General features: G+C 41.6%; 55 protein-coding genes and 2 riboswitches (2 of these 57 running past the window's edge). Of the genes, 13 read left to right on the top strand and 42 right to left on the bottom strand.

Going from position 1 to position 57,671, the window contains the following annotated elements; translation table 11 throughout:
- From alr to acpS, 3 genes are all read right to left on the bottom strand, one after another.
- A protein-coding gene (gene alr, locus NKR21_RS02485) for an alanine racemase (protein ID WP_144456989.1) crosses the window boundary here: on the bottom strand, positions 1-494 show its 5' portion. The gene continues 685 nt to the left of window position 1, outside the view; the window shows 494 of its 1,179 coding nt (coding positions 1-494); it begins with the start codon at positions 492-494; its stop codon lies beyond the left edge, outside the window.
- A gap of 137 nt (positions 495-631) precedes the next feature.
- Positions 632-1,648: a LolA family protein gene (locus tag NKR21_RS02480; protein WP_088004450.1), complete on the bottom strand. Its 1,017-nt coding sequence runs from the start codon at positions 1,646-1,648 to the stop codon at positions 632-634.
- A 160-nt stretch (positions 1,649-1,808) separates the two neighbouring features.
- Positions 1,809-2,174 (bottom strand): holo-ACP synthase, encoded by a 366-nt coding sequence (acpS, locus tag NKR21_RS02475; protein WP_144456991.1) that lies wholly within the window; start codon positions 2,172-2,174, stop codon positions 1,809-1,811.
- Positions 2,175-2,268: 94 nt separating this feature from the next.
- Here acpS and NKR21_RS02470 point away from each other — a divergent pair, with 94 nt between their 5' ends.
- The gene (locus tag NKR21_RS02470; RefSeq protein WP_012008991.1) at positions 2,269-2,874 is read left to right on the top strand and encodes a rhomboid family intramembrane serine protease; all 606 of its coding nucleotides are present in this window, start codon (positions 2,269-2,271) and stop codon (positions 2,872-2,874) included.
- Positions 2,875-2,930: 56 nt separating this feature from the next.
- Here the strand turns inward: NKR21_RS02470 and NKR21_RS02465 are convergent, their stop codons facing one another.
- From NKR21_RS02465 to NKR21_RS02435, 7 genes are all read right to left on the bottom strand, one after another.
- Positions 2,931-4,430, bottom strand: coding sequence for a PH domain-containing protein (locus NKR21_RS02465; RefSeq protein ID WP_144456993.1), 1,500 nt, complete (start codon positions 4,428-4,430; stop codon positions 2,931-2,933).
- Positions 4,420-4,899, bottom strand: coding sequence for a PH domain-containing protein (locus NKR21_RS02460; RefSeq protein ID WP_144456995.1), 480 nt, complete (start codon positions 4,897-4,899; stop codon positions 4,420-4,422). Before NKR21_RS02460 ends, NKR21_RS02465 begins: the two co-directional genes overlap by 11 nt.
- Before the next feature lie 110 nt (positions 4,900-5,009).
- Positions 5,010-6,500, bottom strand: coding sequence for a degradosome RNA helicase CshA (gene cshA / locus NKR21_RS02455; RefSeq protein WP_041815194.1), 1,491 nt, complete (start codon positions 6,498-6,500; stop codon positions 5,010-5,012).
- Between the two features lie 165 nt (positions 6,501-6,665).
- Positions 6,666-7,004, bottom strand: coding sequence for an avidin-fold protein (locus NKR21_RS02450; protein ID WP_012008987.1), 339 nt, complete (start codon positions 7,002-7,004; stop codon positions 6,666-6,668).
- A 127-nt stretch (positions 7,005-7,131) separates the two neighbouring features.
- Positions 7,132-7,824 carry an alpha/beta hydrolase gene (locus NKR21_RS02445; protein ID WP_144456997.1) on the bottom strand — a complete coding sequence of 231 codons (693 nt, stop codon included), beginning with the start codon at positions 7,822-7,824 and terminating at the stop codon, positions 7,132-7,134.
- Between the two features lie 27 nt (positions 7,825-7,851).
- Positions 7,852-9,216, bottom strand: coding sequence for a UDP-N-acetylmuramoyl-tripeptide--D-alanyl-D-alanine ligase (locus NKR21_RS02440; RefSeq protein ID WP_144456999.1), 1,365 nt, complete (start codon positions 9,214-9,216; stop codon positions 7,852-7,854).
- An 81-nt stretch (positions 9,217-9,297) separates the two neighbouring features.
- The gene (locus NKR21_RS02435; protein ID WP_144457001.1) at positions 9,298-10,380 is read right to left on the bottom strand and encodes a D-alanine--D-alanine ligase; all 1,083 of its coding nucleotides are present in this window, start codon (positions 10,378-10,380) and stop codon (positions 9,298-9,300) included.
- A 183-nt stretch (positions 10,381-10,563) separates the two neighbouring features.
- Here NKR21_RS02435 and NKR21_RS02430 point away from each other — a divergent pair, with 183 nt between their 5' ends.
- Together NKR21_RS02430 and fbpB are read left to right on the top strand one after the other, a co-directional pair.
- Positions 10,564-10,884: a thioredoxin family protein gene (locus tag NKR21_RS02430; RefSeq protein WP_144457003.1), complete on the top strand. Its 321-nt coding sequence runs from the start codon at positions 10,564-10,566 to the stop codon at positions 10,882-10,884.
- Between the two features lie 346 nt (positions 10,885-11,230).
- A complete protein-coding gene (gene fbpB / locus NKR21_RS02425) occupies positions 11,231-11,380 on the top strand; it encodes a Fur-regulated basic protein FbpB (RefSeq protein WP_144457005.1) in 150 nt (49 codons plus the stop codon).
- A 99-nt stretch (positions 11,381-11,479) separates the two neighbouring features.
- On the opposite strand, the gene NKR21_RS02420 is transcribed toward fbpB, so the two are convergent.
- The 8 genes from NKR21_RS02420 to NKR21_RS02385 form a co-directional block, all read right to left on the bottom strand.
- Positions 11,480-11,815, bottom strand: a complete 336-nt coding sequence (locus tag NKR21_RS02420) for a hypothetical protein (protein ID WP_003214381.1) — start codon at positions 11,813-11,815, stop codon at positions 11,480-11,482.
- A gap of 117 nt (positions 11,816-11,932) precedes the next feature.
- Positions 11,933-12,700, bottom strand: coding sequence for an ABC transporter permease (locus tag NKR21_RS02415; protein WP_144457007.1), 768 nt, complete (start codon positions 12,698-12,700; stop codon positions 11,933-11,935).
- Entirely contained in the window at positions 12,678-13,604 is a 927-nt protein-coding gene (locus NKR21_RS02410) for an ABC transporter ATP-binding protein (RefSeq protein WP_144457009.1), read from the bottom strand. Before NKR21_RS02410 ends, NKR21_RS02415 begins: the two co-directional genes overlap by 23 nt.
- Before the next feature lie 136 nt (positions 13,605-13,740).
- On the bottom strand, positions 13,741-14,982 hold the full coding sequence (locus tag NKR21_RS02405) for a dicarboxylate/amino acid:cation symporter (RefSeq protein ID WP_162900841.1): 1,242 nt from the start codon (positions 14,980-14,982) through the stop codon (positions 13,741-13,743).
- Positions 14,983-15,059: 77 nt separating this feature from the next.
- A riboswitch (cyclic di-AMP (ydaO/yuaA leader) is annotated at positions 15,060-15,193 on the bottom strand.
- Between the two features lie 64 nt (positions 15,194-15,257).
- On the bottom strand, positions 15,258-16,280 hold the full coding sequence (locus NKR21_RS02400; protein ID WP_012008978.1) for an AI-2E family transporter: 1,023 nt from the start codon (positions 16,278-16,280) through the stop codon (positions 15,258-15,260).
- Between the two features lie 209 nt (positions 16,281-16,489).
- Positions 16,490-17,758, bottom strand: coding sequence for a C4-dicarboxylate transporter DctP (dctP, locus tag NKR21_RS02395; RefSeq protein ID WP_012008977.1), 1,269 nt, complete (start codon positions 17,756-17,758; stop codon positions 16,490-16,492).
- A gap of 124 nt (positions 17,759-17,882) precedes the next feature.
- The gene (locus NKR21_RS02390; RefSeq protein ID WP_088004457.1) at positions 17,883-18,566 is read right to left on the bottom strand and encodes a response regulator; all 684 of its coding nucleotides are present in this window, start codon (positions 18,564-18,566) and stop codon (positions 17,883-17,885) included.
- Positions 18,563-20,182: an ATP-binding protein gene (locus NKR21_RS02385; RefSeq protein WP_088004458.1), complete on the bottom strand. Its 1,620-nt coding sequence runs from the start codon at positions 20,180-20,182 to the stop codon at positions 18,563-18,565. The genes NKR21_RS02390 and NKR21_RS02385 overlap by 4 nt, the downstream gene beginning before the upstream one ends.
- Positions 20,183-20,250: 68 nt before the next feature.
- Between NKR21_RS02385 and NKR21_RS02380 the strand changes: the two genes are divergently transcribed.
- Positions 20,251-21,348 (top strand): DctP family TRAP transporter solute-binding subunit, encoded by a 1,098-nt coding sequence (locus NKR21_RS02380; RefSeq protein ID WP_119124426.1) that lies wholly within the window; start codon positions 20,251-20,253, stop codon positions 21,346-21,348.
- A gap of 205 nt (positions 21,349-21,553) precedes the next feature.
- On the opposite strand, the gene NKR21_RS02375 is transcribed toward NKR21_RS02380, so the two are convergent.
- Entirely contained in the window at positions 21,554-22,384 is an 831-nt protein-coding gene (locus tag NKR21_RS02375; protein ID WP_144457011.1) for an EcsC family protein, read from the bottom strand.
- A 156-nt stretch (positions 22,385-22,540) separates the two neighbouring features.
- On the opposite strand from NKR21_RS02375, the gene NKR21_RS02370 reads away from it, so the two are divergent.
- From NKR21_RS02370 to NKR21_RS21250, 4 genes are all read left to right on the top strand, one after another.
- Positions 22,541-22,801, top strand: a complete 261-nt coding sequence (locus tag NKR21_RS02370) for a GlsB/YeaQ/YmgE family stress response membrane protein (RefSeq protein WP_003214275.1) — start codon at positions 22,541-22,543, stop codon at positions 22,799-22,801.
- A 222-nt stretch (positions 22,802-23,023) separates the two neighbouring features.
- Positions 23,024-24,301, top strand: coding sequence for an Nramp family divalent metal transporter (locus tag NKR21_RS02365; protein ID WP_003214137.1), 1,278 nt, complete (start codon positions 23,024-23,026; stop codon positions 24,299-24,301).
- 70 nt (positions 24,302-24,371) lie between these two features.
- A complete protein-coding gene (locus NKR21_RS02360) occupies positions 24,372-24,941 on the top strand; it encodes a GNAT family N-acetyltransferase (protein WP_144457013.1) in 570 nt (189 codons plus the stop codon).
- Between the two features lie 98 nt (positions 24,942-25,039).
- Positions 25,040-25,303 carry a hypothetical protein gene (locus NKR21_RS21250; protein WP_012008971.1) on the top strand — a complete coding sequence of 88 codons (264 nt, stop codon included), beginning with the start codon at positions 25,040-25,042 and terminating at the stop codon, positions 25,301-25,303.
- A gap of 40 nt (positions 25,304-25,343) precedes the next feature.
- Here the strand turns inward: NKR21_RS21250 and NKR21_RS02355 are convergent, their stop codons facing one another.
- The 13 genes from NKR21_RS02355 to NKR21_RS02295 form a co-directional block, all read right to left on the bottom strand.
- Positions 25,344-25,568, bottom strand: a complete 225-nt coding sequence (locus tag NKR21_RS02355; RefSeq protein ID WP_144457015.1) for a hypothetical protein — start codon at positions 25,566-25,568, stop codon at positions 25,344-25,346.
- Positions 25,569-25,834: 266 nt separating this feature from the next.
- Positions 25,835-26,314 carry a DUF2247 family protein gene (locus NKR21_RS02350; protein WP_119124425.1) on the bottom strand — a complete coding sequence of 160 codons (480 nt, stop codon included), beginning with the start codon at positions 26,312-26,314 and terminating at the stop codon, positions 25,835-25,837.
- A gap of 4 nt (positions 26,315-26,318) precedes the next feature.
- Entirely contained in the window at positions 26,319-27,911 is a 1,593-nt protein-coding gene (locus tag NKR21_RS02345; protein ID WP_260851698.1) for a ribonuclease YeeF family protein, read from the bottom strand.
- Positions 27,912-28,108: 197 nt separating this feature from the next.
- On the bottom strand, positions 28,109-29,830 hold the full coding sequence (locus NKR21_RS02340; RefSeq protein ID WP_088004141.1) for a pyruvate oxidase: 1,722 nt from the start codon (positions 29,828-29,830) through the stop codon (positions 28,109-28,111).
- 70 nt (positions 29,831-29,900) lie between these two features.
- Positions 29,901-31,727: an APC family permease gene (locus NKR21_RS02335; RefSeq protein WP_144457019.1), complete on the bottom strand. Its 1,827-nt coding sequence runs from the start codon at positions 31,725-31,727 to the stop codon at positions 29,901-29,903.
- 112 nt (positions 31,728-31,839) lie between these two features.
- A riboswitch (cyclic di-AMP (ydaO/yuaA leader) is annotated at positions 31,840-31,985 on the bottom strand.
- A gap of 69 nt (positions 31,986-32,054) precedes the next feature.
- Positions 32,055-34,142: a cellulose biosynthesis cyclic di-GMP-binding regulatory protein BcsB gene (locus tag NKR21_RS02330; RefSeq protein ID WP_144457021.1), complete on the bottom strand. Its 2,088-nt coding sequence runs from the start codon at positions 34,140-34,142 to the stop codon at positions 32,055-32,057.
- Positions 34,143-34,146: 4 nt separating this feature from the next.
- Positions 34,147-35,385, bottom strand: a complete 1,239-nt coding sequence (locus NKR21_RS02325; RefSeq protein WP_213019683.1) for a glycosyltransferase family 2 protein — start codon at positions 35,383-35,385, stop codon at positions 34,147-34,149.
- 22 nt (positions 35,386-35,407) lie between these two features.
- On the bottom strand, positions 35,408-37,123 hold the full coding sequence (locus NKR21_RS02320; RefSeq protein WP_144457023.1) for a DUF2334 domain-containing protein: 1,716 nt from the start codon (positions 37,121-37,123) through the stop codon (positions 35,408-35,410).
- Complete coding sequence (locus NKR21_RS02315; protein WP_012008962.1) at positions 37,113-37,964, bottom strand: GGDEF domain-containing protein; 852 nt, start codon at positions 37,962-37,964, stop codon at positions 37,113-37,115. The genes NKR21_RS02320 and NKR21_RS02315 overlap by 11 nt, the downstream gene beginning before the upstream one ends.
- Complete coding sequence (locus NKR21_RS02310; RefSeq protein WP_144457025.1) at positions 37,945-39,027, bottom strand: glycosyl hydrolase family 8; 1,083 nt, start codon at positions 39,025-39,027, stop codon at positions 37,945-37,947. Before NKR21_RS02310 ends, NKR21_RS02315 begins: the two co-directional genes overlap by 20 nt.
- 197 nt (positions 39,028-39,224) lie before the next feature.
- Positions 39,225-41,411 carry a DNA topoisomerase III gene (locus tag NKR21_RS02305; RefSeq protein ID WP_144457027.1) on the bottom strand — a complete coding sequence of 729 codons (2,187 nt, stop codon included), beginning with the start codon at positions 41,409-41,411 and terminating at the stop codon, positions 39,225-39,227.
- 72 nt (positions 41,412-41,483) lie between these two features.
- Positions 41,484-42,539: a tartrate dehydrogenase gene (locus NKR21_RS02300; RefSeq protein ID WP_144457029.1), complete on the bottom strand. Its 1,056-nt coding sequence runs from the start codon at positions 42,537-42,539 to the stop codon at positions 41,484-41,486.
- Positions 42,540-42,635: 96 nt separating this feature from the next.
- The gene (locus NKR21_RS02295; protein WP_253602413.1) at positions 42,636-42,836 is read right to left on the bottom strand and encodes an EamA family transporter; all 201 of its coding nucleotides are present in this window, start codon (positions 42,834-42,836) and stop codon (positions 42,636-42,638) included.
- Positions 42,837-42,954: 118 nt separating this feature from the next.
- Between NKR21_RS02295 and NKR21_RS02290 the strand changes: the two genes are divergently transcribed.
- Both NKR21_RS02290 and NKR21_RS02285 read left to right on the top strand, forming a co-directional pair.
- Complete coding sequence (locus tag NKR21_RS02290; RefSeq protein WP_012008957.1) at positions 42,955-43,629, top strand: GntR family transcriptional regulator; 675 nt, start codon at positions 42,955-42,957, stop codon at positions 43,627-43,629.
- 136 nt (positions 43,630-43,765) lie between these two features.
- Positions 43,766-44,062 (top strand): DUF3817 domain-containing protein, encoded by a 297-nt coding sequence (locus NKR21_RS02285; protein WP_008347156.1) that lies wholly within the window; start codon positions 43,766-43,768, stop codon positions 44,060-44,062.
- 178 nt (positions 44,063-44,240) lie between these two features.
- Here NKR21_RS02285 and NKR21_RS02280 read toward each other — a convergent pair whose 3' ends face one another.
- A complete protein-coding gene (locus NKR21_RS02280) occupies positions 44,241-46,493 on the bottom strand; it encodes a hypothetical protein (protein ID WP_225970051.1) in 2,253 nt (750 codons plus the stop codon).
- A gap of 160 nt (positions 46,494-46,653) precedes the next feature.
- Between NKR21_RS02280 and NKR21_RS02275 the strand changes: the two genes are divergently transcribed.
- Entirely contained in the window at positions 46,654-46,872 is a 219-nt protein-coding gene (locus NKR21_RS02275; RefSeq protein WP_012008955.1) for a hypothetical protein, read from the top strand.
- A 149-nt stretch (positions 46,873-47,021) separates the two neighbouring features.
- Here the strand turns inward: NKR21_RS02275 and NKR21_RS02270 are convergent, their stop codons facing one another.
- The 3 genes from NKR21_RS02270 to NKR21_RS02260 all read right to left on the bottom strand — a co-directional run bounded on the left by NKR21_RS02270 (position 47,022) and on the right by NKR21_RS02260 (position 49,268).
- On the bottom strand, positions 47,022-47,288 hold the full coding sequence (locus NKR21_RS02270) for a hypothetical protein (RefSeq protein ID WP_041815177.1): 267 nt from the start codon (positions 47,286-47,288) through the stop codon (positions 47,022-47,024).
- A gap of 399 nt (positions 47,289-47,687) precedes the next feature.
- Positions 47,688-48,110: a pyridoxamine 5'-phosphate oxidase family protein gene (locus NKR21_RS02265; RefSeq protein WP_012008953.1), complete on the bottom strand. Its 423-nt coding sequence runs from the start codon at positions 48,108-48,110 to the stop codon at positions 47,688-47,690.
- 288 nt (positions 48,111-48,398) lie between these two features.
- Complete coding sequence (locus tag NKR21_RS02260; protein ID WP_012008952.1) at positions 48,399-49,268, bottom strand: SDR family oxidoreductase; 870 nt, start codon at positions 49,266-49,268, stop codon at positions 48,399-48,401.
- A 155-nt stretch (positions 49,269-49,423) separates the two neighbouring features.
- Here NKR21_RS02260 and NKR21_RS02255 point away from each other — a divergent pair, with 155 nt between their 5' ends.
- Positions 49,424-50,035 carry a class I SAM-dependent methyltransferase gene (locus NKR21_RS02255; protein WP_041815174.1) on the top strand — a complete coding sequence of 204 codons (612 nt, stop codon included), beginning with the start codon at positions 49,424-49,426 and terminating at the stop codon, positions 50,033-50,035.
- A gap of 17 nt (positions 50,036-50,052) precedes the next feature.
- Here the strand turns inward: NKR21_RS02255 and NKR21_RS02250 are convergent, their stop codons facing one another.
- From NKR21_RS02250 to NKR21_RS02240, 3 genes are all read right to left on the bottom strand, one after another.
- Positions 50,053-52,140 carry a BglG family transcription antiterminator gene (locus NKR21_RS02250; protein WP_012008950.1) on the bottom strand — a complete coding sequence of 696 codons (2,088 nt, stop codon included), beginning with the start codon at positions 52,138-52,140 and terminating at the stop codon, positions 50,053-50,055.
- A gap of 130 nt (positions 52,141-52,270) precedes the next feature.
- Complete coding sequence (locus NKR21_RS02245) at positions 52,271-53,350, bottom strand: C45 family autoproteolytic acyltransferase/hydrolase (protein ID WP_012008949.1); 1,080 nt, start codon at positions 53,348-53,350, stop codon at positions 52,271-52,273.
- A gap of 89 nt (positions 53,351-53,439) precedes the next feature.
- A complete protein-coding gene (locus NKR21_RS02240; protein ID WP_012008948.1) occupies positions 53,440-54,072 on the bottom strand; it encodes a GDSL-type esterase/lipase family protein in 633 nt (210 codons plus the stop codon).
- A gap of 403 nt (positions 54,073-54,475) precedes the next feature.
- On the opposite strand from NKR21_RS02240, the gene NKR21_RS02235 reads away from it, so the two are divergent.
- Positions 54,476-55,111: an FMN-dependent NADH-azoreductase gene (locus tag NKR21_RS02235; protein ID WP_003214444.1), complete on the top strand. Its 636-nt coding sequence runs from the start codon at positions 54,476-54,478 to the stop codon at positions 55,109-55,111.
- Positions 55,112-55,156: 45 nt separating this feature from the next.
- Here the strand turns inward: NKR21_RS02235 and NKR21_RS02230 are convergent, their stop codons facing one another.
- The 3 genes in view from NKR21_RS02230 to pxpB are tightly spaced (at most 15 nt apart) and all read right to left on the bottom strand, a layout consistent with a single transcriptional unit that may run on beyond the window.
- Positions 55,157-55,918: an IclR family transcriptional regulator gene (locus NKR21_RS02230; RefSeq protein ID WP_012008947.1), complete on the bottom strand. Its 762-nt coding sequence runs from the start codon at positions 55,916-55,918 to the stop codon at positions 55,157-55,159.
- 15 nt (positions 55,919-55,933) lie between these two features.
- Positions 55,934-56,947, bottom strand: a complete 1,014-nt coding sequence (locus NKR21_RS02225) for a 5-oxoprolinase subunit C family protein (RefSeq protein WP_144457031.1) — start codon at positions 56,945-56,947, stop codon at positions 55,934-55,936.
- Positions 56,944-57,671: the 3' portion of a 5-oxoprolinase subunit PxpB gene (pxpB, locus tag NKR21_RS02220; protein ID WP_119124418.1), read on the bottom strand. It continues 19 nt past the right edge of the window; 728 of the gene's 747 nt are visible here — the last part of the coding sequence; its start codon lies off the right edge, out of view; it ends in the stop codon at positions 56,944-56,946. Before pxpB ends, NKR21_RS02225 begins: the two co-directional genes overlap by 4 nt.

Raw genomic sequence — 57,671 nt, 5'->3', positions numbered from 1 at the left:
TCCAGCTGTAAATAAGAATGCTCGTCGACAAGCTTTTTCACTTCGTTCACTTGCTCTATCGTTTTCACACCTAATCGGTTCATTCCGCTGTCTATTTTCAAATGAAATCTTATAGGTTGTCCCATCTGGCCTTCCATCATGTTGATGACGTCTTTCAGCCAATCGATGGAGTAAGCGGTCATGATGACATTGTATCGAACGGCGACTTTGACATATTCAGTCGGTACGGCGCCGAGTACAAGTATTGGTGCTTTGATGCCTTTATTTCTTAAAGAAACGGCCTCATCTAAAAAGGCGACGGCTAAAATGTCTGCGCCCGCTTTGAGAGCAGCACTTGCCACTTCTATATCTCCATGTCCATATGCATTGGCTTTCACCACAGCCATTAGTTGAACACTTTGACCGATATGATCTTTCATATGTGAAACATTATGCTTAATTGCTGATAAATTAATTTCTGCCCATGTGTCTCTATAAAAGGCATTTGTGTCCATCCGTCACACTTCCCTATTGAATGATTCAATCCTCTCATATGATACTAAAAATCAAGAATAAAGTGAAACAAATCAAAAAAGATCAGCCCTTGCAATAGGGCTGATCCTTCAATTTCTAAGGCTCTCGCCTGAGATATTTATTTAGCTGACTGGCCTTCTACACTCTTTGCAACCATCAAGAGCTCTTCCTTCGATAGATCACTTGAAGAAATCAAGTAGTCCACTCCGTCAGATGTCCATGAAAGGGATTGATCTGTCAGAACCCCAACTGTCATGCCAAGGTCGACTGGCTCGCCGTTCATTGTCACAGGCGTAGATGCTTCAGCGACTCTCGCTTTTTCTTGAATGAGTGTGAAGGATTTCTTTCCACCATACGTCATCACATAACGCTTCCCGGCATCTGTCATCATTTCTTTCTCTTCCATCTTTTTCACACCCTCTGGCATATCAACTGGCGTTTTCACCGCAAAGCTGTCAGATGGGTCTGCACTTGTGGCAACATCCATTTGAGAGAGTGTCATGTTTTTCTTCTCATCAAATGCATCTTTGTCAAAGGATTTATTGAATTCAAAGTGAGAGAATTCCACTTTCACCATTGGCTTTTTGTCGCTATCCAGCACTTTCACACTGGCAGGCGCCATTGTTTTTTTATGAAAGGTAATCTCCTGGGTAGGCAGCATTTGGTTGTGCTGATAATTGGTTTTGGTTTCGAACACATACTTTGAATCCTTCGCTTTGAACTGAGCAGCACTGTCATTTTTAATGTCCTTCACGAGTGACTCAAATAAGTAGACCTGACTGCTATTATTCGGCCAATCACTGTGAAAACGGAAGCTCTTGTTCAATGAAGGTGTCAGCACAAACACACCATTGCCATTTCTTAAAATGACTTGACTCTGATCCTTTTTCGGATTTTCTAAATAGACACGGTAAAGTTCCGGCTTTTTGTACCAAATTTCTACTTGATACTCCTGCGGGTCATTTCCTGTCTCAATGGTCATTTTTGCTTTGGCTTTGTATGATGTCATTTCCTCTGCCTTTTTGTTTAAATCTCCAACGATATCCTTCTGAGATTTTTGACCGCATGCGGAGAGAATCAGTACAAAAAGGATTCCCGTTACAAGCAAAACAAAGCTTTTTCTCACCCTTTTCAACCCCTTCGTTAATTGTGTTAAAAGGAAGAAACCGCTTGTTTGACTTTAACAGTACGCCTCAAGAGTTAACTGCGTACCGCGAACCATCAAAGCCTGTTAGCAACTCGCCCTTCCTTATCGCACTACCCAATATATGAAGGGGGGACAAACAATATGCAGACTAGCTTGACAACCTTTCAATTAAAACTTGTGCAGCAGCATATTCTTTCGTGTGAGTGATGGACACATGAACCTGGTCGCCCTTCGTCTTTTCGCTTTTGATGAAAGGTTTTCCATGTTCGTTTTTCTGAATTTCTATGTCATGAAAGCTTAAATGCCTTCCAATTCCCGTTCCGTACGCTTTGGCGAAAGCTTCCTTTGCTGCAAAACGTCCCGCCAAAAATTCCAGCTGCCTCTTTTCACTAAGTGCGTGAAAGATGTCTTGTTCATTTAACGTTAAAATTCGTTCTGGCAAACGAGGTTGTCTACTAAGAACATGCGCGAGCCGGTTGATCTCTACTATATCAAGACCTATTCCTTTGATCATGAGGTACCTCCTATGATACTCGTACTAATTTGGATGTTCTCTTCATAAACGTGTTACTATAAACTTACCATTATCTAGTCAAAAGGGGTTTGTTATGTTTATTCGAACGGAGAGCTTTCAACAATTTATTAGATCGTATCCAATCGTCACAACGATCCTTGCTTTGCAATTTGGTCTATGGCTTCTATTTGCGCTTCCTATCCCTCTTATCCAGCTTGGTCACGACCATCTCGTCGGTTTCAATTATGGTGTAGCTGCTGGAGAATGGTGGCGACTTATCACACCTGTTTTTCTTCACGGAAGTCTGACCCATATTTTGTTCAATTCTATGTCATTGTTCTTATTCGCTCCAGCACTTGAGCATTTGCTTGGGAAGGTTCGATTTCTCATTATCTATCTTGGTGCAGGATTCATTGGCAACCTCGGAACCTATTGGGTGGAGCCTTTAGAGTATGTACATGTCGGCGCATCTGGTGCGATCTTCGGTTTGTTTGGCGTTTATTTATACCTTGTTCTATTTAAACCGCATATGATGGATCGCGGCAATTCTCAGGTGATCTTAACGATTCTTGCCGTCTCTGTCATTATGACGTTCGTCAACTCAAACATCAATATCATGGCTCACTTATTTGGATTGATCGGCGGCATGCTCCTAGCACCTCTTACGCTAGTTTTCCATTCAAAAAAAAGACGCTACTAACCTCATAAAAAATGTCGTTCACTCCTATGAACAGGAAGCGGATCGACATTTTTTGTTTAAGAAGATTTATTTTTTTCATACGAATACCAATCCATTACACGTGCTGCATCTTCTTCCTCAAGGTGATGTACACCAAAGGAATCAAGCAACGCAGAGGATTTCACAAAGGTGTGAATACTCGCCACTCGGCCTTTCTTTTGGAAGAATGATTGTGTCATCGTATAGTTTTGCATTCGTTTTCTCAAAACAATACCAGTGGTTTTGCCAATGCCTCTTGATGTCAGTTGAATCAATGGATCTTTGATCGTATAGCCTGATTGTTTATAAGCTAAATAACCAAAAACCAAAGCAATCGGAAGCGGAATGAGGGCCAAATACCCCCATGGCGGAAAACGGACAGATAGGATTACGCCGACAAGTAATGGCACAAAGCCGAACGAGATCAGGTAGCGCTTGAGTGAACGCTTTGGCACCTTTTTCAGTTCAGATTCTGGCTCCAAATGATAATCATCTGTGAATTGAGAGAGCAGTTCGTTGATTTTTTTCTTCCGAATCAGTGGAAATAAGACGGAAGAGGTTTCTTTTTCTGTAATAGAACCTCCTGCACTCACAAGCATCACCGTTGCAAAACCAAAGGGTTCACGAAGAATATTTTCTTTGATTTTCACTGCTTGAATTCTCGCAAGCGGAATGGTCATTTGATGCCTTTCGATGAGCCCTCTTGTGATGATGATGTCTTTCCCTTTTCGTTTTGCGTTAAAATTCGCATATTGAAGGGCTGTTACCCCAACACTAAGAATCCATGCAATCAATACGGCCATAAATATGAGAATCGCATAAATCTCAACACTCGCATGACTTAAAAAAGAAAACCGCTTGATGAATCCGTCCAAAGGAAGAATTTCATCTATTTGTGTGTAAATGGCAAGACACCCAGAAATAATGACGCCGATCCCGCTTGATGTGGTCGCAGCCAAAAGCAGTTCTGGTATCCCCATCCGGTAGGAAACATTGATTTCTTTTTCTACAGGTTGGTGTGCTGCCAAAGGATCATGTGGGGTACCTCCATTTTCATCCACCATTTCTTCTTGCTGCAAGCTTTTCTTCCGGTTGAAAATCGATTGCTTTAATTGTTCCGCTTCTGCTTTTGTAATCGCCGTCAGACTCACTTCTGGACCGTCTGTTCCACCAGCTGTTTCGATTTGAACCCGCACCAAACCAAAAATCCGCTGGAAAATACCTTCACTTGTATTCACCGTTTGAATTCGTTCTAACGAAATATATTTTTTCTTTTTTGTGATGACGCCCGATTCCACGCGAAATTCATCATCTTCCATTCGGTAGGTGAAGCGCCTCCATGCTAAAACAGTTAAAACAGCTTTCCATAAAAGAAGCACACCAAGAATGATAAATGCATAAAAACGAATGCTCGAATTCGAGTTCACAAAAATAAGCACGAAAAAAGGGATAATGAAGTTTTTGATCATGGATACGGCATCTGAGATAAAATCAATGAACATCGAGATTGGATGTACACGTTTTGGTTCAGACATCATCTTCCGTCACCCTTGCTAAACGAGATATGTAATCACGAAGCTCATCTGCTTCTTCTAATTCTAGCGCCGGTATACCATGAACTGTGGCAGCAGTCGATATTTGAACAGATGCCAAACGGTAGCGCCTTAAAAGCGGCCCTTGTGATGTATCGACATGCTGAACACGCACCATCGGTACAATCACACGTGTGACACGAATGAGCCCATGCTGAATTTCAATTTCATTTTCGAATACTTCGTAACGCCAGATGCGATGACGGATTTTCGGTATAAGCCAAATGCCAAAAACAACCTGTAAGACCCATAAACCGGCGAGGATGGCACCAATCCAATATGGCCAATGAAGATAATAACTAGCAACAAATACCCCAATGATGATGAGTAAGAAAATCAATGAGATGATTCCATTTTGAAGGCGCCATACCTTTAAACCATTTAAACTAATTTGACGTTGCGGCTGTTTTCTCACATTCTTCCCCCATTCTCTTACTTTTCTATCAATATATTACGAAAGAAAGCCTAAAAAGTTTCAGGAAACCTGTTAAAAAAAGCGAACCCTGCAATGGATTCGCTTTTGAATTAGTTGTTATAAGATTTCTTTTGACGGCGATCGCTAGAAGAACGATTGCGGTCATTTGAAGAACGCTTTTTGTCACCGTAAGATGAACGGCTCTTTCCGCGATAGCCGCCTCCGCCGCCACCGTCTCTGCGTTTAGAAGAGCTGCGGTTGTTGCGATTGCGTTTTGAAACCATTGGTGCTTCATCTGTCAAACGAACAGGTGTTGCATCCGGCTCTTTTGTCATCATTTTGATGGCAGCCGCAACCACTGTGACAGAATCATGATCTTCTAGTAATTCAGCTGCTGCTGTCATGTAGAAGTTTAAGTTGTTTTCACTGATGATTGTGCGCAGACGATCAACAGTTACTTGTTGTTGTCCTTCGATTGCCTCATCTAGTGTTGGTTCTTTCATACGATCCATTTTACGTTTAGTTGTTTGCTCGATCGCACGAAGCATATCTTTTTCACGTGGTGTGATGAATGTCATCGCCATACCTGTACGTCCAGCACGTCCAGTACGTCCAATACGGTGTACGTAGCTTTCTGGATCTTGTGGTACGTCAAAGTTATACACGTGTGTTACGCCTGAGATATCAAGTCCACGTGCTGCAACGTCTGTTGCGACAAGCACATCGATTGAACCTTCTTTGAATTTACGAAGCGCAACCATACGTTTCGCTTGAGTTAAGTCACCATGAATACCTTCAGCTGTATAACCTCTAAGGTTAAGTGCTTCAGTCAATTCGTCAACGCGACGTTTTGTACGGCCGAAGACAATTGAAAGCTCAGGTGATTGAATGTCAAGAAGACGAGTCAATGTATCAAACTTTTTACGCTCATGGATATCCAAGTAGAACTGTTGGATGTTAGAGACAGTCATTTCTTTCGCTTTTACTTTTACGTGTTCTGGGTTTGTCATGAAACGTTCTGCAATGCGCTTAATTGGTGCAGGCATTGTCGCAGAGAATAAAAGTGTTTGGTGTTCACTTGGTACATTTGAAAGGATCGATTCAATGTCTTCAATGAAACCCATGTTTAGCATTTCGTCTGCTTCATCAAGCACAACAGTTTCAACATTTTGAAGACGCATTGTACGACGGTTAATGTGATCGAGTAAACGTCCTGGAGTCCCTACGATGATATGAGGATTTTTCTTGAGTGAACGGATTTGGCGACCAATATCTTGTCCACCGTAAATCGGAAGTACGCGCGCACGCTTGTCTTGGCCAATTTTGTATAGCTCTTCAGATACTTGAATTGCTAATTCTCTTGTTGGCGCAATGATAATCGCTTGGATGTTTGGAGACGCTGGGTCAATTTTTTCTACAAGAGGAATACCAAACGCTGCAGTTTTTCCTGTTCCTGTTTGTGCTTGTCCAATGACATCTTTATTCTGAAGACCGAGAGGAATTGTTTCCGCTTGAATCGGTGTTGCTTCTTCAAATCCCATGCGGTTAATAGCTTTCATGAGACTTTCGCTTAATTGAAAATCTTGAAACGTTATAGTCAAATTATTCAAACTCCTTCTAATTGCTGTTTCAGTAATCTCGTGAATGATCATTAAAAACTGCCCTTTTTCGAAAGGACAGGTCCATTATATACAAAGCCCGAATTACCCTACCTTATATCTTACCATTACACTATTTGTTTTTCAACAAGACAGAAATGGATATATCTACTGTTCCACAATGACAGATTCACCATCACTTTGATCGCCATCCATCCATTTCCACTTTTCGAACAGTTGAATTTTTCCGTTATCCAACTGATTAGGTGTAGAATTGCAAGACCCGCTTCTCATGCTGCCGTCTTTGCTGACATGGTGGTACCTAAAATGAAGTGTTCCATCCTCATTTACAGTTCCTACAAGTACACCAGATATAATACTGCCGCCTTGATACGTGCCCGTTAATATATTCCCGTCCTGACGATATTGAAATACGGTGCCAACCGATACTTCTCCATTACTCGAATTAGACTGCGGGACAAAGGTTTTTCCGTCATATTGAAACAACCGAATCAACCACCTTTTCTTTCCTATTGTACCATAGGCTTGTCACTCATTCGACAAAAATGATGCAATTTTTAACAAGTGGGATTCAATTTATATTAGTTTAGCCACATTTTCGCTTTTCTATAGATTAAATTGTTTTTTTCAGAAATTCCTCTACTTTTTCAAACAATTGCTGCGCACATGGCTCATGACAAACATGGTGTTTACAATCGGGTAAATAAAACATTTCTTTCTGACGAGACGGGATTTTATGGTCAATCAATTGTGCACTTGAAGCTGGGACAATCCCATCGTTTTCCCCTTGAACAATTAACACAGGGAGGTGAAGCTTCTCAAGGGAGCTCTTCGTTTGCTTCACCAGCTTCATAAATTCTACAGCGGCTGACAGCGGTGTGCTCGTTAGCTTATGACGGTATCTATCATACAAAGGGTTCGTATCAATTAGCCCAGACAATGATTCCTTCACCATCTGCCTTGTGTCTTGAATCATTTGTTTTGGATTCACATATTTAGCCGCTGCACTTAACAGGACAAGACGAGCGACTGGATACTTCGCTGCAAGATAAGAAGCAATCATTCCTCCCATAGAAAACCCGATCAAAAAAATAGTCTCACATGTTCTGTAAAGAGAAAGAAGTTCTAATTCAGCTGTCGCAATCCATTCTTGATAGAGAATACCTTTTAGCTGAAGCTCATCTCCATGCCCCGGAAGCGTGACAGACTGAACATTCCAATCTGTCTTCTTCTTTAAATATTGCGCTAGCGGTTCCACTTCATAGGGGGCACCAGTGAATCCATGTATACATAGACAGCCAATCATTCTGTCACCTTCTTTGCCGCTCACTTTTTATAGTGCAGTAATGACTTCTTCTAATCTCATGCCGCGTGAGGCTTTGACAAGAACCACATCATCAGAACCTGCTACGTCAGCAAGTTTTTTCTTCAGTTCCTCTTTGTCCATAAATGAGAACACTCGCGTATCACCGAATGATTTCTTTGCTCCTTCAGCGATGAATGCACCTAGACGGCCATACGTCATCACATGATCAATAAATTCAGGCTTGATGTAGCGGCCTAGTTCATAATGATATGTTTCTTCTTCGCTACCCATCTCTAGCATGTCTCCAAGGACAAGAATGCGATTTGCGAAGCCGTCCATATCTCCTACAAGATCAATAGCAGCTTTCATAGAAGTAGGGCTTGCATTATACGCATCATTGATAACAGTAATTCCTTTTTCTGTTTTAAACAGTTCAAGACGCATTCCTGTTAACTTTGTTTGCATGAGTCCTTGGGCGATTTGTCTTTCATTCAGTCCGAAATGCTGACCTATAGCAATGGCAGCAAGGGCATTCTTCACATTATGTTTCCCTAATACAGGAATGAGAAACCCTTGAGCATACCCTTCAACTTGAAATTCAGTTCCTTCTGCAAGCTGGTTAATATGCGTTACCTTAATATCACAGTCCTCTGCTTCTCCAAAGGTTTTCACTTGCTGCGAAAGTTGAGTCGCTCTCTCGCGAATCAAAGGTTCATCTCCTAAGTAGTAAAAGGTGCCATCCTCTTTCAACCCTTTTGTAATTTCACATTTTGCATCAGCAATGGCTTCTCTTGATCCTAAATCTTGCATATGAGACTCTCCGATATTGGTGATGACTGCTGCATCAGGCTCAGCTAGGTTTGACAAAAACTCGATTTCGCCTTTTGCGCTCATGCCCATCTCTAATACAGCGATTTCTGTACCTTTTGGCATTGAAAGAATGGTGAGCGGAAGACCGATATGATTATTAAAATTACCGTCTGTTTTATGAACTTGATACGTTGTTTGTAAGACGTAATGAATCATATCTTTCGTCGTGGTTTTCCCGTTACTTCCTGTAATACCGACAACACGAGGGTTTTCTTCTTTTAAATACGATTTTGCCAATTGCTGAAGGGCTGACAGTGTATCGTCGACAAGAATGACAGGTACGCCTTCTGGTGGATTGGTTTCTTTTTGGTTCCAAAGAACAGCTGCCGCTCCAAGCTCCACTGCTTTAGAAGCAAATGTGTGACCGTTAAAATGTTCTCCAATTAGGGGGATAAACAATGCACCTTTTGATACTTTTCGTGTATCTGTCGTCACTCCGTGAATTTGCTCTTCGCCAAAAGCTTGATTAGATAGTGTCCCACCAGCCATTTGGGCGATTTGTTTCACTGTACGTTTGATCATGATTTTTTCGCCTCTCTTTCTCATTTCACGTTTGAAGGAAAAGAGACACTACCTAAGGATAGTGTCTGCTCGTTGCTCACATTAAAAAGTCGTTTTAATGGTTTGTTTTTCTTGATGGCGTTCAATTGCAAGTGACACTAGCTTTTCAATGAGCTCTGGGTACTCTACACCAGTGTGCTTCCAAAGCAGCGGGAACATACTAAACGGTGTGAATCCAGGCATTGTATTCACTTCATTGATCAACACTTCGCCTTTTTCTGTAAGGAAGAAGTCTGCACGTACAAGACCAGAACCATCTAGGGATTTAAATGCCTTAATCGCCATATCATGAATCGTCTTATACTCATCCTCTGACACACTTGCAGGAATGATCAAATCTGTATCGCCATCTTCATATTTTGCTTTGTAGTCATAAAAATCTGTTTTAGGTGCAATTTCACCAACGACAGAGCATTTTGGCTCGTCATTTCCTAATACACCAATCTCGATTTCTCTTCCTACGACGCCTTCTTCTACGACCACACGACGATCATATTGGAAAGCTAAGTCGAATGCGGTTTGTAGCTCTTCTTTGCTGCGGCATTTGCTTATTCCAACACTTGACCCCATGTTCGCAGGTTTCACAAAGCATGGATAGCCAAGTACTTGTTCCACCTGTTCTAAGCTGTCTGGTGTGGCTTTCTCATAGTCTTTTTTATTGAAGGAAAGGTGCTTTGCTTGTGCAAGTCCTGCTTGAGCAAAAACATCTTTCATCATGACTTTATCCATACCCGCGGCAGAAGCAAGAACGCCATTGCCGACATACGGGATATTCAGCAGTTCAAGTAATCCTTGCATCGTTCCATCTTCACCATTTGGCCCGTGCAATAATGGGAAGACAACATCAATCTTCTCATCAGCAGATGCAGGCTGTGGAAACATGCTCTCGTTTAAAGAAGTGGGTAAAAACGTCTTTGCATTCTGTTCAAATTGAAGCATTCTGACGTTTGATACTGGTTCAGTGAGTTTTTCTCCTCTTAGCCATTCGCCCTCTTCTGTAATATAAATTGGATGTATATCGAACTTCTCAGTGTTAAGTGCTTTTGTAACTGCAAGGGCTGTTTGCAGTGATACATTATGTTCGGCTGACTTTCCGCCGTAAATCAATCCTAAACTTATTTTCAATGGATACTCCCCCCACTAAAATTCATCTTTACTATCTTATCACTTTCAAGCAAAAATGCTCTAATTAATTTTTGTTGTTACGGAATTGAAATGATTTGTAAAGTTGTAAGCGCCTCCCGAGCATTTGTATGTCATTTGCCTTTATTTTATATTAAAATGACACTGAAAAGGAGTTGTGACAAATTGAAAAAAATCACAAGTACTGAACAATTCAATGAAATCATTCAATCTGACAAAGAAGTCATCGTTAAATTCTTTGCAACATGGTGTCCTGACTGTACAAGAATGGACATGTTCATTCCAGACATCTTAGAGGCATATGCTCACCATGAATGGTTTGAAATAAACAAAGATGATTTCCCTGAATTAGCAGAAACGTATCAGGTCATGGGTATTCCAAGCCTGTTAATTTTCAAAAATGGCGAAAAAACAGGTCATTTACACAGTGCAAACGCAAAATCACCTGAAGAAGTGACAGAGTTTCTTCAAGGGCACATTTCTTAAATCGTGAAACGGAGGACATCAGCAAACACTTGCTGGTGTCTTTTTTTCTCCATTCCTTACATCAAATCTCTTCATAAGACGATTTGTTCAGTCAAAACGTTTCAATGAGCGAAAGAATGTTTTATATAGATGTTTCTCTCACGACAAGAAATGACAGCAATTATTTCCTGGGAAAGAATGAGCGTCGACTGAGCTTCAAATTTGTCGATTACGTGAATTTTCTGAATATAATCTTTACTTCCAGAATTGCACTTTGTATAATAGAGATGATAATTGAAAATGATTATCAATATCATCTGTGTGGAATCCTATAGACGTCTATTCTTATAAAGGAGCGATGAGTCACATGTCTAAGAAGAAAATCAAAACGTATCAGCAATTGATTGAAGAGAACAAGAAAGCCATCATGGGCGATCCTAAAATGATGGAAAGTATATACGAAACCATCGACAAAAAGCATCAGAAACAGCTTGCAGCTGCTGGACGTGAATCATAAATAAAAGGGGGAGCAGTCAAAGCTGGCTGCTTCTCTTTTTTGTCTTTTCCAATAAAAAAAGCCGATAAAATCTATACTTTGATTTTATCGGCTTTTGTTTTAATGTGATTTCGCTACACGGTCCTGCTTCATTCCTAAATAAATGAGCATATATGTGAGATAACCCATTGTCATTGTTAAACCACCGAAGAAGAACTGAGAAAAGACAGGCTCCTCAAATGTTGTGACAGCAGCAAGAATGATCCAGCTCGCATATAAATAAACCATGAACCATTTCATGTTTCTTTTAAGTGTATACAGAAAGAAAAGACCCGCTAACGAAAAGATTCCCAGCGCTAGTCTGAAATAAATAAGATGATCAAACTGGAAGGCAAAAGACACGAACGAAAACGACAGCAACAACAAAATGGGTAAAGCCGTAATGAAATTTTTCACGATAGTGCCACCTCCAAGAGTCCCTCTTATTATAAGACAAAATCAGCCGGTTATCGTGAAATGCAGACTCGTTTTCACAAAGATGTCACGAATTTTTCTTGTTATTTGACACAATTTTTACACATTTACATCGCGCTTCCAAAAAAGAACCCAAGCCGTTCCAACAAAGAAAACAAAATGTGCCCCTACTATAAATAGAGAAAACAAAGGGCTCATGCCATGGAAGGGCGGCGGTCCTTGAAAGCTGTACTGAGTAAAGTCCGTATTAGCAAAAAGTAGGATTTTCCCCCACTGATTTTCTAAAAGAGACATAATAGGCACAAGTGATTTAGCCGCATATAAAACAAAGAACGAGGTCACAAGCGCAACAAGGCTGTTCCTAAACAAGCTGGAACACATAAAAGCGAAGCTTGCCATCATCATCACTTCCACCCACTGAGATCCGATCACAGCAAACGTATGCTGAAATAAGCGTCCCGTACTTTCATCAAAAGCAGTACCAAAGAAAATAAGGCCAAATAGGAAAGCAAGTACATAATAAAAAACAAACAAATAGATGACCGTCATCACAAGTGTGATGTATTTTGACAAGAAAATTTGCAGCCTAGTTTTGGGCCGTATCAATAAAAACTTGATCGTTCTTTTTTGAAATTCTGTTGAGATCAAGGTCGCGCCAATGACAACTGCAAGCACCTGTAAAATAAACACGACGTTCGTGGAATAAGCAAAATAGTTGGCGACAGTGTCTTGTCCACCAAAGCTGGAAATGACTCGTTTCAATGCTAGAGACATCGCCAATTGAAACACAACGATCAATCCAAGTGCAATGAACGTAATCTTTTTCTTCATCATTTTTTTATGCTCATTCTTGATGAGTTGAAGCATCTGCCGTCCCGCCTTCCGTCCATTTCATAAACGCCTCTTCAATTGATGGCCTTTGAGGTGTCATTTCAAGCACATCAAATCCAGCCAGTACAAGCTGTTTGTTCAGCTCAGGCACTTGCTCTTTGTTCAATTGAAGTAAAACATGCGATCCATTTCGTTCATATGTATAGTCATGTGTCTCGAGCCACGTCACTGCCTTTTCCACTGGCTGAATATTCATGAGCATCTGTTCTTTCCCCTCTATGTCACGAAGCATGGTACTAGCTTTGATCTCTCCTTTTTGAATGATGATCATGCGGTCACATAGCTCTTCTACCTCATGCAATAAATGTGTAGCAAATAAGACGGACGTTCCTTCTTCTCGCACTAGTGTTTGCAAGTGCTCCCTGAACTCCTTCATACCGGCAGGATCAAGTCCATTTGTCGGTTCATCTAAAATGAGCAGATTTGGCTGATGTAATATGGCTTGCGCAATCCCAAGCCTTTGTTTCATCCCCAGTGAATAGGTCTTCACCTTCTGATGAATGGCGTGCTCCAGACGAACTCTTTTGACCACTTCATGCATTCGTTCCTCCGTCACTCCATTGTGCATCGCCGCATACAGTTCAAGGTTTTCAAAGCCTGTTAAATAAGAATAAAATTCGGGATTTTCTATGATTGCACCAACAGATGACATCGCATGTCGAAAATCTTCATCCTGTGAATACCCATTGATCATGATTCGCCCGTTGTTTTTCTTCATCAAGCCAACGATCAAACGAATCAAGGTTGTTTTTCCAGAGCCATTTGGCCCTAGTAAGCCGACGATTTCTCCCTTCCCTATTTCTATGGATATATCTTGTAAGATTATTTTCCGGCCAATTCGTTTATCGACTTTCTCTACCTTTAAAACAGCAGACTCCAACGTGGTTCCTCCTTCTGATGTAAAACCTTTGGCGGCAAAGAAGGCCGCTCATTCTGTTAAAAGTATATCACGCAAGACAAGGAACTCCATGAAAAAAAGGGCTGATTGAGTCAGCCCTGTCAGCCCTTCTTTTACATTACATGGATAGATTCGGTGATGCTGCGTCTTTCTCATGTTTTTTCTCAGTTTCGGTCACAATCACCGCGCATGCGGCGTCACCTGTAATATTGACAACGGTTCTTGCCATATCTAATAAGCGGTCAATACCAAGGATGAGCGCAATGCCTTCAACCGGAAGCCCAACCGAATTCAATACCATTGCGAGCATGATCAAGCCTACGCCTGGTACACCGGCTGTCCCAATACTGGCTAATACGGCGGTTAATACAACTGTGAGCATTTGCATCAGCGTTAATTCCACACCAAACACTTGTGCAATAAAGATGGTTGCCACCCCTTGCATAATGGCTGTTCCATCCATATTGATCGTAGCGCCTAAAGGCTGCACGAAACTGGATATCGGCTCAGGTACTTTCAATTTCTTTTGAGCGGTTTCCATAGATACAGGGAGAACCGCACTACTGCTAGACGTACTAAAGGCTACGACCATCGCAGGCGAAAAGTCTTTAAAGAATGTAAATGGATTTCGTTTTGCAAATAAAGCCAAAGTTGAGCCATATGTGAGAAAGAAATGCACCAATAGTGCTACTAATACGACTGTAAAATACAGCCCCATGGCTTTAATAGCTTCAAGGCCTTGGCTCCCGATAGCCGTCACAATTAAGCCAAATGTCCCGTACGGAGCAAATTTCATGACCACTCCTACAAGGTACATCATGAGTTCATTGCCTTGTTCTAATATGTTGAGTAATCCTTCTGTTTTTTTGCCTAGCACTGCAATTCCTAGTCCTAAGAATACACAGAAGACAATGATTTGCAGCATATTTCCTTCAACTAAAGATTGAACTGGATTTGATGGAATGATGTTTAATAAAGTGTCTGTCGTAGATGGTGCTTCTTGAGGTTCGTATTCTGCCCCTTTAGTATCGAATGAACCAATGGAACCCGGTTTGATTAATAATGCTAATGACATCGCAATGATAATAGCGAAGGTTGTGGTCAGTAGAAAGTATAAGATGCTTTTTGCTCCAATTCGGCCTAGTTTTTTTGGATCTCCGAGGCCTGCTACACCAAGTGTAATGGAAAAGAAGACGATTGGCACAACCAGCATTTTAATTAGATTTAAGAAGATTTGACCTAGAGGTGTGAATAGATAAGGGTCTAACATTTTGAATACATTTGGAGCGAAAATGTTAAGCAGAAGTCCCGTGATTGCACCCACAATAAGGGCAATAATAATTTTTGTCGCCAGCTTCAATAAAATCTCCCCTTCCTCGTCAAAAAGACCCACGAGAGAGTTTTCTCGTGGGTCTGCGTGTCTTTACATATACCACCGTTTACTCTCTTCACGCCGATGAGGTTAGCTGACGGGTTAGGACGAAGAGATGTCCTTTTTTCTCAACAGAGAAAAATTCACCCCAAAAACATGGGTCCCCCATTCCTTTAGAAGGATTAAGCGTGTGGTTATTATGATATTTTCATACTATTTATACCTTATTTTTAGAAAATTGTAAACAGGTTCAAGTGAACTTTTTAACTACTTTCCTCCTTGTTGGTGACCTCCAAAATATCTAGAATAAACACAAAGATTGGTATACCAATAATGAGTCCCCAAATCCCGATGTAGTGTTCAGAGAAGATCAGCACAATAAATGTGAAGAAAATAGGGAGTTCTGTTTTTGCTGACATGAGCTTCGGGTTTAAGAAATAGGCTTCAATGGCATGGATGATGACGATCACAAGCACGATATACAGGACATACATGCCGCCCCCAAGCGTATACGCAATGATGCTGAGGGGAATAAGTGAGATAACCACACCTGCGACTGGGATTAAGCCTAGCAAAAAGACCATGACCGCTAATCCAAATAATTGAGGGAATCCCATAATACCTAGCGCAATGGTTGTTAAAACACAGTTAACAGTTGCAATAATAAACTGTGCTTCGAGTACCTTTCCGAACGTTCTGGAAAATTTACGTCCAAAGAAGGCGATTTCGTGATAGAACACAGAGATTTTACTCGTTTTGAACTTGTTCATGAATTGAATGAGGCGTTCTTTTTCGAACAGGAAGAACATGCTTAATATTAAGGACATAATGACTTGGATACTGAACGTACTGAAATCTGTTAAGTATGTATAGAGGAAATTAAACCCTTTCTCAAAGTAAGCTGATATTTTAAAATCTCCGAATACGTTGGTGATGACATCAAAGAAGGGTAAATTTTGTGGATGGTCTGCAATTTTCTTTCCTAAATGAAATAGTTGCTCCACCTGTTTGGCGATGATTGGCACAAACACGAATCCGCCAAACGTCAATCCACCAGCCAAAAGAATATACAAAATGGTAATAACCGATTTCTGCCCTATTTTCAGGAAGCGACTTAAAAAGCCTCTAATGACCTCTTCTAACCGATTCATCAAAAAGGTGAATATGAAGGTCAAGAGAATTAAATTCATCATTCCTCTTAATAGATATAAGGCTGTGGCTAATACTACAAATACAGAAAACCGCTTAACACCGGGTTTTTCGAACAATTTTAAAAATGCTGCCATTACGTTACACACCTGCCAGGACTAAAGTCTATTTTTCATTGGATCTGATATACATTATATCGGATCTTTCTGTAAATTATATAACAAAAGGTCATTGAGGTCTTACGATTCGACCTAAATTTATCAAGCTTTAATGTTTTTTCTTTTCAACACAAGAAAAAACCGAACCCCATGTAGACATAAGGTTTCGGTTTTGGGTTGTTTTTATACTATACAGCTTGCTTCATATTGCGCATTTCTTGAAGGGCTGTTTTGCTCTTCGCCTCGTCAAATTCACCTTCACTTTTCGCCACAACAATTGTCGCGATTCCATTTCCAATGAGGTTTGTGATGGCTCTTCCTTCGCTCATGAATCGGTCTACGCCAAGCAGAAGTGCAAGCCCCTCTAGCGGAATGACCTGTAGTGCAGCAAGGGTAGAAGCGAGCACGATAAATCCGCTTCCTGTCACCCCAGCCGCGCCCTTTGAAGTTAGCATCAGAACAAGGATAATGGTGATTTGCTGACCGATAGATAGGTCTACACCAAACACTTGCGCTAAAAAGACCACAGCCATCGATAAATAGATCGAGGTTCCGTCTAAGTTAAAGGAATACCCTGTTGGGATGACAAGGCCCACAACAGACTTAGAGCACCCGTAGCGTTCCATTTTATCCATCATTCTTGGCAGCACGGATTCTGATGAGCTTGTGCCAAGAACAATTAAAATTTCATCCTTGATAAATCGCAGGTAACCAAGCAGACTGAAACCATACATTTTACAAATGATGTTCAGCACAACGAAGATGAACAGGAACATCGTCAAATAAACGGAGAGCATCAGACTTGCGAGCGGTTTAATCGACGCCAAACCAAAGTGTCCGATCGTATACGCCATTGCCCCAAATGCACCGAGCGGCGCTGCACGCATGATATATCCAATGATTTTAAAGAAAACAAGTGACAGCTTATCAAGCCATTCGATGATGCCTTTCCCCTTATCGCCAAGGGCAGCGAGTGCAACACCGAATAAAATTGAGAAGAATAAGACCTGTAAAATATCACCCTTTGCAAAGGCATCTACCATATTAGATGGTACGATGTGTGTAACAAATTCCATCCAGTCGATACCCTGTCCCCCATTTTGGGTATACTGCGAAACGTCCCCTTTTTCAAGCTTACTATAGTCCAGACCTGCACCTGGCTTCATGATATTTACGACAAAAAGTCCGATGACCAAGGCAAGCGTCGTGACGACTTCAAAATAAATAAATGCTTTTCCCCCAACTTTTCCAACCTTTTTCATATCCCCCATTTTGGCAATACCAAGAACAATGGTTAAGAAAATAATTGGTGCAATGACCATTTTAACGGCATTGATAAAGGTGTCACCGAGCGGCTTCATTTCTTTTCCGACGTTTGGCCAAACCATCCCAACAATGATCCCGATAATGACAGCTGCAACCACCTGAAATGTCAGGTTCTTCAAAAGCCTCTTCATAAAAAATCAACTCCCTCACCCTTTGATGTAAACGCTTAACTGTTATCTGTAGCTAAATGATAGCGATTTCAACAAAGGCTGTGAAGCTTATGTACATATCGTACATTTTGGTCTTTTTGGTCTCTTAGTCAGAATGTACGATATATTTATTCACAGGCCGCCCAACTCCGCCGTATTGCATATCTAATTTCAGCTCGCCTTCTTTCACTAAGAAGTCTAAATACCGGCGTGCCGTGACACGTGCAATGCCAAGTGCATTGGCCACTTCCTCCGCAGACTGCGGTCCTTCCTGCAAGCCCATATAGGCTTTAATTTCATTCATCGTATGCACATTCAGCCCCTTAGGAAGCCAAGTATCTTCCTGCTTAACAGCCGGCTTTCGTATGATATCATCCAGCATCTCCTGAGAAAATTCTGCTGCTGTGCGAATTTTAGATTTAAACGCTTTATAGGTTTCAAGTGATTCTTTCATACGTTCGAACTTAAATGGCTTGATGATATAATCTCGTGCACCATTTTGAAGCATGGTGCCAATCGTCTCTTTGTCTTTTGCCGCAGAAATAACGATCACGTCCACCTGTATCTTTTGCTTTCTAATGTCTTGAAGCGTCTTCACGCCATCTTTTTTTGGCATATATACGTCGAGGACAACAAGGTCTGGACGAATTTCTTTGATGAGCTGGATTCCCTGCTCCCCATTACCTGCGATTGCCACCACTTGAAAGCCAGGAACACTCTTAATGAACTCCTTATTCACTTCTTGCACCATCGGATCATCTTCAATTAATAGCACCTTAATCTGAGTCATCTGTCTCTCTCCTCTATAATCATTGGGAATTCGATTGAGAAGGTGGTACCAATGCCGATGCTTGATGTGACTTCTACATTTCCCATCCCTTTGTCGATAATCGTTTTTACAATATACAGGCCATAGCCTGTTCCGCCTTCTTTGCCGTGTGTGAAACCTTTATCGAAAATATAAGGAATCATTTCCTCTTCAATCCCGGAGCCATTGTCTTCAATTAAAATCGCGAGGACATCCTCGGTTTGATCAATACTAATAGAAATGCATTTTGTGTCTCTTTCTACAGTATCATACGAGGCAAAGGCATTCTCAATCAGGTTGCCAAGCAGCTTCGTCATATCATGTTGATCTAGACGCTCAGGGAAATCACGTAGACAGCTATGTTCGTCTACTTCGACCTTTATGCCTAACTCCTTGCCCCTTCTGATTTTGCTCATCAATAAACCCGCAACGGCATCATGCTGAATGACCCGATGAAGAAAGTCCAGCACATGTTCTTGCTCTTCCGTCGTTTGAAAGGCTAGATCAAGTGCCTGATCGGGTTTACCTAGCTGAATCAGCCCAGCAATCGTATGAAGCTTGTTCATATGCTCATGATTTTGTACCCGCAGACCGTCTACAAAGTTCTTAACCCCGGTTAGCTCCTCTGCCAATTTTGCCGCTTCTGTCCTGTCCTGAAAAATGGCGACCGCTCCAATAATTTTCTTTTTCATGACAATCGGAATTCGGCTACTCATAATCCGCTTTCCGCTCATATGAATTTCTTCATTATAGACGGGCTCCGCGCGATCAATGATTTCTGGAAGCCTTGTGTCAGACAGCACATCCCAAATATTCTTGCCTACGACATCCCCTGTCACACTAAATATTTGCTTCGCCTTTTCATTAAAAATGGTAATCATGTGCTGATTATCAATGGCGATAACCCCTTCATTAATAGAGTGAAAGGTTGCGGTGCGCTCCTCTAGCATTCTGACAATCTCATGCGGCTCCAGCTTAAACATTTGCTGTTTAATATGACGAGCAAGTAAAAATGAACCGACAAGCCCAAAGCTGAGCGTGAGCAAGAGAATCATGAGGATATCTCGCTTCATTTCTCCTAATATATCGATCATACTTGGCAGTGTTCTCCCAACAAGGACGACCCCTGTTTGATTAAATTGATCATCCTTCACTGGATAAAAGGCTCTGATGGCGGTCCCAAGCTCTCCCTCTGCTTCTGAGAAATAAATGTGCTCAGCAAAAGCAGGCTCTTCATCTGTCCCCTCCGAGCGCTGACCAATCCTTGCTTTCACTGGATGCGTTAGTCTCACATGATCCATATCCATGACGACAATGTAGTCAGCATCTTGAATAATCCGAATCTCCTCGATGGCATGCTGTAATCGGTCACGTTCCTTTGTTTGATCAGCTAACGCCTGCTTTACCTCATTCATCTCAGCCACTGTTCTCGCTGTGTTCATGAGCCTTTTTCGAAGCTCCCGTTCCTCTGTTTGCTGGATTCCCCCAACAAGGACAATTCCTCCGATTAAAAGGGCGAAAATGACAACGAAATATGTGAGGATGGTGAGCTTCCATCTAATAGATAATTGTTGTAATTTCAATCGATTTCTCATCATTTTTTCCACCTGTATCTTTACGAATTCTTCCTCGGTCAAGTATGCTTGACATAAGGGGGATCGGACGCATGAAGAATTTACTCGCCTATACACTATTGCTCTTGATTGGTTTTGTAACCGCTTTATACTTTGGTTTTTATCATATGATGCCAAAAGCCGCGACGACCTTTGACGATGAACAGACAGGGCTGAAGGATCAGCTTGTGTTCAAATTTAGCCATGTCGTGGCAGATAATACACCAAAAGGACTTGCCGCAAAGAAATTTGCTGAGCTTGTGCACGAAAAATCCGATGGCAAGATCACCATTCAAATTTTCTCCAACGGAAGTCTTTATTCTGATATAGAAGAAATTAATGCACTCAAAGAGAATCAAGTTCAATTTATCGCACCATCTACCTCGAAGCTCGGCATGCTATCCCCTGAGTGGCTGGCACTTGACCTTCCCTTTGCTTTTTCTAATTACGATGCGGTTCAAGAAGGCTTGCATGGTGCAATTGGACAAAGATTGTTCGGCACCCTGCAAAAAGATGGGCTAAAGGGAATGGCGTATTGGACAAATGGCTTTAAGCAAATCACCTCTAATAAAGGGCCAATCAAACAGCCTAGTGATTTAAAAAACCAATCTCTCCGCATTATGCAAAGCGACATGATTGAAAAGCAATTCAAACTTCTTGGCGCAAAGCCCTATCAGGAATCGTTTAATTCGACGTTTCAGCTATTAGAAACAAAAAAGGTAGATGGTGAAGAAAATACCATTTCAAATATTTATTCAAAAAAATTCTATCATATACAAGACTATATGACGATCAGTAATCACGGATATTTGGGCTATGTGGTCTTAACAGATCAATCCTTCTTTGATCGCCAGACACCTGAAACGAAACAAATTTTACTTGAAGCGATGGAAGAAACAACCGCTTGGAATGAAAAACATGCAGAACAGATGAACAAAGATCAACTGGAGGAGATTAAACGGGAATCACCGATTGCCATTCATGAATTGACACCAGCTGAAAGACAAAAATGGGTGAAAGCCCTCGATCCTTTGTATGAAGAAGCCGAAAAAACCATTGGTTCTCCCCTAATCAAACAGATTCGTGAGCTGCGTGCGCGTTATGAACATTCTCCGATCCATGCTTTTCAAGAAGAGGATAAGACCAAATAAAAAATCCCTTTGAGTAAGGGATTTCAGATTGTTAACAAAGGGCTATAATGAATCTTCATTTTAGCCCTTTGTCTTCTATTCAGCGTGACATGAAAACTTTGCAGCCCTAGGAAGGGCGAGTACTGTGGCGCGGAGCGAATTTGACATTCGTGAGTACCAGCACGCGGGACTGACAACGAATGCAAGGGTTTGTCTACATGCCGCGTTATGCACCAGATTCACTCTGTTCTTGCTGGGTGATCTCTTCTAATCTTGAGACAATTCTTCGTTTTCGGTATTGCATCTTGCCTGTTTCGGCAATACTTTTTAGTTGTGAGCGGTTGGAGACTGCGCCAAATAAAATCCCTGCTACGGGAACAAGCTGAAATAGTTTCTTCCAGCCAAATGAATCTCGGTAATTATAGACTACCTCACGCCACCCTTGGATTTGTGAGAACATGTTTTCATGTTTCCCTTCTGAATCATGAAAGCTTCTGAGCTCTTTTAATATCGATTTCTTCCCAACCACATCAGCAGAAGTCAGTTGTAAGCATTTTATGATGAAGACCCGCTCTTCTTTGTTTTTAGGATCATAGCCATAGGTGACGGCAATATCCTGTAATGTTTTAAGGGAGAGGCCAAGTACCGCAGGAATATCTGCAGCCAGTGTAAACATACCACCGACACCCGTTGTCGCCCCTTGTACCGTGGCGAGATTCGTCCTATTTTTCCCCATATGTTCACTAATGGCGTCCATGATTTCAATTGGCGCTTTTTCTATATCTTCTATACGCTGAATGGAATCATCTGCACATTTCTTTTGAAATTGATGGATGATGCCTTTTTCTGATGTCAAATAGGCACCGCCTGATTGAATGTAATGACCCATTTCATCTAGCAGCACACCGATTTTTTTCTGGATAAAGGCAGGCGTCAGCTTGTCCAGCATTTGAAATGGCAAACGGCTGAGTTTCTCCCAAAACCATACCTTTTGCTGGTCTTTCTCCCACTTTTCAATTTCTTTTAATTGTGCTTTTAGCCACTCTCTTTCCTCCATTGTAATTGCCTCCTTAGATGCCGCTCAAGTATTTGTCTGTTATTATACACAATCCTTTCCCATCATACGTATAGAACATTGAAGCGGTTTCGAAAGGTTTGAAACTTTTTCAAAACGGTTATTGCTTAATACAAACAAAAAAGAGGAGTGATCAACATGTTAGGATTTCTAATTTCATTAGTTGTGGCGATTGTCATCGGCCTTATCGGCAGTGCACTCGCTGGAGGTAGTGTACCAGGAGGATGGATCGGTTCAATGATTGCAGGACTTGCAGGTGCTTGGATTGGTCACGGATTGCTTGGAACGTGGGGTCCTAGTTTGGCAGGCTTTGCGATCATTCCAGCCATCTTAGGCGCAGCGATCTTTGTCATTATCTTAAGCCTGATCTTCCGTAGTGTGGGATCAAGGGTTTCATAAAAAAACAAATAACAGAGGAAGCAGTAGGGACACCGTCTAAAAGGCGGTGTTTTTTATGTGTTGGATTGACAAGGTATCTATTTTTTTCACTTACATAAGATAAACAAACCTATTAGTTCAGATAGTTGACTTTTCATGAAGATGGGCATATGATGATTAAAAATTGCATCAAGGAAACATTTTGTGCCCAAGCAAAACTTTGTAGAATCTAGGTGATGACATATGACAAACAAATACATCGAGGCACAGGCACACATGTCAGAGGCAGCTGAGCGCGCACTTGAGGGGAAAGTCAAAGGATTTAGAAGACTCCTTCCTTTTCTCGGCCCTGCTTTTATCGCAGCCATTGCTTATATTGATCCAGGAAATTTTGCCACCAACATTGCGGCTGGCTCCAAATATGGATACCTCCTTTTATGGGTCATTCTCATATCAAATCTCATGGCTTTGCTCATTCAGTCCTTATCCGCAAAGCTCGGAATCGCGACAGGTAAAAACTTACCTGAAATCGCACGTGAAGAGTTTCCAAAACCCGTTTCGATCGGTTTATGGATTCAAGGAGAGCTCGTCATTATTGCCACGGATTTAGCTGAGTTTATCGGGGCGGCACTTGGTTTATACTTGCTCTTTCGAATCCCGCTGCTCGAAGCATCTATTATCGCAGCTATCGGCTCATTTGCGATATTGGAACTGCAAAGACGAGGATATCGAGCTTTAGAAGCAGGTATTACAGGCATGCTGTTCGTTGTCGTGATCGCTTTCGCTGTTCAAACCTTTGTCGCTAAACCCGATATCGCAAGTGTCGCTGGCGGACTGTTCATTCCAAAATTTGATGGCGCAGACAGTGTGCTGCTTGCCGCTGGAATTTTAGGTGCGACCGTGATGCCTCACGCAATTTACTTACATTCAGCTTTAACCCAAAGAAGAGTCGTCGGCAGAACGGAAAAGGAGAAAAAGCAGATTTTCCGCTTTGAGTTTTTAGATATCCTCATTGCAATGATCGTCGCCGGAGCCATCAATGCCAGCATGTTGATTGTGGCTGCCGCTTTATTTTATAAAAATGGCCTTTTTGTTGAAGATTTAGATGTTGCGTTTCAGCATTTTGGTACACTCGCAGGACCTGTATCAGCCATTTTATTTGGTGTAGGTCTGCTTGTAGCCGGACTATCCAGCTCTTCTGTCGGTACATTGTCAGGCGATATCATTATGCAGGGCTTTATTCAATACCGAATTCCGCTTTATGTTCGCCGGCTGATTACCATCATTCCTCCTATTGCGATTATTGCATCTGGAGTGAATCCGACCTCCGCACTTGTGATGAGTCAGGTCGTCTTATCGTTTGGGATTGCCTTTGCTTTAATTCCGCTCATTTTATTTACAAGTAAAAAACGAATTATGGGTGAATTAACGAATGCCCGCTGGGTGACAGGAATATCTTGGGTGATAGCAGCTCTTGTTGTAGCACTTAATCTTTTCTTAATTGTAGATACGTTTATGTAAAAGACAGTGTTGAGCTGTCTTTTTCTTTCCAAATGGTTATGGTAGAATTCCCCTGAGAGGATGTGGGTACATGTTTGTTTATCAGGATCAAGAGATATCCATGCGGTTGCTTGAGCCAAGAGACGCAAGAAGTCTGTATTTGCTCATCCAGCGGTCGAGAGAGCATTTACGTGAATGGATGCTTTGGGTGGATTCAACTCAGACAAAGGAAGACAGTATGATGTTTATCCAAGGTGCGATGCAGCAAGCGATGCAGAACAACGGGTTTCAAGCGGGCATCTGGTCACATGGAGAACTTGTCGGCATCATTGGCACCCATCAAATTCATTGGATCAATAAAACCGTTTCAATCGGCTATTGGCTCGGAGAAGGCTATCAAGGAAAAGGGATCATGACAAAAGCATGCCAAGCGGTCATTCGCTATTTATTTGAAGAGTGCGGACTGCACCGTATTGAGATTAGGGCTGCTGTCGATAACCAGAAAAGCAGACGTATCCCAGAGCGGTTATCCTTTTCTCTTGAGGGAGTGTTGAGACAATGTGAATGGCTGGGCAATCGCTTTACTGATCATTGTGTGTACGCCCTTTTACAGCCTGAATATATGAAACAAAAAACGGATGCGATGAATCAGCACACTTAATTGTGTCGATTGCATGAATTATTTTACAAAGTGAAGCTTTGTAGTATCCGTTGTGATCCGCATCTGATAAAATAGAAGGAAAAATCGAGGTATGATGTATGTCTCTTATTATTTTATTTTACTTATGGATTGTCCCTTTAGTATTTGGTATTTTCTTCTCATTCCTAACAAAGAAAGCCACCTACAAACGCCGCTTTGTCCCATCCTATAGCATGATAGGGCTCAGCATCGTTTTTCTCATTCTGGCACTCGTCTTTTCAGCCAGCCATTTTCTATTTATTTGCGGTATGTTCCTATTTGCCACCACCCTTGTTGGCACAGGGATCCCCTTATTCTTAGCCTTTGGAAAAACACCATCCTAAACAAAAACCACCTTTTCACGATGGAAAGGTGGTTTCTTTTTTATTGAGGTGGCATTCGATATGTCATTGTGGCATTTGGATGTTCTTCAATCGTCTTCATCATGTCTTGAAGGATCTCGGCTACGCGTTCATTTGAGTCATACTTGCCGAGTAACTTTGCCCAAGCAGTACTCCCCAAGATCATCCCTTCAATTTTTTTGCCGCTTACTGAGACTTCTTGTACATGAATGATAGTTTGTTGGTTTTGTGTGAGGATTAGTAGCATGGTTTTTCTCCTTTTTTTGGTGGTTGGATTAGTTTAACATATGATTTCCAATTATGCTTGGGGTGATTTTGTTTGCTTTTTATTAGAAAGTTCGCCCGTATTTTCAAATTTCCCGAACATGATACTTATTTTATGGTCACTTAATGCTTTCTTCTCCATTGCTTTTAAAAAAACAAATTCACTTTATTCTTTTATCATATCAATCTTTACATGCTTTGAAAGAGAACGATGGACAATTAGTCCATCGTTCCATTTACGTTCTATAGTTATTTAAAAATTAATTCCTTTTCTGTTTCTAAAAACTCTTCTACAAGTTCTTTAATTGTATTTTTTGAATCATGAGGGTAATAAAATGCGTCTGAAACTTTTCTAAAGAAGTCATACATATTTTCCGGTGTATTAAAGATTGAAAAAATATTTTCAATTTCTTCAAAGATATCTTCATCACTTGAGTGACTATACGTCTCTTTCACAGTGCTATATAGCCACTTATGATATTCTCTTTTCATGTCTTCCGAAGAACTGTCAGAGGTTATGCTTTCAAGTATATTATCTACTTTCACTTCTTCTTGTTCCCAAGCTAATTCAAGGATTAATTCATTATTAGCATTAGGATTATTTTCTAAGTATTTAACAGCATAGTTTGTTACTTCTAAAGCAGATATTAAATTAAACTGCCTACCAATAAACAGCGTAGACCAGTTACAATCAAAACCATTTTTTGTGATTATTTCTGTTTTATACAATTTTCTATCTCTCCCATTGATTTATTTTTCCTGTCACTTTGCCACCAGGTATAAAAGTTCTATGGGTTACTGTATTCGTTGTTGGATCTACCACCCATTCAAACACGCCATTCTTTATTTCTTTCGACTGTACCATTTCAGGGGCATTGTTCTTTACTTTTACATATTTCGTTTCGTACTTAACCACTGAGCCCTCTATTTGATACAACGAATCCATATGGCCTTTTCTATTTGGTAAATCAAATCTCTTAGAATGAACTGCATAGTTGTCAATTATATCATTAAAGCTATGATAAAAATCATCTTTCAAAGCACTACCTGCTCGTGGATTTTCTAAAACTGGATGCTTAAGTTCTCTGGTATTCTTAACACCCATCTTTCCATGAAACCCTTTCGCCCCAAACGGTAAAAGCATTCCCAGCGCCGCATTCATACTCGCTTCCTGTTGTTCTTTCGAGATCTTATTCCCAAACATGTCTCTACCTGTAATTGCTTCGCTGAAGCCGTTTGTAGCAGTGAGTCCATATAAGCCTTTTTGCGATGTTTTTAAGGCGTCAAAGGATTTTTGCGATGTCTTGTAAATGTCGACTGCTTTGACTGCGGCTGAGGTGGCTTGGGTCGTTTTATAGACGGCTTTTCCCCCTTTGAAAATGCGCCCTGCCCAGCCGACGATTGGGATATATCCTGCGGCTGCCATGCCGCCTGCGGCGACGCGCTGTCCTGCGGTAAGTTCTTCGCCTGTGATCGGGTCAACGCCTGTTGCGGCGCGTTTTGCATCGTTCACGCCTGTCAGTTCATTCACGATATTCCCGCCATAATCGAGGGCTTTTTCATACCAAGGACGATTTGCGAGTGCTTCTTGTTCTTTTGCAATCTCTCGGGCTTCCTGTTGTTCTTTTTTAATGTTGAGATATTCGGAAGTTTGCTTTTCAATATCGCTTTTTGCTTTGTAGATTTCGCTATTTTGATACGCTTTCTTGTCAAAATTCATTGGAGAAATCGCTTTTCCATCATTTGTGGCATTCATCATTTCTGCGTACAATGCCATTGTAGCTTGCTGCTCCGTTTCTGACAAAGCATATTCATCTTTTAAATTTTGATCAAGCTCTCTTAAGTCTTTTACTGTCTTTTTTCGAACATCTTCAGCATCTTCTATTTTTTCATCAAAGGTTTGGCTATCGAATACCTCCAGTGAAATGAGGTCATCGATATCTTCAAAAATCGTTTTAAGAGCATTTTTTTGATCCTTCACAATGCTTTTGGCATTTTTGATGCCCATATGTACAGCGTTGTCTAAAAAGTGTTCTTCTACAAAGGTATCGCCGCCAAAGTTTGTATCATCTAGTGTCCCAGAAACACCTTCATGAAAGGCTTTTTGCTTATCGATGAAGCTGATAAACATGTCTACATTTCCAGCCAGCTCTTTATAGAAACTTTTAATGTTATCGGCACCTTTCCCAGTGAAGTCATCACCGAGGTTGGCAACACCTTGTAATGCTTTTTTTAAATCGACCATTTGTTCGCGGAGTTCCTGGTAGTGTTTTGACCTTGCGTCCATGGCATTTGTTAGTGCTTTTGCATCAAGTATCTTCCCCAGAAGAATTCACTCCTTCCATTATTGATCATAAAGTCTATTTTACCTTTCTCATCGAATTGGAAAAATAGGCTTTAAGTTACAAAAATAATTTCCAAATTTTTTAATAGAGATGACGGCAAGTGACAATTGAAATGATTTTTCCTAATCATCACAAAAAAAGTCAGCCTTCTTTTCAGAAGACCGACTACCTTGTGTGTTTAGAAAAAGCGTTTGAGGCTTTTCTTGAGTGGAGGAATATCCAGCTCACCTTTTTCAAAGAATTTTTTCAATAAATATTTACTGAATCCTGCTGCTTGGGTGTAAGTGATTTTCCCAGGTAACGGAGGTTCATTGTCTACAGCGACATCAATAATGACTGGTTTATCGGATTGAAGGGCTGTATCAAAGGCTGGAGCTAATTCTTCATGTGATGACACGGAGATTCCTTTGCCGCCACATGCTTCTGCAAATTTAGCAAAATTAATATCCTCCAGCTCTATACCATAATTCATGTTTCCTTTTACCTGTTGCTCATATTCAATCATTCCTAAATTGTTGTTGTTTAAAATCACGACAACGATCGGGAGCTTATATTTTACAGCTGTCACAAAGTCTTGCATGACCATTGTGAAGCCTCCATCACCACATACAGCAATGGCTTGTCGGTTCGGTTCATTCAATTTAGCTGAAATCGCACCAGGTAAACCGCAACCCATTGTGGCAAGCCAGCTGGAGATAATGAAATCCTGCTGTTTCATTTCAAAATGACGCGCCATCCATACTGTCACATTACCAACATCAACTGAAAGAATGGCGTCGTCCTCGACTGCTTCTTCTAGTCTAGCAATGACTTGCTGTGGTTTAATCGGTGAAGTAGCAACAGATTTTTCTTTATCCATTTCTTCTCGCCACTTCATCATATGCTCTGTACAAGCTTCGAGAAAGCCACGCTGCTCTTTATATTCAATGTACGAAGTCAGTTCATGCAAACCACTCTTGCTGTCGCTCACAATTCCCACATCTACCGGATACCTTTTACCGATTTGATCTGGTTTAATATCCAGTTGAATGGCTTGCGTGTCCTCTGGTAAGTAGTCTCTATATGGAAAGGAGGTGCCAAGCATAATTAAGAGATCACATTCTTCCATCGCTTCATATGCCGGCTTCGTTCCAATTTGACCTAAGTTACCTAAAAAGTATGGATGCCTATCTGGTACAACCCCTTTTGCAGGGAGTGTGATGACGATAGGAGCAGCTGCCTTTTCTGCAAATGAAAGAAGCTCTTCTTTTGCATGTCTTAATCCTTTACCTGCTAAGATGACTGGCTTCTTCGCATTGTTAATCAGCTGAGCCGCCTTTAGCAGTTGATCTTTCTTCGGTCGTACTTCTCCCTCCACATAAAGAGGAGATGTATAGACGGGTTTGCGCTTTATTTTTTGAGAAAATAAGTCATCTGATACGGTAAGAACTGCTACACCTTTATGGGTATAAGCTGCTTTGATGGCTTGATTCAATAAGTCAGGCAGCGCCTCTGCCGTCTGTACCTGCTGATTAAAGACAGCGACATCGTCAAACATCCGCTCCAATTTGATTTCTTGGAATGCGTCTCTGCCTACTTCGGCCGAAGCAACTTGCCCTGCAATTGCTAAAACTGGTGCACCATCTGCTTTGGCATCATACAGTCCATTTAATAAGTGGACAGCACCTGGCCCAGCGATAGATAAACAGACACCGAGTTTACCTGTTAGTTTGGCATCAGCTGCCGCTGATAGTGCTGCCACTTCTTCATGTCTCGTTTGGATAAATTGTATTTGGCTTGATTCATGCCTAAGTTCTTCAATCAATTCGTTTATGCTGTCACCGGGCATTCCATAAATATGTTTCACGCCCCACTCTTCCAGTAGCGCTGTTACTTCTTTTCCTGCGGTTCTTTGCGGCATGTGAGAAAACTCCTTTTTTCTTACTCCATACCACCGCATTCTTTTGATCAAACGTTTCAACTTGCTTCTGCTACTTTTTAAAATGATAAGGCAGGGTCGCCACCACAATATCCCGCTTCCATAACAGGCGGAATCTTAATAAAAAGGCAGATTGATTATGCAAAATGGTGTGCCATCTTTTTTTCGGGATAAATTGAGGCACAAGCACCATCACTTTATATTGATGCGCATTTGCTTTTGCCTCAACGGTTTCAAGAAATTTATCAAGCGGGTGTATGAGGCTTCGATAGGACGAATGAAGCATCACAAGTCGTACGCCGCTATTAAGCTTTTCCCAATCCTCTTCAATTTTCTTATCCTTCTCTTTATCAAAGGATACATGCACTGCTATGACTTGCTCTGACAAAGACTTTGCATATTGAAGAGATTGTTCGACAACACGCGTCACACCCGCTATAGGTACGATGACCACATTTCCTTTCATCTCAACAGGCTCTGTTTCATTCAATAAACGCAATTGTTCTCCCACAGACAGGTAATGCTTTTTAATGGAATGGAAGATAAATAGTACGATCGGCAGAAAAACAAATACTGGCCATACGAGATGAAACTTAGTCAAAATGAGAATCATGAAAACTGTAAAGGAAATCAGTGCTCCGACGATATTGATTGGCATTTTCGTTTTCCAGCCTTGCGGTTTTTCACGAATCCACTTCACACACATGCCGGTCTGCGACAGGGTAAATGGAATGAACACACCAACAGCATATAGCGGGATAAGATGTTCTGTTTTTCCATCAAACAACCAGATGAGCAGCATGGAAGCTACGCCTAAAAAGATAATGCCATTAGAGTAACCAAGCCGGTCTCCTCTTACAGTAAACATACGCGGCATATACTTATCCTTTGCTAAATTGACAGCCAATAACGGAAAGGCTGAAAAGCCGGTATTTGCCGCTAATATAAGGATTAGCGCTGTGACTGCCTGAATGACGTAATAGAAAAACGTACGCCCAAACGTGTCTGATGCAATTTGTGATACAACCGTTTCTTCTGGCTTTGGCGAGATGCCGAAACCAAACGCAAGCAATGTGACACCCACAAATAAAACAGCTAGTAATCCACCCATCATCAATAATGTTCTTGCTGCATTTTGAGCAGCCGGTTTTTTAAAAGATGGGATGGTATTTGAAATGGCTTCTACTCCAGTCAGAGCAGAACAGCCAGATGAAAAAGCTTTTAATAAAAGAAATAATGTAATGCCTTGTACGTGCGTGCCTACCGCAGTATGTTCAGGTGCTGGCGGTACGCCTCCTGTTAATAATTTAAAGCCGCCTACCCCAATTAAGATAAGGAGTGAAAATACAAACAAGTAGACAGGATAAGCCAGAATAGATGCCGATTCTGTCAATCCACGAAGGTTGAGCACCATAATCACGATGACCAATACTATTGAGATCAAGACATGATATGGATATAGTGCTGGAAAAGCTGATGTGACGGCATCAGTACCAGCTGATATGCTCACCGCTACAGTCAAAATATAGTCTACAAGCAATGATCCACCAGCGATCAAACCTGGTTTTTCACCTAGGTTCCTGCTAGAGACGACATATGCCCCGCCGCCTTCTGGATAAGCATAAATGATCTGGCGGTAAGATAGAATTAACGCCATTAAAAGAATTAATACACAACCTGCAATCGGGAGTGAGTACCAAAATGCTGCTGCACTAACGACAGAAAGAACAATTAAGATTTGTTCTGTACCATATGCAACTGATGACAATGCGTCTGATGACAATAATGCCAACGCTTTGATTTTTGATAGTTTTTGTTCTCCTGCTGCCTGTGATTTTAATGGTTTACCAATTAAAATACGCTTCATCAAACTGTACATGTGATGCCCGCTCCTTTAGTGTCAAACGATTTAAGTTACAAAAGATGGATCGCCAAAAAGACACAGAGGCAATAGAATGCCCCTGTGTCTATTGTTTAGATCACAGGTTGGTCTTTGCTCTCTTTAACGCTTACGAGGTTAGCTGACGGATTCGGGCGCATGAGACTTTGCCCTACCTAAAAAGGATTCACCCCACGTGGTGCTTTACCACCACAATTGGTTCCCCCGCTCATCGAAATGATTCAGCGATTGGTCTTTTATAAAAGAGATCATACTCCCGTTTGACACCAAAGTAAAGAGATTTTTTCGAGATCTTTTGACCGTTTATTAATCAGTCTTTTTACGGTTTTTCCGTAAGAAATAAACAATCATCACAGCGACAAAAATGATCAGTACAGCGATACAGGCAAAGTAAATCCAAGACTCACCGACACCTTGTTTTTCACCTTTATTAAGATCATTTTTTGCATTGCTGACTGTTTGATGATTAGAGAACATATCTTTGTTCTTGCTTTCTATCGCAACTGTAGCGGTCTCCGTATTTGTTTGAAGGAATTGAATCACTTCTTTTGATATATTAGCGTCACCTGCCGTCATTCCTGAAAAAACGGTCATGGTTAGTTCTTTATTCCATACGGATGGCTGCGTCCATACAATACGAGCTGTTGTTTCGTTGATCATGCCAAATGAGGATACATCATATTGATCCTTTTCCGCTGGAACAATGAGATCGTCTGCTTTTTCTTTTAAAAGAGAAAATGTCTGGATGCCCCCGATGAAAATGAGAGAGTTCTTTTTCAATTGTTCATCTGTCACATTTGATGCTTCGACCAAATGATAGTGAGTAGCTTCCGGTTGACTAAATGATTCTGTCAGCATTGCCATTTGATTAATTGATGCTTGAGTGATTTGATCTGGCATAATGATCAATGTGTTTCCTTGCTGCGTTTCCGAAGTGTAAGGAAGCGGCCATGCGGCTAAGTCCGGTGTATCACTAGTTGTTCCTTCTGGTATTTGAAGAGAGCTGTTCTTATCAATGTAAATCCAGCCTTCTTCATCCGTATGTCTGCAAGATTCCATGTTTTTAAAACCTGTTGTGACAAACTGTAAGTCCACATATTCGTTCTTTTGGAGTACTTGTGAATCTACTGGAATCGACACATGATAGAAGCCATTCTCATCTTTGTTTCCTAGTTTTGTTAACGGCACGTCGTGTGGTTCGTTATTGATCATCACTGTTAGACGTTCCGCTTTATTCGCTGGATCTGATTTTTTAAATGATAGAGTTAGTTTTGCACCTGATTTTTGTTGTGCCATTAATGCTTTCGGATAATAGTAGTGATCAGATGCTGTCTTTTTGGTTCCAACTTTGATATCATCTCCGCCAAAATCTATTAAACGAATATGATGCGATGGCTTAGACACATTAGCTGTCACTTTTTGCAGCAGCAAGTCGGTACCAGTGAGCTGACCTGTCAGTTCTGGCTGAGTCAAAACATTGATTTTTTCTGCAATTGTCTTTGGCTGCTTAGCAGTGACAAATAAAACGGGCTGTTCTTTTTTCTTTGCTGTCAAGGTTCTTACTGCTAACGTAAGTTGATCACCTTCTGTTTTAATTCCAGCCGCTTGCTCGATTGATTTCATTCGCCCATTCCAGCTTCCCTTTGCTCCCACAGCAATGGTTGGATGCGCAATTTGCTCGATATCCTTTTCTTGAACGAGTTTGAGGTCTGCTTGGCGGTCTTTGTTTTTCAACGTACGATATACTTTCATCGCCGCTTCTAATTCAGCCGCATTCGGTTTATTTGGAATCACAATATCTGTTTGTTCATTCTGTTCACCTGATGAAATAAATGGTGAAGGGAAGCTATCTAACGTCACGTCTTTCGTTTGAACTCCTTTGAACGCCAGCTCACTTTCAGGATATACTTTCAGCCAATTGGCAGGCGTCTCTTGGTTGATACACACACCTTCTTTTAACACACCATAAAATGCGAGCTGAATTTGATGAGATCCTTTTTTCAATTGCGCTTTGTTCAATTTGATTTCAATCGATTTTTTTGCATTTTTCCCTGATACAGGGATCGTCTTTTCAATCTCTCCATCAATCATCACTGTGAAAGACGATGGCGATATGAGTAATGGTGAAGCCTCTATATTTAATGTAAGAGTGCTAGACTCTACTTTTTCTTTCTCCATTTGATAGGAAAATTCAGTGCGGTCTTCTTGACCATACAAGGTCACCACATCTTCTAATAGATGCTGAGTTTCGGTTTGATTTCCTTTTGATGAGTGAACCCAATCGTCTTTCACTTGTACTCGATTGGATTGCGCCATTGCTTGACTTGCCATGAAAAAAGGCTGAATGGCAAGAGATAGCGCTAATATTAAAAACATCCATTTGACCGATTTCAATTTGTCACCCGCTTTTCTTTTGTTGTTGATCGTAACGCTCTGTTTTATACCATTTCACTTCTTGTTTCAATAATCGGCTCTTCACCTCTACACATAAGGAGTACACAACAAGCGCAATCCATACTTGAGAATAGGTGAAGTACATGAGAACCACTATGAGAATATTTTGTTTGGTGAGCTCTGTTTTCTCAATACTTAATGTAATCATCACTTCTGTTAGAAAGAGGAAGAACGCTAATCCCCAAAGGATCAGTGCAACAGCCCCTACAGATAAGTGAAGGTCGACAAATAGGTTTACAATAAAAATGCCATTTGAGAGCAGAACACCGAAGAAAAATAAGAAATACGTAAAGAAGAAATAAAACAAATCGAAAATCATTCGTTTTCGTTTCAGCTTCATAAACTGCCTTAAAAATTTAAGAACAACATATTGATTCCCTCTAGCCCAGCGCGTTCTTTGCCGCCACCAGACCTTCCATGTCTCGGGCTCTTGCTCCCATGTGATCGCCGCTGGGAAAAATCGAATCACATACCCAAGGTTATACACACGGATCGTTAATTCGGTGTCCTCGGCCAAAGCTTGGACATCCCAGCCGCCTAGCTCTTCTAAAATGTGCCGGCGGATGGCGAAGTTGGTACCTGGTATTGTCGCAATACCAAACCATTTCCATCTCCCGCCCTGCGCCATCCATTGAAAACAGATGGTCTCAATATTAATAAATTTGGTCAGCAAATTTTTGGCTGCATTGATCACCCTGAATTTCCCGACAACAGCGCCTGCTTTTGGGTCATTTAATAACCCAAGAACCAGATGATAGACAGCCTTTGGTTCAGGCATGTTATCTGCATCGTATACGCAAATCACTTCTCCTGTTGAAGCCTTCAAACCTTCATTCAGCGCTGTGGATTTTCCCTTCCCTGCAAATGGTGGCTTCGTTTCAATCATATGGACATGATCATATTGCTCACTGAATGATTGCACAATCTCTCCTGTGCGATCAGAGGAATTGTCATTAATCACAATGATTTCAAGGAGGTGTTTAGGATAAGATAGCTGAACCATCGCTTTTAATGTCTGCCGAATGACGACCTCTTCATTATGAGCAGGAATCAGAATACTGACGGTTGGCAGATCCTTCCCTTGTTTCGTCCATTTAGGCAGCACTTTTTCATAGGTCAGGTAATGCTGAAAGCCGCCCTGCATGAGAAACATGTGGTATAGGAGCATGATCCAAATGAGCATTAATGAAAGATAAAATAAGACATCAGCCACCTAATTTTCTCTCCTTAAAAATTCGTTTTTTCATTGTCAGTCTTAAATACAATGTGTATAAAGCAAATGCCGCAATAAACAGCATGACCACGACCGTGAGAATTCTCAGCATATTCTCCATGCCATTTCGTTTGACTGTTTTTGTTTCGGCGATGTTGGATTCCTCTACTTGAATATGTCCATTCCCAAATGTTTGGATTTTGACATGTGCAGTTTGGACCGTCTGTTTTGTTTTCTTTATATCCAGCCATTCGCTAGAAGGGATTGCCTCCATCTGTGTGATTAAATCCTGTAACCCTGCTATCCCCAACTCCACGTCATAGGACAACCCTATTGCGGCTGATTGCAGATGCTGAACGGATTGAATCGTCTGTTCTGTTAAAACATTGGAACCTTCTTGGTCAGATGCTTGCTCTACTTGATGCTGAGGATATAAGGTCATGCCGTGTAACATGGCAGGAGACGTCACAAGCGGCGATGCGCCGACTGATTTCCAAGTGCGGTCTGACAGCTGCACCTGTCCAAATAGACTCGACACATGCTTTGAAATTACTTCATACCCTTGTTGTGATGTCGCATCATGCGGCACCTCGAACCCAAGAGGATATAAGCCTTGACTAGTAAGAAGCTCAATGCCCTTTGTCAGTTTTTCTTCTGTATAGGCGATTTCTTGCTCCTGATACGATTTGGTATACGTATGAAAGTCTTTTTCATTTGGGAATTGACTTTTCATTCGTTTCTTCTCAGCTTTTTTTGGGTCATTTGACGAGATGGGCTGATCATATTTTGCATCCCAGAACTCAAATCCCTCACCAGATTCCTCCGTTCGATACGTACGGCTAAAGCCATGAAGAATGATACTCGCTCCATTGCCTTGCAATTGTTTTAAAACACTCACAAGTTTCGGGCGGTCACTTAGTGTGACTTCATCACCTGTTGCCCGATCTATCCAAGCAGGGGTCACTGCAATCTGATAAGGAATATGCTGTGCGGATACGTATTGTCCAAGTTCAAGCAGCTTTTTCTCGTCACTTGCTGGACTGATGTTCCCGAGCATTAAGTATTTTGTCGTCATTTGCACAGAAGGTGACATGTATTTTTCTAGCGCTTCTGCAAGAAGCTCGTTTTGCTGCATGATATCTAAGATACCGATATATGCCGCACCTTCTTTTGTTTGAATCACAAATGGCAGATCAGATTGATGTTTCTTCACTAGAAATTCATTTTTCAACTCTGCCCCTCTAACCGTTAACACATTGATACTTCTCTCTAACTGACGGTATGTCTGATCATGTGTATGTTTTATTTGACTGATATGATCTTGTTTGTGAAAAGTAAGCTTGGAGAATGGGCGAAACTGTTCCGCATTGTATCCAATGGCGATGAATTGCTGTGATGTGTTCATCGCACGAATGGTTTGTTTTGACAAGGTTCTCTTTATTTCACCAAGATAAATGACTTGCTGAAATTCATTGATCCTCTTTTCAGCCAAATGTTCATCGGATACAATCATCGTCTGCTTTGAAAAATGACCAACGAGTAGATCCAGCATATGAACGGCTGGAGTCACTTCACCAGATGGTGTGGAATAAACGATCAGTGTATTTGGCTGCGTGACAAGAGCATCCGCTGAAGCAATGTGTTTAAACGAAACAATCGTAAAAAGCGTGATCATCAAACAACATTTCATCAAAGAATTACAGTTCATTCATCATCATCTCTTTTTCTAGTTCTTCTAAAAATTGCTCTGGCGTACGATAATCCGAGCTGCTTGTTAAATGGCAGACATGAAATGTCAAGGTCACTTCACGACCGTTTAATAAGACATGCGTCTGCAATTTATCCTTTAGCTTATCAAGGACAACTGACACATTTTCTTCTGGTGTATGGGTTAGCAGCAAGCCCATTCGCTCTTCAGATAACCGAAATTTCTTATCGGTTTCTCTTACGCTTTCGCGGATCTTGAGACTTAATTGCTGGAATAGGTGCTGCATTTCTTTTTCTCCATATAACGATTTGAATTCCGCTGCGTAATTCATATGAAGAAGGATAAAGACAAATGGCTGTTTGTACCGTTCTGCCCGTTTCATTTCCTCAGATAATTCGAGCTTCATCCGCTCAGCATTGTCAAATCCCGTTGTCGAGTCAATCGCTACAAATTGTTTGATGGCTTGCTTTTGTTGTTCAATGGTGTGACGCAGCGTATGGATCCGTTCATGCAAGCTTCCTGCTGAAATCGCAAAGAAAAGAAGTGCTACGCCCCAAATCACTACATCTTGCAATGTTTGATTTGAAAAAAGAGGACTTACATGACCAAGCTCTGTAAAGAACATGGCGCTCCCTATAAAGAACAAAATCAACAAGGTGAAAATTAATGCTGGTAGGATACCAAATAAAATACCGCAGCCTAACACGACAAATGTCAGTGCGATGATCATAAAGCTCTCCGCATCTTGTACGTTGAGGTAGCCCATAAACAAAATAAGGCCTGCAAACGTGAGGAGCAGAGAATAGTACAAGCGATACGTGTTACTGAACAACCGATTCATTTAAAAGCTCCCTTTCTGCAATTAGAGGCAATAAGTTATCAAATGAGTGTGTCTCTTTTTCGTTCATGTATCCTCCGTAATAAGGCTTGAGAGGATCTTGGGTTTGTAACTCTTTCATGCGGTGATAGACCGTCTTTGCGAATTTCTGTTCGTTTTGTTTAAGGGCATACAAAATAACGAGCGCATATACCGAAGGCGATTCATATGTGACAGAGGGTTGCAAAGTGCTCAGCTTATATCTCCCGTATAGTTTTCCGTCTTGTTTAAACGACGTTTTCAGCCATTTCATGATTTCAGACGTATTCACCTTTGCATGATGTGCATGTAGAGCTGTATAAAGTTGATCGATCATATTGATTTCTTGATCGAATGAATAGGTTTTTTTCTTTATGTCATAGGACTTAGGAAAAAATCCTTTTTTTCTCGGTGCTTGTTTTAGAATGGCTAATTGGTTGCTGGTCATTTGTTTCGTGAATATGTGGAGGGATTCCAATTCTTTGATTGCTTTTGGGTCTATATAAGAGAGTGTGATTGTGTGTGAAGTTCGATTTGTTGATGCATCATAATAATCGGACAATATGCCTTTGTACATGTTTTTTTCTTTTAACGCTTGAGCGATTTCTTTTGCTGTCGATTGATACGCTGGCTTCTTCCACAAACGATTTGCCTTTTGAAGTGCCGACACTACACGTAAATCATCAACTAAAGCATTGGCTTTACTTTTTTGTTCAGATTCGATTTGCCAGCTGAGAAGATGATGATCTAATAAAAATTGATCTTGCAAAACACCTAACTGTTGATCAAATAAATTTTGGTCTTTTTTTCGAACAAGATAATCCATCCAAAGCCCAAGTGATTCAGATAAGTAGATATGCTCCTCTGCAAAGGAGGTACGAATCAAGCCTTGATCTGTCATTAAGTGGTGAGTGATAAAATATTCTCCAGGTAAAACGGGCTGAGGTGATACTGGATCAGCTGATTCTTTCTGCTGCCTCCAGGTACATCCGCCTAGTAAAATAACAATGAGTAAAAAAATTGCTGTACGATATATGCGTGTATGCATTCGTGTCCCCTTTCAACTCCCCGTTCTCTAAACATCTAACGATTTATTATAGAGCGTTTTTGTTTAAATTTAAATAAATATTTTATACCAAATTACGAGTCTTTTCGCATATTTATTCCCATTTTCAGAAAAACAACATGTCAATATGCTTGATAACATTGAAAAACCCATGCGTTTCCGCATGGGTTTATATAGAACTATTGATCTAATTTTAATTTCTTTAATTGTTCAGCAAGTGCGTTATTAATGGGTTCTTCCACTTTCTTTTGTTTCTTCATATATTTAGACACATCGTGCTTACTGGCTTTCTTTTGATTGGATTGAGATTTGCGTTTTTCGAAGACAGACAGCTTTTCTCTATGGCCGCATACACAAGCAAAGATTTTGCCATCCCCTTCTCCGCGCAGCTCGAGCTTTTTATGACAGTTCGGGCAGCGTGCGTTTGTTTTCTTTGCCACATTTTTACGATGGCCGCATTCCCGGTCTTGACAGACGAGCATCGTGCCATGTTTTCCATTCACTTTCAGCATGAGTTTACCGCAGTCTGGACAATGGGTGCCAGTAACATTGTCATGCTTAAAGGTCTGGTTCGTCTGTTTGATTTCAGATACGGCTTGTTTGGCATACGATTTCATTTCACTCATGAATTGAGAAGCCTTCAATTGCCCTTTGGCGATTTTAGAAAGCTTTTGCTCCCATTCTGCTGTTAATGCAGGAGACTTTAAGTCCTCAGGCACTAACGAGAGCAACTGCTTTCCTTTCGAGGTGATGAAAATATCTTTTCCCTTTTTCTCAATTAAGAAGCTATTGAACAGCTTTTCAATAATATCCGCTCTTGTTGCTACTGTTCCGAGACCACCTGTTTCACCAAGGGTTTTCACTAAGTCTTTTTCCTCGTTCTGCATAAATGCCGCTGGGTTTTCCATAGCAGATAATAAGGTCGCTTCATTAAAACGTGCAGGAGGTTTCGTTTCTCCTCTTGTTTCTTTCAGCTGTCGTACGTCTAGTGACTGTCCTTCTGAAAGCAGCGGCAAATGTTGATCTGCCTCGGCAGATTCCTCTTCTTCATACGAGTCATCGTACACGGCTTTCCAGCCAGCTGCTTGCACGGTTTTCCCTTTTGCTGTGAATGTTTCACTGCCTATTTTGGTGATGACCGTTGTTTCTTCATACTCGAAAGGATTCATGAGTACAGCAAGGAATCGCTTGGCAATGAGGTCATATAATTTACGCTCTTTATCGCTTAGTACTCCTGGATATAGCTCTTCCTCGGTTGGAATGATCGCATGGTGATCTGACACTTTGGCATCATTGACGAAGCCTTTGTGCGCTTTTACACCTGACTGTAAAATCCGGTTCACATGCTGCGCATACGGTCTGACGTTCATTCCTTTTAAACGATCTTTTAATGTAGGAACGATATCCGCTGAAATAAATCGTGAATCTGTACGCGGATATGTGACGAGCTTATGCTGCTCATACAATCGCTGAAGCGTAGATAATGTTTCTTTGGCTGAGAAGCCATAGCGTTTATGTGCATCACGCTGCAATTCAGTCAGATCGTACAGTCCCGGCGCGAACGCTTTTTTCGCTGTTTTTTTCAACGCATCAACCATTGCTGGTTTACCTTCGCAGGCTGCCAAGCGCTCTTTGATCACACTCTCTTGGAATGTCCGGTTTTGCTTTGTTTTGGCATCCTGCCAGGTCAACGTTAGTCCATCTACTTGTGCAGTCAATCCATAGAACGGCTTCGGCTGAAATTGCTGAATGTCTTCTTCTCGTTTGAATATCATGGCGATCGTTGGTGTTTGCACCCGTCCACAGGAAAGCTGTGCATTGAATTTGGTTGTCAGCGCTCTTGTTGCGTTGATGCCGACAATCCAGTCTGCCTCTGCGCGCGCAACGGCTGAGCGATACAAGTTATCATATTCTTTGCCGTCTTTTAAACGTTTGAAGCCTTCTTGAATGGCTTTGTCCGTGACAGATGAAATCCATAGTCGTTTTAAAGGCTTTTTCACATGGGCTTTTTCAAGAATCCATCGTGCGACAAGCTCTCCTTCACGTCCAGCATCTGTTGCGATGACAATGTCTTTGACATCTTTTCTCGCAAGCTGTGCTTTCACTGCTTGAAATTGTTTCCCTGTCTTCTTCATCACCACAAGTTTCAGCGGTTCAGGAATGATTGGTAAATCCTCTAAACGCCAGGATTGAAATTCTTTTCCGTAGCCTTCTGGATCAGCCAGTGTGACCAAATGGCCAAGCGCCCATGTCACAATGTATTGATCTCCTTCTAAAAAGCCATTTCCTTTTTTATGACACTTCAGCACACGTGCAAGATCACGTCCGACCGAAGGTTTCTCTGCTAATACAACTGTTTTTGACACTAGATTTCACATCTCTTTCTTCTATCCATCCTTTTATTATAGCAGACGTGGAGATGCGGTTCTAATGACGGATTATTTCTTCAATCGTTTGATGATTTCGTTTGTGACTTCTTGCGTTTGATAGGCGCCGCCGATGTCTGCTGTTAAAAAGCCGTCTGCTGTAACTGATTCGATGGTTTCGAGCAGATGAGTGCCCAGTTCTTCCTCTCCGAAATGATCCAGCATGAGTTTAGCCGTCCAGATTTGGCCGATCGGGTTAGCAATTCCTTTTCCCGCAATGTCTGGAGCTGATCCGTGTACAGGCTCAAACATGGATAGGTATTTGCCATTCACATTGATGTTGGCGGCAGGCGCTACACCAATACTCCCCATAATGGCTGCCCCAAGATCCGTCAAAATATCACCAAACAAATTACTGGCCACAATGACATCAAATTTCTCAGGTCTCGTGACAAAGAAGGCTGAGAGTGCATCAATGTGCTGTGAATCTGCGGTCACTTCTGGATAATCCTTTGCTACGTCTTGAAACACTTCATCCCAAAAAGGCATGGTATGAACGATCCCATTCGATTTGGTTGCACTCGTCACATGCTTTCGTCTTTTTTCTGCTAATTGAAAGGCAAAACGCATGGCACGCTCTGTCCCTTTTCTTGAGAACACCGCATTTTGAACAGCAAGCTGATCTTCTCCTTGATAAATACGTCCCCCAATTTCACTATATTCACCTTCACCGTTTTCTCTGACAACTAGAAGGTCGAAATCCTTTGGCTGCGAAAGCGGTGAGCGTATTCCGTTCAGCTGTTTTGCAGGTCTGACGTTAATCACCTGTTCAAATTCACGCCTAATTTTAATAAGCAATCCCCAAAGCGATACGTGATCTGGCACTAAATTGGCATCTCCGACAGCCCCTAAGAAAATGCTGTCAAAGGCTTTCAATTGATCCAATCCATCCTTTGGCATCATCTCGCCATGCTCTAAATAATATTCACAGCTCCAAGGAAAATCCTGAAAAGTAAATGACAGACCGCCATGTACTTCTGACACCGCTTTCAAAACTCGTATCGCTTCAGGTACAACTTCCTTTCCAACCCCGTCACCTGGTATCGCCGCAATTGAAACATGCTTCATTCATTTCTCCCCCTTTATTGTCGGTCGACGGTCGACCATTTATTTGAGTTTACTAGAGAGTGCATGTTCTTTCAATGGATAAGGGCACTTTTTTGATCAAAGCGCCTGTTTATCCTGGAAAAGCATCGACGGGTTCTCCTTCTTCCTCCTCGCACTTTTTTTATCCGAAAGCACTAGCCCGCCTAAGGTCAGTACCGTACCGAGTGCTGACATGAGGGTCAATCTTTCATGAAGAACGATCATTGAAATGACCATCGTAATAATAGGAACGCCATAAATATATACACTCGTTTTCACTGAACACCCTTTTTCTCTTGAATTGTACGATATTGACTTTTCCAAGACAGGCTTGCCTAGAGGGAAAAACTTGGATAACATGAGACAAAAGATGATGTGTAAATGAGGGAATGACAGAATGAATTCATTCGAGATGGAAAGACCAGCACCATACCATATGCAATTTTATGAACAGTTGAAGCAGATGATTTTTGATGGACAGTTTCAGCCAGGGGAACGCATCAATGAGACACAGCTTGCCAAACAATTTGGTGTAAGCCGATCACCGGTGAGAGAGGCGATGAGGCTTTTAGAAAAAGATGAGCTCTTGATCGCTGATCATCGGTCAGGCTACTCTATTTATACGTTATCGGAAGAAGATGTCGAGGAGCTTTATCAAATTCGAATTGCCTTAGAAACGCTTGCTGTTGAGCTTGCATGCAAAGAAGCCGCGCAAAAAGAGCTCGATGAAATTGAGCAGGTCCTCACGCAGGCAGACGAAGCAATCAAACAGCAACTACCATCTAAAGACATCGTCCAGTTACATGAAGCCTTTCATCAAAAAATCATTTTAGCGAGCCACAATCACCGCTTATATAAACAATTGAATCATGTGAACGCACTGATTCATTTTTGCCGTATCTTTCATTTTAGCGGCGGGGCGCGTGCTGAGACGATTCAAACTGAGCATGCTGCCATTTATTCTGAAATGAAAGAGCGCCGCTCCACAGAAGCCGTTCAAGCGATGACGAATCATTTGTTACATGATGTGATGCACTTAAAGCAAGTACTCTCTGAAACAAACAAGGATTAAGTGATTTTTCCTTTTTCCCATTTTTTAAGCATTACATGAACATATTTTGAATTTTTCGTAGATTTCAGCATGTCCAGACGTTCTTTCGTTTATATTAGAAGATGAGAAACTAGCTTTTATACAGGAGGATTTGTATATGCATACAAGTATTAGCCGTCTTCGACAGGCGGGTTTTATTGAGGGTATGTCTCTTTTAACCCTTCTTTTAATTGCCATGCCTCTGAAATATTTTGCGGATATTCCGATGGCAGTCACCATTGTAGGCTCTCTTCATGGCGCATTGTTTGTCATCTATATGCTTATTTTGGCATATGTGACCTTTAAAGTTCGCTGGCATTTGAAATGGTCGATCGCTGGTTTTTTTGCGGCTTTCATTCCTTTCGGCAACTTCGCCTATGATAAGGTGCTTCGCCAGTATGATACAAAAGCTTAATCAAAAAGGGCTAAAACGAAATTCGTTTTAGCCCTTTTTCTTCTTTTCAGCGTGATAGAAAACCTTTGCAGCCCTAGAAAGGACGAGTACTGAAGCGGAGCGAAATTTGACATTCGCAAGCAACAGCACGCAGGACTGAAACCGAATGCGAGGGTTTATCTACACGCTAAAGTATTTTTTAAATTGATGCATATTTCACAATGGCTGCTTGACGTGTCATTTCGTGATATGCCACCCATAATTCATCACCTGGCAGTACGCTAGTAATTGGATCGATTGGCTGTTTCACTTCATACATCACGCCATCTCTCTCAATCTGAATGGTCGCTAACGGCTGATTGCCGATGACACCAGAAAATGCGACATGGGTCACTTTTGCACTTCCTTGTTTCTCTTGCATAAGACTGATTTCTTTATCCAGCTCTTCTTGTTTTGTCTGCATCGTGATTTGAGTTCCTGGCGCAACCTCCATATGGTCAGGGATGAATTGACTGACCGTTTTTGTAATGGACTGATCTCCGCTAGAAACCATCACATCCAGCATAATAGGTTTCTGATTATGAATCGTGACTGGATATTGCTTCACCCGCTGGATGGTTCCTGTTAATGTCACGTCTTTCCCCGATCGATTCCGCACTTCATGGCCATAGGCTGCCATTTTCAACTGACCGCTGATGTCGACGAGATCGGCTTTTTCTCCTGTTCTATATTCAAAACCATTGGCTTGAATCATCGGAATGGTATATTTTTTCTGATCTGCTTCAAATGTAAGCGATAAGACCGTGCCTCGTCCTACGGTTCCATATGATTCTATGTTTCTTAAAACAGCGCCTTTGATGAACTTTGGCTCACTTGTCTGGGAGAAGTCCCCCTCTTTTAAGAGCATCGCCTTTTTCTTCTGCGGATTATAGAGAATGGCGATACGCTGACCCGGCTGTGGTATCTGGGTATAGGATACAACCGTTTTAACCGTCTTCTCGATGTTTTGCCCATCATATTGAAATTGCAACTGCATTTTAACAAGCGGCTGTTCGTTGATGTAGGTGCCTGTTTCTTTGACAGATACAATATTGGCTTCTAATGTGACACTGTCTTTGATTTTGTTGTTTCTCACCAATCTCAAAATCGGCGGCAGGAAGATGGCTAGTACAAATAACAGCAATGGAATAAACAGCCATAGTGCCCAGTTGAGAATGAGCGGTCCGCCTTTCATGACATATTGCATAAAGGTGTCAAATGATGTTTGGTGAGCAGGGCTTGCGTTTTCGATTGAGATGACTTTTTGCAAAGGAAATTCCTTTAGCTGTTTGCTTTTCGTCTCAAATGCACCCGTTAATTGATTTTCGAATGAATAATAGATCCAATCACTTTTCACATTTTTATGGAAAAATAGTCCTTCTCTGTTTAAATTTTCATATGAAAACGACTGAAAAAGCTTGCTGACAGATGTTGTCTTATTCGTGCGGTGGTTATAAATATAACCTGTCAGCTTGCCTTTTGCTTCGTCCTTTGCTGTAGAGCCTACAAGAAGAACTTCTTCTTCATTAAGCTGGTAGATAAAGGTTTGATAAATCGGTTTTGGTGTTGGGACGACTTCACCAAGCCCTCCCTCTGCATTCACTTTCCTTGGTCTTTTTGGATAGTTAGATTCGACAGCGACGGCAAAGTTTTGGGATGTTCCGATTGTTTTTGCTAGCTGCTTCTCCACTTTATCTTGAATGAGGCTAAACGGTTCAGCGTTTTTGGAGACATAGACCCCAAGCTGATGCTTATCGTTTGAGACTCCGCTGACATATGCTTTCTGGTCATTTTTTAAAGTCAATTCAAATATAGGTATAGGCGTCTGGCCTCTAAAGGAGTTCATGACGGCATCGATGGAAACGGGTCTTGCTGGCAGGTTCAGTTTGTTGAGATTGTGCACATGAAAAAACTGACCATTCTTTAGCTCACCTAGGACGATAGCGGCACCTTCCATTTCTCCTGTAAACACAAGCCGTCCATTCCATTGATATGTATTCGTTTTTAAAAACGAGGGTATCTGCAAGTTTTGTTTAATGAGCTCTTTCTTTTCTCCGCTAGGCGTTAGTTTCTCGATCAAAAGCTGCCCCTCTTTATTTTTTAAAGCAAGTAAGAGATTGTTACCTTGAATGGATGGCAGCATTTCATTAAACGTATCGCTTTCCGTGGTCCATTCACTGATTATTTTTCCTGATTGAGGATCATACATTACAAAACGGAGTTGCTGGTCTTTTGATACAGCACTCACCACTCGTTTCCCTTCATCAAATGTAAATATTCGTCTGATGTCATATTGCGTCGCTTTCCCTGCTGACAAATCATCTTGGTAATGGTTCCACACCAAGAAACTAAGAATGATTGCTGGAATAAAGAAGACAATATACCTGAGGAAAATCACTGGTATTCTTTTCACTTGATCGCTTCCTTTCATGAGGTTCCTTTACCTTATACGTTAGTGCAGCGAGAATGTTTCATGCTAGAAGAATACCATTCTAACTTTCCAAATCCATATTTTACAAACTTGGTTATTTGCGATAAAATCCAATCAGATTCGAAAAAAGGATGTTATCTCAATGGATAAGCTATCATCGATCATTCTAGCGGCTTGGCTGCGTGTTCCTCGTTGGTTCAAGCAATGGGTGCTTGTATCCATTTCCATTTTCTTTTTTTATATGTGTTTTGTAAAGGCGCTGACTAGCTGGCATACCTTGCCGCCTGTCACTTTACTATCATGTGTCATCGGTTCCTTCTTCATTTGGCTGTTGTGGCAAAAAGGTCAAAAAAATAAGTGAAACGGGGAAAATTATGAAAGAATCCATCAGTTATTTTGCTATCTCTTTTGTTCTGCAATGGGTTTGGTTTGGCATCGTGCACCCAAATAAAGGTGTGACACTCCTAGATATGTTCATCTTTTCTATTTTGTTTGCGGTGATGTTCTTCTTTATTCGGAGGATTTGGCAGTATCAGAAGAAAGGCCGAAGTGATTGATCATGAAACTCGCCTTGTTCACTGTGATCACCTGTGCGATCATTGGCCTATTTTTGATGTCGAAGCCTTTTGAAGCGGACGCTATGCGTTTGGTTTCTAGCTTCATTTTCCCTTTTCTCGGGCTTGTTGGTTTCGGGGTTTTATTGTTTAACCCAATGAAAAAGGCTGCCAAATAGATGGCAGCCTCTTCCTTGCTTTTATCATGCAAATAAATAATCAATGTGTGATCTCCGTTACGGAGTGTATGAATTAAGATTCGATCATATCAGTGTGTCATATGTGTTCCGAATGAACCTACGTTTGAAAGTAAACGCCATGGAAGTTCTGGATAACAAGACAACGAAAGCCCTACCTCTCATTCGTCCTTACGGCTCCGAAGCCGTGCCAGTGTGAATTGTAAATCAAAACGTCTTTTTTCCACTCTTCCGCTTTTATAGGGGGCGGGTGCAGAAGGAAAAGAATAAGTTTGTTCGCTTTGACAGCGTCTCGTTCTTATCTAGTAGAAGCTCTATTGCTTCTCATTATGTCATAGAAAAAAGAAAGTTTACTTTCTTTATTTATTTGCTTATTTCAACACTTAATATCAAACTATAACACGTTCCCCCATTTTTCGCAAGTGTTAAAGTGATAATTCTGCTGGCGTACGGCTTCCTTCATTCATGTAACGAATGGAGGTCGGATCAATCTTCAGAATCACTAGGTTCGGATCATCTTTTCCTTTAAACCATTTCTCCATTTCCTCAGACCAAAGGCGGTCGATCAGTTCTGGATCGTCGGTTAATGTAGCGGTACCTGCGATTTCTGCATATGTGTCACCGAATCCTTCACCTGAATACCCAATGAGAATATGCACATTCGGGTTTTTTTCAATTTCGTCTGCTTTATGTGTTTCTTTACTTGTTGGTGTATATAATGTCAGTCCCTCATGGAAAAAAGTCATGTAGCGGGTATGCGGCTTATCCTGTTCAACGGTCGCGAGTGTTCCGACCTTTTGTTCATCTAATAGGCTTAATACCTTTTGTTTTAATTCTTCTTGTGACATATCGTTTCACTCCTTCAAATTTCATCCGTACTCTTAGGTTTCCACGACAAGCCATTCATTAAACAAAGAAATGTGTTTTTCATAAAAAGAGATCTTCTAGCTGATGCTATAGAAAACAGGCTCAATGAAGGGAGAAGTTGAACATGCATCATGAAACAATGTTCCATTTAAGTTCACTTGTCATTGCGGCAGTTGTTGTGGGCATTATCGTATGGTCTGTCTCATCTGTGCAGAAGAATCGCAAGAAATACTAAACACCGCCCAATCAAGTGGGCGGTGCGCTTTTGATCATGTATTCATAAAGGAACCGCCGTTGACGTGAAGTGTTTGTCCTGTCATATAAGACGATTCGTCAGAAGCAAGCAGCACATAGCAACCAACATGCTCTACAGGCTGTCCTGGTCTTCCCATCGGTGTTTCTGCCCCGAAGCTTTCCACACTATCCTCATCAAATGTAGATGGAATGAGCGGCGTCCAAATCGGGCCCGGCGCTACTCCGTTCACCCGAATTCCATCTTTCACAAGCGATTGTGCCATAGAACGCGTAAAGCCGTTGATGGCCCCTTTTGTCGCCGTATAATCAATCAGCACTTTGTTGCCTCGATATGGGTTAATGGATGTTGTATTAATAATTGAACTTCCCGGTTTTAAGTAATCCAGTGCTTTCTTCGTAAAATAAAAATAGGAATAGAAGTTGGTTCTAAACGTTTGGTGAAGCTGTTCACTAGAAATATCCTGAATCCGTTCTTTCGGGTGCTGTTCAGCCGCATTATTCACTAAGATATCTAATTGCCCAAAGGCTTCAACTGTTTTTTCTACCGCTTTCTCGCAAAAGGCTTCGTCACCGACATCTCCTGCAATCGTTAAACATTTGACGCCTTCCTGTTCTACGCGCTTTTGTGTATCCTTTGCATCATTATGTTCATTTAAGTACACGATGGCGACATGTGCCCCTTCTTTTGCATAGGCAACAGATACAGCACGTCCAATTCCACTATCTCCGCCTGTAATCAATGCAACTTTCCCTTTAAGCTTGCCAGACCCTTGATAGGATTCGTCTTCAAAGATCGGCGCAGGATTCATTTCCCTTTCACTGCCTGGCTGCTGATCCTGTGTTTGGCGCGGAATGCCATTTGTTAAATATTCACGTAAATCCATGAGTAAGCTCCTCCTTGATTTGTTGATGTATCCTTTCATTACCACCTCATTTTTTCACTCAAACATCATTATGTGGCACAGATGCGTTTTGAAAATTGGCATGTTTCAAGATGGATAAAATCGGTTACATGATCAATAAAAAGGAGCGTTCTCACATGCTGTCAACCATTTCGAAAACCTTTAGCAGACCAAAAGGCTGGCTCGGAAGCATCGCAGGTTTTATTATGGCAAATGAAAATAAGGCACTGAATCAATGGGCGATCCAGCATTTAGATTTGTCAGATGGTGAAAACATTTTGGAAATCGGCTATGGGCCTGGCTACAGCATCAAGCATATGCTCAAGCATTATGACGATCTTCACATTGATGGACTAGATGCTTCCTCCACCATGCAGGAGCAAGCACAGTCCCGCGTCAACAAACGCTCAAAAGACAAACAAGTTCGTCTATATGTAGGAAAAATTGAGAAAACACGTTTGCCGGGAGAACAGTATGACAAAGTACTGTCAGTGAACAACTTTACGATTTGGGATGATCCAAAGACTGGCCTGCTCAACCTTTATCACACGTTGAAACCCGGCGGAAAACTCGTCATTGTGATGCAGCCAAGAGAAAAAGGTGCTGATGCCAGTCGGACAAAAGAGATGGGTGAAAACATATTGAATGATCTACAGTTTGCGGGGTTTGACCATTTTTCTGTTGAGTATGAGGAGATTCGTCCAACGCTTGCTGTCTGTGTCACAGCCAAAAAGCCGAGAAGCGAATAAGCGCTCGGCTTTTTTTCTTACCATTTTGCTTCTTTTACAAATTGATAGAACAGCTGATGCAATTTCTGTTCTATATCTTCCTTTGATCCATGACCATAAAGCGTCATGCTTTCCTCACTTTCAATGATGGATGAACTGATCAGACTAAACATTTCTGACCCTTCCTTGCCTAGCTCTTGCGGCGCCAACATCATGAGCATTCTTGACATCTGCTGCTGCCCGCCATCCATGCTTTTGACCTCGTATGCCTGATCAAGATCATACATATGAAAGATTGGTTCCTTGATGAATGCATGCTTTAAATGAAAAAGAGCAAACTCGGTACCAGGAATTCCTAAACCACCTTGCTGTTCACGTTCTAGTAAACCACTTGCTACCTCATCCGCATGTGTGATAAATCCTTCCTCTTCAAGCTGACGAAGCAGCTGCTTGATGGTTGCCTCATGCTGCGGCATCGCCTTTCTTTTTTCGATGGTAAAATGGGACAAAATGCTACGAATCACAGACATGTAATTCGTCACCTGCTCTGCTACCACCATCATATTCACGGATTCTTGCACCGATTCTTTGTCGGCTTCTTTCATTCTTTTTTTCTCAATGATATAAGGGATCTTTCGTTTTATATGAGCCTTCACACGCATCGCATCATCCTCGTTTAGGAGCGGACTGACCATGATGTAATCGATATGCTCATATGGGATAGGGACGGTCGAGACAATCATGTCATAGCTTGATGCATCGATTTCTTTTAGCTCAATCAAGGAAGACAGATCGAATTCAGCGATTTCTGGCAATTCCTTTTTTAAACGAGAAGCGAGCATTTTGGACGAACCGATTCCGCTTGAACACACGACCAATGCATGAATGTTCGTTTCTTCTTTTTTAATTTCAAGCACTGAGCCAAAGTGAAGCACAATAAAAGCGATTTCATCCTCTGGAAATGCAATCTCTGGAAAGAAACGCTCGACTCCTTCTTCAATCGCCATGAAAAGTAGAAAGTAGTCCTTTTTAATTTGTTGTGTAAGTGGATTATAGATTCTCATCTTTTCCTTTAAACGGTTCATGGCGGGTTCGAGATGAGATACGAGTCCCTCATACAATGAATCATTCTCATTTAAATGGTAGCCGGTTTTATTTGAAATAAAATCAATGAGTTTCTTCGTTCTAATCGCGATATCCAGCTCGATTTCATCAATCCGGTATTCTGCCCCAAAGCTGCGGTTGGCACTGCGCAGATGGATGGTCATATAACCAACCTCTGCTTCGGGGATCACGACATTAAACATGCGTTCAAGTGCTCTTGCGATTCGCAATGATGATTCAAATTCTTTCGTCCGCTTTAGTTCAAGCAGCTCTTCCTCTTCCATTCGAATGGTTTCGCCAAGCTGAATCCGTTCAATAGCATAGGTTAAGTGAACGACAAGCGCAATATAGGCGCTATCAGATAAAGAGAGTGACAGTCTATTTTTTAAATGAAAAAGCAGGCGTTCTACTTTTAGCAGCTGTCCTCTGCTCACAACGCCAAACACCTTTTCCGTCGCTTTCGTTCGATGTTTGATATTCATTTCAATCGTTTCTAAAAACAATTGAATATCGAGCCGGTCGACAATAAGGTTGCCGACAATCTTTCGTTTCGCTTCCTCCGGTCCTTTTAATTCAATGCCATACCCGCGTTTTCGGATCAACTGCAAACCGTAAGGCGCGATCCATTCCGTCAGTTCATCTAAGTCATAGCTGATGGTCGCATTTGTAACCTGCAAATCGGCAGCGAGTGTATATAATTTCACTGGTTCTTTTGCTTCAAGTAGTGCACATAATATTAAGAGTTTCCGTTCGTCAGAGCTATATTCAATTTGATCCTCATTTGACATATGAGCAAGAAGCCGCTGTTTATCCTCCTGTTCGCCGACGGCCTTCAAGCCTTTCCCCGGCTGTTTATCTAATGAAAGATCATAATTCTTTAATATAGGTTTAATCGATTTTAGTTCTCTATGAATCGTTCTTGTACTCACCTGAACAGATTCGGCTATCTCACGAATGGTGACATAACGATTTTGTTGAATGATGTATTTGATGATTTTCTGTTCTCGTGCCGTTATGTACATGAAATGCCTCCTTCTGCAAAAATAGGTCTATTGTCACACTTTAATATAAAACGCTTTCAACAAACGACGCAATCTTAAGTTGATCTGACTTTGGCACATAGGCTGTGACAAAATTAAATACAATGTCTAGTTATACGTTTCTCCAAAATGACGGTCCATAATCCTTTTGATGAAATTGAACCTTCTGTTCATGGAAAGGCAGTAAACCCCCTGCTTTTAAAGAATACGTCGGATTGTATACGGGAGAGCCAAAGCAATAATCCATCGTTCCTTCTTCTGGGCGAAAGATGACGGTTCGCATTGTTCCAAACAGCTCTTCATAATTGTGCACAGCCAGACCATCAGGATATTCTGTCTGGAATAGCTTCGCAAGAGAATCACTTGATTGCCTTTGTACTAAAGCTTCCATTAACATGTCGTATCTGACAACAGAATGCTGTTTCGTCATTCCTTTTGCTGTTTGATCAGCAAGCGGATGATTTGTGGCTGCAATAAACCCTGTCTCCGGTCTTCTCACCATTTTGCGGCCATCAATGATTTCTATCACAGCCGCTTCTCCTTTTCGATCGGCAAACATGAGGTGAACATTAGAGGCAACAGGCATTTCCTGAATAGAGAAAATGGCTTCCTCAACCGTTTGACAGCTTTCCAGAACAGACCGTATCACATGATACACTTGCAAACCGGCAACTGATGGAGGCTTTAAACCGGGTTCATTTCCAATCGGCGGACCACATGCAGAGAATGTGACAGAAAGACCATGCTCATTCATCCCATCAGATCTGCCAAACAAGAGCAGCGACGAGCCTGTATGATATGGCAGGCCTTTCACATGTGTCGTCACAAGACGCATATCATCAAATATCGGGGAGAAATCATAGTTACGTAACATGACCGTTTGTTGACCTGCCGCCATATTTCCCTGCCTCACACAGTGGGAACAGCCTGGCTGTAGATGAGATGAATAGAAAAAGGTCAAATAACGCTCCTCCAGTTGCATTTCATCACAAAAACCAGCAATCTCTTCTTCTAACTGAGGAAGATATGGGCGAATCATCTGCTTCGTTTCTTTCAAAGCCTCTTTTTCAAGCGGTTCTGTTCGAATGTATTGGGTCTGTAGCCCTTGCGTCTTCATCCAGACAGCCTGCTGCTTCCCCACTTCATAAGCGGTTCCTGTCATTTCATGAAAATATGCACTGATCTCCTCCATGCCTGTACACCTCTTGCGCCTTCGTTTCTTTTATCATATCGAAACCCTCCTTTATTTAAAAGAATGAAAAAAACTGCAATCACAATGGATTACAGCTGTTTACAGGATTGTTGAAACAATATTTTTGCCATTGCTTCATATCCCTTATGATTCGGATGAAATTGATCAATCGATAAGTACTCATGTTCATGTCCTTCAAACGCCCGGTACACATCCACGACTTCTACATGCGGATTTGCAGCAAGCGAGCGAAGCTGATGATTGTATTGCTGAAGCCATCGTCCGGCTATAGGTATTTGCGGAAAAGGATTATATAAATTCATGAGATACACGCAATAAGACTGCTTCTGTCCTCTTTTGATCTGAGCGATTTCTTGAATCATCTTGCTGAAATTTGCTTGGCAATGCAACGTCGCTTGCAGCAGTTTCGTTTCATCTTCACCCTTTTCATACTGCTGAATCGCTTGAACAAGATCATTCCCACAGCCTGTGATGGTGATGATATTAGCTGCTGCAATAGCACGTCTCACATTAGATCGTTTGAACAACTGTAAAATCTGATCTGTTGTTAACCCTGACTTTGCAAATACAGACAGCTCGACTGGCGCATGTGTCTTTTTTTCAAGCATCCACTGATACCGCTCAGCAAATCCACCGCCAAATAAACGCGCCCCCACTCCAACTGTTAAGGAATCTCCAATTGCAACATAGGATCGTCCCACTCTTATCCCTCACTCTCTCCTGCCTTCTCTTATATATACGACATCGGAGAACAGATGCTTGTAGCAGATGACTTAGAGGCATTCATCTTTTTTTCATAAGACGTCTTTTCAAACTCTTTACTTGCGAGATCGACTCATTTTTTGTTCAATAAGAATAGGTTTAGATGATGAAATTTGCACCTGTATGCGTTCCAGAAAAATTTACAAACTTTTTATCTTGATTTCGAGACTTTATACCTTGACTTCAAACTACATTGTGATTACAATGAAAATATCAGTTTTTATGTAACTGTGCTTGTTACATCTTTTTCATAGCATTCCACTATGATTAAAGATGCCACATATTCAGTGTATCTTTGGGATACACTAAAAAAAACACTGAAACAGAAAGGATTGAATAAACATGGCAAAAGTTTTATACATCACTGCACATCCGCATGATGAAACAGTATCTTACAGTATGGCTACTGCTAAAGCATTTATCGAATCTTATAAGGAAGCAAACCCAAGTGACGAGGTTGTACATATCGACTTGTACAAAGAAAACATCCCTCACATTGATGCAGATGTATTCGCTGGCTGGGGCAAACTGCAATCAGGTGCTGGCTTCGATACACTTTCAGCTGAAGAGCAAGCGAAAGTTGCTCGTCTAAACGAATTAAGCGATCAATTCGTTTCTGCTGACAAATATGTATTTGTTTCACCACTTTGGAACTTCTCATTCCCACCAGTTCTTAAAGCATACATCGACTCTGTTGCTGTAGCTGGTAAAACATTCAAATACACTGAGCAAGGTCCTGTTGGATTATTAACAGACAAAAAAGCTCTTCACATCCAAGCACGTGGCGGATACTACACTGAAGGTCCTGCTGCTGAACTTGAAGCAGGTCACCGTTACCTTGGTACAATCGCGAGCTTCTTCGGAATTCCTTCTTTCGAAGGTCTTATCGTTGAAGGTCACAATGCTGAGCCTGCGAAAGCAGAGCAAATTAAAGCAGATGCAATCGAACGTGCGAAAGCTTTAGGAAAAACTTTCTAATAAACTGCACGCAAAAAGCCAATGATCTTTACGGTCATTGGCTTTTTATTTGTTTAGATGAAAGCCTAATTCTCTGGAGATACCGCTTGCGGCTTTTTTGACTTGTTCTATTAAGTATGGAAGACGTTCTTTTTGATAGCCTGCTTCAAACCCTGCAATGCTAATACCTGCTGTGACTTCTCCAAGGTGATTGAAAATAGGGGCTCCAACTGCAGCTGTATAATTTTCAAGCTCCGAATAGCTTAGCGTATATCCCCGCTCATTTGATTCTTCCAGTATGTTTCGAAGAACCGCTTTATCTGTAATGGTCCCGATTCCGATTTTCCCTAGTTCAATCGAATCGATATAGGCAAGTCTCTCTGTTTCTGGTAAAAAGGAGAGAATACTTCTTGCACAAGCACCTGCATATAATGGAGAGCGCCTGCCGACGGCGGTATAGAGACGAACAGGCTGCGTTCCTTCAATTTTATCCACGTAAATGGCTTCATCTCCTTCACGAACGATGAGCTGGACAGCTTCTCCCACTTCATCCCGCAAGCCTTCCATAAATGGTCTTGCAATTCTCCGAATATCAAGGCGGTCCGCCACAAGCTGACCGTATTCTAGAAACATCAGGCCTAACCGATAAACACCTGAATCATGTTTTTCTAATAATCCCATATCGGTTAACGAGCTCGCCATGCGGTGCACAGACGTTTTCGGCATGCCGGAGAGCTCGATCATTTCATTCAATGTTAATTGATCATGGGCGATAAACAACCGCAAAATCTCCATTGATTTCACAACGGTTTTATTTGTGTTCTGCATGTCCATCCCCTTTTTCTAAACGAAGGCTTCTAGCTTAATTCTGGCAGCCAGTTCCTTCAGTTCTGCTTCTTGCTTAAATAGCGCCTGCTCTGCATCCTGATGATCGATTCGCTTAAAATACAAATTCGCACCAGGCATCGCTTGTGAAATGAGCGATAGATCAACCGTCGCAACTTCTCCAATCCGCGGGTATCCGCCTGTTGTTTGCCGATCTGCCAGCAGAATAATCGGCTGCCCGTCAGGAGGAATTTGAATAGAACCAAAGGCAACTGCCTCAGAAATCAATTCAAGCTTTTCTTTTAATTGAACTGGCTCCCCTTTCAAACGACAGCCCATGCGATCTGATTGAGGCGTGACCTGAAAAGGCTGTTCGAAAAAGGTGCTTTGAGATGATTCTTGAAAAAAAGAAAAATGTCTCCCTGGTAGCACACGAATCACGGGCGATTTTCGCAGCGGTAAAAAATGCGTATGACTGACAGTCCAATCAGGTGCGCTGTACGCCGCCTGTTTCAGATGGCTTTTGAGTCTATTAGACAATCGATTCGCTACGAGTGAAGGCTTTCCAATAGATAGGGTGTCTCCTTTTTCAAGCGGGCGTCCGTTCAGCCCACCGATTCCTGCTCTCACGTAGGTGCTTTTGCTCTCCATGATCGGCTCCACATCAAATCCACCTGCCACAGCAAGGTAAGAGCGGCAGCCCCTCTTACAAGGCCCAAAGGTGAGCGTGCTTCCTGATCGAACAAAGAATGGTTTCCATAAAGGAGCTGGCTCTCCATCAATATCGATCTCCACATCAGCGCCAGTCACTGCAATAAGCGCATCCTTTTGACACGTCAACACAGGGCCCGGCCCCATTAATGTGATTTCCAGTACGGCTTCGCTTTCCTCGTTGCCTGTGAGAATGTTGGCAATTCTAAGCGAGAGCGCATCCATACCGCCGCTCGTTAAGACGCCATACTTTTGATAGCCTTTCCGTCCTTTATCTTGAATGGTTGTGAACATTCCTGGCTTGATGACATGAATACTCAACGTTCTGCCTCCTTCATGCTGAAAAATTCCTTTTCAGACATTTGGACAAATCTGACTTCGTCTCCTGCTCTCAATAAACTTGGGACTTTTTCGTCTGGACGAAAGAGTGGCAGCGGAGTTTGTCCAATGAGCTGCCAGCCGCCAGGTGTGGAAATCGGGTAAACGCCGGTCTGCTTTCCCGCAATGCCGACAGATCCTTTTGGAATGGACATTCTCGGTGTTTCTCTGCGCGGGGCTGCGATCTTTTCAGACAGCCCGCCTAAAAACGGAAACCCTGGGGCAAACCCAATCATATAGACAAGATACTTCCCTGCGGTATGAATACGCACGACTTCCTCTGGTGTTAAACGATTGATCCGGGCGACTTCTTTTAAATCAGGGCCCAGCTCTCCTCCGTAACAGACCGGTATGTCGATGGTGCGACGCTTCCCCTGAGTCCCTTCCTGCCATTTCTCTTCAAGGAGTGTTTCAATATAGCTTTTCACCCATTCATAAGGAGATACGTCTTGTTGTTGAAGAGACGCCGATTGATAAACGGTATACGGCTCGTAAAAAACAGTCACGTTTGTAAAGGCTTGAACAGCTTCCACATATCCGTCAAATGGATGTTGTTCAATACATGAAAACAACTGCACAACGCGCTCATGAATTTCTTCACATATGTCTGTTCCTGCTTGAATCACGATCGCTGCATCTCCTAGCGGGTGAAAGGTGAAAGAATCTT

Source organism: Bacillus sp. 1735sda2 (genome assembly GCF_024159245.1).
Lineage (GTDB): Bacteria > Bacillota > Bacilli > Bacillales > Bacillaceae > Bacillus > Bacillus pumilus_O.
This window is presented reverse-complemented; position numbering and strand designations above follow the sequence as displayed.

Coding starts and splice junctions, on each gene's coding strand:
- NKR21_RS02235 (WP_003214444.1), top strand. CDS start 54,476: ATGGCAAAAGTTTTATACATCACTGCACATCCGCATGATGAAACAGTA.
- NKR21_RS02385 (WP_088004458.1), bottom strand. CDS start 20,182: ATGATGAGAAATCGATTGAAATTACAACAATTATCTATTAGATGGAAG.
- NKR21_RS02245 (WP_012008949.1), bottom strand. CDS start 53,350: ATGGAGGAGATCAGTGCATATTTTCATGAAATGACAGGAACCGCTTAT.
- NKR21_RS02275 (WP_012008955.1), top strand. CDS start 46,654: ATGGATAAGCTATCATCGATCATTCTAGCGGCTTGGCTGCGTGTTCCT.
- fbpB (WP_144457005.1), top strand. CDS start 11,231: ATGTCTAAGAAGAAAATCAAAACGTATCAGCAATTGATTGAAGAGAAC.
- NKR21_RS02380 (WP_119124426.1), top strand. CDS start 20,251: ATGAAGAATTTACTCGCCTATACACTATTGCTCTTGATTGGTTTTGTA.
- dctP (WP_012008977.1), bottom strand. CDS start 17,758: ATGAAGAGGCTTTTGAAGAACCTGACATTTCAGGTGGTTGCAGCTGTC.
- acpS (WP_144456991.1), bottom strand. CDS start 2,174: ATGATCAAAGGAATAGGTCTTGATATAGTAGAGATCAACCGGCTCGCG.
- NKR21_RS21250 (WP_012008971.1), top strand. CDS start 25,040: ATGTCTCTTATTATTTTATTTTACTTATGGATTGTCCCTTTAGTATTT.
- NKR21_RS02320 (WP_144457023.1), bottom strand. CDS start 37,123: ATGAACTGTAATTCTTTGATGAAATGTTGTTTGATGATCACGCTTTTT.
- NKR21_RS02325 (WP_213019683.1), bottom strand. CDS start 35,385: ATGCTCATTTGGATCATGCTCCTATACCACATGTTTCTCATGCAGGGC.
- NKR21_RS02470 (WP_012008991.1), top strand. CDS start 2,269: ATGTTTATTCGAACGGAGAGCTTTCAACAATTTATTAGATCGTATCCA.
- NKR21_RS02465 (WP_144456993.1), bottom strand. CDS start 4,430: ATGATGTCTGAACCAAAACGTGTACATCCAATCTCGATGTTCATTGAT.
- NKR21_RS02285 (WP_008347156.1), top strand. CDS start 43,766: ATGCATACAAGTATTAGCCGTCTTCGACAGGCGGGTTTTATTGAGGGT.
- NKR21_RS02290 (WP_012008957.1), top strand. CDS start 42,955: ATGAATTCATTCGAGATGGAAAGACCAGCACCATACCATATGCAATTT.
- NKR21_RS02335 (WP_144457019.1), bottom strand. CDS start 31,727: ATGTACAGTTTGATGAAGCGTATTTTAATTGGTAAACCATTAAAATCA.
- NKR21_RS02445 (WP_144456997.1), bottom strand. CDS start 7,824: ATGATTGGCTGTCTATGTATACATGGATTCACTGGTGCCCCCTATGAA.
- NKR21_RS02310 (WP_144457025.1), bottom strand. CDS start 39,027: ATGCATACACGCATATATCGTACAGCAATTTTTTTACTCATTGTTATT.
- NKR21_RS02375 (WP_144457011.1), bottom strand. CDS start 22,384: ATGGAGGAAAGAGAGTGGCTAAAAGCACAATTAAAAGAAATTGAAAAG.
- NKR21_RS02265 (WP_012008953.1), bottom strand. CDS start 48,110: ATGTCACAAGAAGAATTAAAACAAAAGGTATTAAGCCTATTAGATGAA.
- NKR21_RS02250 (WP_012008950.1), bottom strand. CDS start 52,140: ATGTACATAACGGCACGAGAACAGAAAATCATCAAATACATCATTCAA.
- NKR21_RS02400 (WP_012008978.1), bottom strand. CDS start 16,280: ATGGCAGCATTTTTAAAATTGTTCGAAAAACCCGGTGTTAAGCGGTTT.
- NKR21_RS02315 (WP_012008962.1), bottom strand. CDS start 37,964: ATGAATCGGTTGTTCAGTAACACGTATCGCTTGTACTATTCTCTGCTC.
- NKR21_RS02440 (WP_144456999.1), bottom strand. CDS start 9,216: ATGATCAAACGTACAGTGAAACAAATCGCCCAAATGGCTGGTGGGACA.
- NKR21_RS02365 (WP_003214137.1), top strand. CDS start 23,024: ATGACAAACAAATACATCGAGGCACAGGCACACATGTCAGAGGCAGCT.
- NKR21_RS02390 (WP_088004457.1), bottom strand. CDS start 18,566: ATGACTCAGATTAAGGTGCTATTAATTGAAGATGATCCGATGGTGCAA.
- NKR21_RS02260 (WP_012008952.1), bottom strand. CDS start 49,268: ATGGATTTACGTGAATATTTAACAAATGGCATTCCGCGCCAAACACAG.
- NKR21_RS02355 (WP_144457015.1), bottom strand. CDS start 25,568: ATGCTACTAATCCTCACACAAAACCAACAAACTATCATTCATGTACAA.
- NKR21_RS02360 (WP_144457013.1), top strand. CDS start 24,372: ATGTTTGTTTATCAGGATCAAGAGATATCCATGCGGTTGCTTGAGCCA.
- NKR21_RS02255 (WP_041815174.1), top strand. CDS start 49,424: ATGCTGTCAACCATTTCGAAAACCTTTAGCAGACCAAAAGGCTGGCTC.
- NKR21_RS02300 (WP_144457029.1), bottom strand. CDS start 42,539: ATGAAGCATGTTTCAATTGCGGCGATACCAGGTGACGGGGTTGGAAAG.
- NKR21_RS02415 (WP_144457007.1), bottom strand. CDS start 12,700: ATGCTTCAACTCATCAAGAATGAGCATAAAAAAATGATGAAGAAAAAG.
- NKR21_RS02340 (WP_088004141.1), bottom strand. CDS start 29,830: ATGCCGCAAAGAACCGCAGGAAAAGAAGTAACAGCGCTACTGGAAGAG.
- NKR21_RS02230 (WP_012008947.1), bottom strand. CDS start 55,918: ATGCAGAACACAAATAAAACCGTTGTGAAATCAATGGAGATTTTGCGG.
- NKR21_RS02370 (WP_003214275.1), top strand. CDS start 22,541: ATGTTAGGATTTCTAATTTCATTAGTTGTGGCGATTGTCATCGGCCTT.